This is a genomic window from Streptomyces sp. NPDC046821 (genome assembly GCF_040645335.1).
Lineage (GTDB): Bacteria > Actinomycetota > Actinomycetes > Streptomycetales > Streptomycetaceae > Streptomyces.
This window is the reverse complement of sequence record NZ_JBEYYB010000018.1, coordinates 56,555-111,536: the sequence shown is the minus strand read 5'-3', so window position 1 is coordinate 111,536 and position 54,982 is coordinate 56,555. Positions and strand designations below refer to the sequence as shown.

The following is a 54,982-nucleotide window of genomic DNA, read 5'->3' as shown; positions in this document are numbered from 1 at the left end:
GATGGAGCCCTCGGGGACCTCCTGTGTCTGTTCGACGAAGATGGCGCCCTTCCGCTCCAGGGTCTGTACGACGTACTTGTTGTGCACGATCTCGTGGCGGACGTAGATCGGGGCACCGTACTGCTCGAGCGCCTTCTCGACGGCGATCACGGCACGGTCCACACCGGCGCAGTAGCCCCGGGGGGCGGCGAGCAGGACACGGCGGGAGCCAGTCGAAGCAGTCATGCCCCCCATCGTAAGGCCGCGCCAACAGGTGAAAGATCCGCCACTTGTGGACACTGAAGACCCGTGTGCGACAAACGGAGGTTCGATGGCCGCTCACCCCGCCCCGCCCGCCGAGGAACAGGGAGACGGCCTGCGGCGCAGCCTCGGCTTCCGCGACCTCGTCGTCTACGGGCTTCTGTTCATCGCCCCCATGGCGCCGGTCGGCGTCTTCGGCACCCTCGACGCCAAATCGCACGGCGCGGTCGCGCTCGTCTACGTCATCGCCACGATCGCGATGGCCTTCACCGCGTTCAGCTACGCCCAGATGGTGCGGGTCGCCCCGAAGGCGGGCTCGGTCTTCACGTACGCGCGCGTGGCGCTCGGTGAGGGGCCGGGGTTCATCGCCGGGTGGATGGCGATGCTCGACTACGTCCTGATCCCGGCGGTCGCCTATCTCTTCTCCGGCATCGCCATGAACGCCCTGGTCCCGTCCGTGTCCCGCTGGGTGTGGACGGCCCTCGCCGTCGTCCTCACCACCTTCCTGAACCTGTGGGGCGTACGGGCGGCGGCACGCGTCGGCTTCGCCGTGCTGGCGATGGAGATCGTGGTGCTGCTCGTGTTCATCGGCTCCGCGATCGTCGTGATCGTGCGGGACGGGACGGAGCGCGGGTGGCTGTCGCCGCTGACCGGGGACGGTTCGCGGGGCGCGTTCGAGCTGTCGGCGGTCGTCGGCGCGGTGTCCGTGGCGGTGCTGTCGTATCTGGGCTTCGACGCGATCGTGTCGTTCGCGGAGGAGGTCACGGGCGGGTCCGAGAAGGTGGCGAAGGCGGTGCTGTTCTGTCTGGCGCTCGCGGGTGTGCTGTTCATCGCGCAGACGTATCTCGTGGCGCTCATCGAGCCGGTGTCGTCGGCGCAGCTCGCGGCGGAGCCGGTCAAGCAGGGGTCCGCGTTCTACGACGCGATCGACGTGTCGGTCGGCGGGTGGCTGCACGATCTGGTGGCGGTCAGCAAGGCGATCGGCGCGGCGTTCGCGGCGCTGGCCGGGCAGGCGGCGGCCGGGCGGCTGATTTTCGCGATGGCGCGCGAGCGGCGGCTGCCGAAGGCACTGGCGCGGACGGACTCCGGTGTTCCGCGGGTCGCGCTGCTGTCCGCGGCGGTGATCACGCTGGTCGCGGCGGTCTGGGCGGCCCGCCGCGACAACGGCCTCGACCAGCTGGTCTCGGTCGTCGACATCGGCGCTCTCACGGCGTTCGTGCTGCTGCACGCGAGCGTGGTGGGCTGGTTCGTGGTGCGGCGCGGCTCGGGCACGTTCAGCTGGTGGCGCCATCTGCTCATTCCGGTCCTGGGCGCGGCGATCACGGTCGCGGTGATCGTGGAGGCCTCGGGCACGGCCCAGGTGGTCGGCGCGATCTGGCTGGCGGTGGGGCTGGCTGTGCTGGTGGGGCAGCGGGGGCGGGTGGTGGGCGGGGGTACGTAGGCCTTCGCACTCCGGGCACGTACGGCTCTACTCGGGCGCGTGAACTGGAGAGGGGGCGGGCTCGGCTCGGGTGCATGGGCGGGCCGACCGGCGCTGTCGGTGCCGGCGGCTACGCTCACCGGCATGGCTGTGAATACGTCCGCGGACGCCCCGCTGCCCGTCGGGGAGGTGTCGCGGCTCATCGGGCGGTGGATCGACCGGCTCGGTTCCGTGTGGGTCGAGGGGCAGATCACCCAGCTGTCCCGGCGGCCCGGCGCCGGCGTCGTGTTCCTGACGCTGCGCGACCCGTCGCACGACATCTCGGTCGGCGTCACCTGCTTCCGGCAGGTGTTCGACACGGTGGCCGACGTGGTGCACGAGGGCTCGCGCGTCGTCGTCCAGGCGAAGCCGGAGTGGTACGCGCCGCGTGGCCAGCTGTCGCTGCGGGCGTCCGAGATCAAGCCGGTGGGCGTGGGTGAACTGCTCGCCAGGCTGGAGCAGTTGAAGAAGTCGCTGGCAGGCGAGGGGCTTTTCGCGCCGGAGCGCAAGAAGGCGCTGCCGTTCCTGCCGCAGCTCATCGGGCTCGTGTGCGGGCGCGCGTCGGCCGCCGAGCGGGACGTGCTGGAGAACGCGCGGCACCGGTGGCCCGCCGTCCGCTTCGAGGTGCGGAACGTACCGGTGCAGGGCGTGCACGCCGTCCCGCAGGTCGTGCAGGCGGTCAAGGAGCTGGACTCGCTGGACGACGTCGACGTGATCATCGTGGCGCGCGGCGGCGGCAGCGTCGAGGACCTGCTGCCGTTCTCCGACGAGCAGCTGGTCCGGGCCGTCTCCGCCTGCCGGACGCCGGTCGTCTCGGCGATCGGCCACGAGCCGGACAATCCACTGCTCGACTACGTCGCCGACCTGCGCGCCTCCACACCGACCGACGCGGCGAAGAAGGTCGTGCCGGATGTCGGCGAGGAGTACGAGCGGGTGCGGTGGCTGCGGGACCGGGCGCGGCGCACCGTCGAGGCGTTCGTGGACCGCGAGGAGCGCGGGCTCCGGGGCGCTCTGGCGCGGCCCGTCATGGAGGACCCGCACCGCATGATCGAGGTCCGCGAGGAGCAGGTGACGGCACTGGCCGACCGGGGCCGCCGCACGCTCGGCCACCTCCTCGACCGCGCCGAGTCGGAGCTGTCGCACACCCACGCGCGCGTGGTCGCCCTCTCCCCCGCCGCGACCCTGAAGCGGGGATACGCGGTGCTGCAGAAGGCCGACGGCGACGTCGTGCGCGCCGCGGACGAGGTCACCCCGGACGAGACACTGCGGGCCCGCGTCGCCGAGGGCGAATTCACCGTACGGGTCGAGAACGTACGAGCGGCAGAGGACGTACGGGCCGAGGACGTACGGACTGAGGGCGCGCAGATCGAGGGCGCGCAGATCGAGAACGACGTACGCGTAGAGAACGGAAAGCAGGAGAGCGCATGAGCACGAAGACCGACGAGGCCGGGCTCGGTTACGAGCAGGCGCGGGACGAGCTGATCGAGGTCGTCCGGCGCCTCGAAGCGGGCGGCACGTCGCTTGAGGAGTCGCTCGCGCTCTGGGAGCGGGGCGAGGAACTGGCCAAGGTGTGCCGGCGCTGGCTGGACGGGGCGCGGGCGCGCCTGGACGCGGCGCTCTCTGAGGACGAGGCCGAGGGCGGCGAGGACGACTCCGCAGGTCAGACCACGGAATGAGGTGCCCGGCCACCCGCGGCGCGGCGGTGTGAACGAGGCCACAACCAGATTGGTTGAAAGTTGAACCTCACCGCCGTACTGTTGTGTGCATCGGGTGATTCGGACCGGGAAACACCGGAACGGACCGGGTCACCACAGCCACCCCTCGTCGCACCAGAAGGTTGATCATGTCTCTCGTTCTTGACGCTGCCGCCCAGGACCTGCTCTTCCGCGAGGCCCGCACCGCGAACACCTTCACCGACGAGCCGGTGACCGACGAGCAGGTCCAGGCGATCTACGACCTCGTCAAGTACGGCCCGACCGCCTTCAACCAGTCCCCGCTGCGCATCACGCTGGTCCGCTCCGCCGAGGCCCGCGAGCGCCTCGTGAGCCACATGGCCGAGGGCAACCAGCCGAAGACCGCCGCCGCCCCGCTGGTCGCGATCCTCTCCGCGGACAACGAGTTCCACGAGGAGCTGCCCCAGCTCTTCCCGCACTTCCCGGCCGCCAAGGACGCGTTCTTCTCCGAGCGCCCCGTCCGTGAGGGCTCCGCGACGCTGAACGCCGCGCTGCAGGCCGCGTACTTCATCATCGGTGTCCGCGCCGCCGGCCTGTCCGCCGGCCCGATGACCGGTCTCGACTTCGCCGCCGTCCAGAAGGAGTTCCTGGACGACGACCACACCCCGCTGATGGTCATCAACATCGGCAAGCCGGGCGAGGACGCCTGGTTCCCGCGCTCCCCGCGCCTGGAGCTCGACCAGGTCATCACCACGGTCTGAGCCACCCAGCACTGAAAAGGCCCCCGGCAGCAGCCGGGGGCCTTTCATGTTCCAACGCTCACGCGATGCGCGGCGCCCGCGCTACTTCGTGCGCAGCGCCTCCGCCATCTTCGTCAGCTGCGCGAACGACGCCGTGCCGGTCACCACGGTGGTCGACTTGTCGCCCTTGAGCACGAGGGCCTTGTAGCCGTAGTCGCCGCCCTTGTACTGACGCCACGTCTCGCCGCCGATGCTCTGGGTCGCGCTCGTCTCGGTGGCGCCCTGGCTGGCCTTGTCGATGAAGAGCACGGGCTTCTCGGTCGACTGCTCGACGCCCACGTACTGGCCCTCGGGGTCGTGGAAGCCGAGGTGCCACGCGTCCGAGTTCGAGGCGTCGAACCGCACCGACGTCGGCTTCCAGGACTTCGCGAGCCCTTCGGGCGCCGCCACGGGGTACGCGGCCGCGCGCCGCGCCGTCAGCAGCTCCACGCGGTAGTCCACTCGCTTCACCGGCGGTTCGCCGGAATCGTCATGCGGGACGAACACGTAGATGGCCCCCGCCGCGAGCACACATGCGCCCATCGAGAGGACCAGACTGCCCACGGTCTTCTTGCCTTTGGTACCTGCCACGCCCCCATCGTCGCAGGTACGCAAGCGATCACCGCACGAGGGCCTGCCGCCGCCGGGCGTTCGGGAATTTGACAGACGTGCCCGAGGGGCCCGGTCTGCTCATACGTGGGGCCGTCTGCTCATTTTGTCTGCCTAACGATAGAGTCTTGGCCATCACCCTCATCCGGCCGTCGTCGTATCAGAAAGGTGCGTCTCGATGACCGAGCATCATCAGCTGCCGTCCGAACTCGAAGTCCCCGCGGAGGCCCCCGACCGCAATCTGGCCCTGGAACTCGTCCGGGTCACCGAGGCCGCGGCCATGGCCGCCGGCCGCTGGGTCGGCCGCGGCGACAAGAACGGTGCGGACGGCGCAGCCGTGCGCGCCATGCGGACCCTCGTCTCCACCGTCTCGATGAACGGCGTCGTCGTCATCGGTGAAGGTGAGAAGGACGAAGCTCCGATGCTCTTCAACGGAGAGCGCGTCGGCGACGGGACGGGCGCCGAGGTCGACATCGCCGTCGACCCGATCGACGGCACCACGCTCTGCGCCAAGGGAATGCCGAACGCGATCGCGGTGCTGGCCGCCGCCGACCGCGGCACCATGTTCGACCCGTCCGCCGTGTTCTACATGGACAAGCTGGTCGCGGGCCCCGAGGCCGCCGACTACGTGGACATCAACGCCCCGGTCGCGGTGAACATCCGCCGTATCGCCAAGGCCAAGCGCTCCGCGCCCGAGGACGTCACGGTCGTCATCCTGGACCGTCCGCGTCACGCGGGTCTCATCAAGGAGGTCCGCGAGGCCGGCGCCCGCATCAAGCTGATCTCCGACGGCGACGTCGCGGGCTCCGTGCTCGCCGTGCGCGAGGACAGCGGCATCGACCTGCTCCTGGGCATCGGCGGCACCCCCGAGGGCATCATCTCGGCGTGCGCCATCAAGTGCCTGGGCGGTGTCATCCAGGGCAAGCTGTGGCCCAAGGACGACGCGGAGCGCCAGAAGGCGATCGACGCGGGCCATGACCTGGACCGCGTCCTGTCGACGAACGACCTGGTCTCCGGCGAGAACGTGTTCTTCGTCGCGACCGGCATCACGGACGGCGAGCTGCTGCGCGGCGTGCGCTACGGCGCCGAGAGCGCGACCACGTCGTCCCTGGTGATGCGCTCCAAGTCGGGCACGATCCGCCAGATCGACTCGCGCCACCGCCTGGCGAAGCTGCGCGCGTACAGCGCGATCGACTTCGACCGCGCGAAGTAGGCCTGCGGGCATACGCAATACGTGAACGGGGCGCCCCTTGTGCGGAGGGGCGCCCCGTTCGCGTACTCACGTGGGGGCCGCGGCTAGCCTGCCGCGCGGATCTGGTCGACGGAGTTCGCCGCCTGCCGCAGCTCGACCTCGCGGCGGCGCCGGCGGGTGAGGACGACGCGGCGCTCGGCGGCGGTGAGGCCGCCCCACACGCCGTAGGGCTCGGGCTGCAGGAGCGCGTGCTCCCGGCACTCGACCATCACGGGACATCTGGCGCAGACGCGCTTGGCGGCCTCTTCGCGTGAGAGGCGGGCCGCGGTCGGCTCCTTGGAGGGGGCGAAGAAAAGGCCGGCTTCGTCGCGCCTGCACACGGCCTCCGTGTGCCACGGGTCGTCCTGATCCCTCTCTCGCACTGGTGGCTGCCGCTGCGCGGGTACGACGGCGACCTGCAGGGACTGATGCGGAGGGTGCGGCACGGCTACTCCTGACGACGACTTCGCGAGCGAGCGACGATGCAGCAACCTCTACCCGCTGTGTGCGCGCCTATGCACTGAGTTCCGAACGACGGGCCTCCCCCGGCCCGCGCCCCGCCCCGCCGCCGCGCGTCAGCCGTCGAGGTGTTTGCGCATCCGGTCGTGCAGATCCCGCAGCCGCTTGCCCTTCTTGGGCTTCGCGTCGATGTTGCCGAGCACCGAGATGCCGTCGACGTAGACCACCGGCGCGTTCGGGTCGTCCGCGTCGAGGGTGTCGACCTCGAAGTTGCCGAGGACGGCGCCGCCACCGCCGCGCAGCGAGATGTTCTCCGGGACGCGGATCTCGACGCTGCCGAACACGGAGACCGCGCGGATGACGACCTGCTGGTACTCGAAGACCGCCTCGCTGAGGTCGATCTCGATGTTCCCGAAGACGGCGTACGCGTGGGTCCTGCGGCCGACGCGCCAGCGGCCCTTGCGGGCGGCGGCGCTGAGGACGGCGACCACGTTCTCGTCGGCGACGGGCGGGATCGCGCCCGACGTGGGCCGGTTCGGCGCCGGCGTGGGGGCCTGGGCCGGGCGTGGCCGGTGGGCCCCGGGCAGGTCCCTGACCAGCGGCTCCAGCTCGGCCTGGGTCTTGGCGCGGTACACCCCGTCGACGCGCTCGGCGTGCTCGTCGGCGGTGAGCCGGCCCTCGGCGAGGGCCTCGCGCAGGATGTCCGCGACCCGGTCCCGGTCGGCGTCGGAGGCGCGCAGGTCGGCGTGTGGTGCGGGCTGCTCGGAGCGCTTCTCAAGGTCCACCCGGCCAGCGTACCCAAACGCGATAGATCGCGACCAGAGCCCGGACACGCGCGCCCCGAACCCCGTAGAACTCGAACTGAGCCTTACCTCACAGGACCGCCCGCTCCGTCAGGTTCTACGCTGGTTGGCGCTGCCAATGGATGCCAGCTGCTGTCGTCAAGTGAGGAATGGGCGAGATGCCTGAGTTCGCGTACACCGATCTGCTCCCCCAGGGCGAGGACACCACGCCGTACCGGCTGGTGACCTCGGAGGGTGTCTCGACCGTCGAGGGGCCGGACGGCCGTACGTTCCTGAAGGTCGAGCCGGAGGCGCTGAGCAAGCTCGCCGAGGAGGCCATCCACGACATCCAGCACTACCTGCGCCCGGCCCACCTCGCGCAGCTGCGCCGCATCATCGACGACCCGGAGGCGAGCTCGAACGACAAGTTCGTCGCGCTCGACCTGCTGAAGAACGCGAACATCGCGGCCGCCGGCGTGCTCCCCATGTGCCAGGACACCGGCACCGCGATCGTCATGGGCAAGCGCGGCCAGAACGTGCTCACCGAGGGCCAGGACGAGAAGGCGCTCTCCAAGGGCATCTACGACGCCTACAAGAACCTGAACCTGCGCTACTCGCAGATGGCCCCGCTGAACATGTGGGACGAGAAGAACACCGGCTCGAACCTGCCGGCCCAGATCGAGCTGTACGCGACCGACGGCGGCGCCTACAAGTTCCTGATCATGGCCAAGGGCGGCGGCTCGGCCAACAAGTCCTTCCTCTACCAGGAGACGAAGGCGGTCCTCAACGAGGGCTCGATGATGAAGTTCCTGGAGGAGAAGATCCGTTCGCTCGGTACGGCCGCCTGCCCGCCGTACCACCTGGCGATCGTCGTCGGCGGCACGTCCGCCGAGTACGCCCTGAAGACCGCCAAGTACGCCTCCGCGCACTACCTGGACGAGATCCCGTCCGAGGGCTCGGAGCTGGGCCACGGCTTCCGGGACAAGGAGCTGGAGGAGAAGGTCTTCGAGCTGACGCAGAAGATCGGCATCGGCGCGCAGTTCGGCGGCAAGTACTTCTGCCACGACGTGCGCGTGGTGCGCCTGCCGCGGCACGGCGCGTCCTGCCCGGTCGCCATCGCCGTGTCCTGCTCGGCCGACCGCCAGGCCGTCGCCAAGATCACCGCCGAGGGCGTCTTCCTGGAGCAGCTGGAGACGGACCCGGCACGCTTCCTGCCGGAGACCACGGACGAGCACCTCGACGAGGCCTCCGACGTGGTGAAGATCGACCTGAACCAGCCGATGGACGCGATCCGCGCCGAGCTGACCAAGTACCCGGTGAAGACCCGTCTGTCGCTGAGCGGTTCGCTGGTCGTGGCCCGCGACATCGCGCACGCCAAGATCAAGGCGCGGCTCGACGCGGGCGAGGAGATGCCGCAGTACCTGAAGGACCACCCGGTCTACTACGCCGGTCCGGCGAAGACCCCCGAGGGTTACGCGTCCGGTTCCTTCGGCCCGACGACGGCCGGCCGGATGGACTCCTACGTGGAGCAGTTCCAGGCGGCGGGCGGCTCGATGGTGATGCTCGCCAAGGGCAACCGCTCGCAGCAGGTCACCGACGCGTGCGGCACGCACGGCGGCTTCTACCTCGGCTCCATCGGCGGCCCGGCCGCCCGCCTCGCCCAGGACTGCATCAAGAAGATCGAGGTCCTGGACAACGAGGAGGACGGCATGGAGGCCGTCTGGAAGATCGAGGTCGAGGACTTCCCGGCGTTCATCGTCGTGGACGACAAGGGCAACGACTTCTTCAAGGACCCGGCCCCGGAGCCGACGTTCACCCACATCCCGGTGCGCGGCCCCGGCCTGTAAGGCGAAACCGAAGGGCCCCGGTCACCTCGTGGTGACCGGGGCCTTTCGTCATGCGGTGGAGCCGAGCGTCACGCGAAATTCTGGTTGGGCGAGCCGTCGCACTTCTGGAGACGGATCTGCGACTTCGCGGTGGCCTGGGTCAGGCACATGGTCGTGGCCGCCGCGGGGCGCAGGGTGGCGCCCGTACGGACGAACTTCTGGTGCTGGCCGCCGTGGCAGTTCCAGATGATCATGCCCGCGCCCGGCTGGTAGGTGTCGTCGCCCGTGTCCAGGCAGCGGTCCTGGGTCAGGCCGGTGATGATCGTCTGGCGGGTCGAGTCGTACCACCAGTTCTGGTTACGGGTGCCCGCGCAGTCCCAGCCGAGGACACGGGTGCCGTTGGAGCTGACCGAACTGTCGACGTCCATGCAGTTGCCGGTGGCGCTGTTCTTCAGCGGCTTGTAGACGTCGTCCCAGGCGAACGGGAACAGGGTCGGCGTGCCGGCCGAGTTGACGTCCGCGCAACTGGCTTCCTTCAGGCCCGAGTTGTAGAGCTGGGTCAGGCAGGAGGCGAAGGCCAGGTGGCCGCGGGCGTTCGGGTGGAAGGACTGGCGCAGCGAGTTCGCGTCCGGTGTACCCGGCTTGGAGGTGTCGATGTACGCGCCGCGGGCCCAGGTGTCCTCCATGCAGACCTCGTGGCCCTGGAAGAGCCGCGAGTTGTCGAGGTACGTGGCACCCGTGTCCTGGGCTATCTTGCGCATACCCCGCTCGAAGGCCGGGACGGCGACGTTACGACCCCACTTGGTGTCGGAGTCGTAGCCGAGGCCGCCGCAGGTCAGCTTGCCGGGGAAGCTGGGGTTGTCGTAGAAGTCCGGGCCGATCGGGCTCGGGTAGCCCATCACGACCAGCTTGTAGTCGCCGTTGGCGTAACCGGCGTCGGTCATCACGGTGCGCAGGTCGCGCACGGTCTGCTCGATCTTGGGGACGAGGCCGTCGACGCGGGCCTGCCAGCCGGGGTTGTACTTCGGCTCACAGGCGCCCTGCGACAGCAGGTAGCGCTCGACGCAGTCGGTCATGACCGGGCCGAACTGCAGGTCGTCGTTGGCGCCGGCGACCAGGAGCACCATCTTGATCTTCGTGTTGCGCGCCTTGACGGCGAGGTTGTCGCTCTGCACCAGCTCGTCGGCGTACTGCTTGGCGCCGCCGATCTTGATGTTGCCGCTGTAGGCACCGGAGCAGGCGACGTTGTAGGTCACGTCGGCCGGGATGGTCGTCTTGTGGATGGCGGAGTCGGACGAGCGGTGACACCAGTTGTCAGGGCCGTTGGTGGGGGACTCGTAGGTGCCGATGCCCTCGCCGGAGATCTCGCTGTCGCCGAGCGAGATGAGCGAGGTCTTGCGGTCCGCGAGGGGCCGCTCGGCCGGGCTGCCGTAGAGCTTGGTGGCCTCGGCCGCGCGGACCTTCTCCAGCTCGGGTGAGAGCGGTGTGGCGGCCGTGGCCGCGGTGGGTGCCGCGGTCGCGGCGGGGACGGTGAAGCCGACGAGAGCCGCGGCCGTCGCCGCGACAACGGCGACGGCGCATCTGATGCTTGGTCTGGTGCGGTGCACGACGTACATGACGCCTCCCCGGTCTAAGTGTTACCCGAGGTATTTACTGGCGGGTAAGTGACTTGGGAATAGCTGGAACAAGACAAGTGCTCAGGTTTTACGGAGGTGGCACGATGACGAGGGTGACAAACGACGACAACAGCGGCGTTAGCTACCGGATCGAGCACGACTCCATGGGAGAGGTGCGGGTCCCCGCGGACGCCAAATGGCGGGCACAGACCCAGCGCGCCGTGGAGAACTTCCCCGTCTCGGGCCAGCGCCTGGAGCGCGCCCACATCGAGGCTCTCGCCCGCATCAAGGCGGCCGCGGCCCATGTGAACGCCCGCCTCGGGGTCATCGACGGGGACATCGCCCAGGCCATCGCCGAGGCGGCCGGCGAGGTCGCCGAGGGACGCTGGGACGACCAGTTCCCCGTCGACGTCTTCCAGACCGGCTCCGGCACGTCCTCCAACATGAACACCAACGAGGTCCTCGCGACGCTCGCGTCCGAGCGCCTGGGCCGTGACGTCCACCCGAACGACCACGTCAACGCGTCCCAGTCCTCGAACGACGTCTTCCCCTCGTCGATCCACATCGCCGCCGTCTCCGCCGTCACCCATGACCTGATCCCGGCGCTGCGCCGTCTGCACAGCGCTCTGGAGCGCAAGTCGGAGGAGTTCGCCGACGTCGTGAAGTCGGGCCGTACGCACCTGATGGACGCGACGCCCGTGACGCTCGGCCAGGAGTTCGGCGGCTACGCGGCGCAGGTCGCGTACGGCATCGAGCGGCTCAGGGCCGCGCTGCCGCGCCTGGCCGAACTGCCGCTCGGCGGAACGGCGGTGGGCACCGGGATCAACACGCCGCCCGGATTCTCGGCCGCCGTCATCGCGGAGGTGGGGCGCACGACGGGCCTGCCGCTGACGGAGGCGCGCAACCACTTCGAGGCGCAGGGCGCGCGGGACGCAGTGGTGGAGACGAGCGGTCAGCTGCGGACCATCGCGGTCGGCCTGACGAAGATCGCCAACGATCTGCGCTGGATGGCGTCCGGGCCGCGCACCGGTCTGGCCGAGATCAGCCTGCCGGACCTCCAGCCGGGCTCGTCGATCATGCCGGGCAAGGTGAATCCGGTCATCCCGGAGGCGGTCCTGATGGTCGCCGCCCAGGTCACCGGGAACGACACGACGGTCGCCGTCGCGGGCGCGGCGGGGAACTTCGAGCTGAACGTCATGCTGCCGGTGATCGCCAAGAACGTCCTGGAGTCGATCAGGCTCCTCGCCAACGTGTCCCGGCTGCTCGCCGACCGCACAGTGGACGGCATCACCGCCGACCGCGAACGGGCCCGCGAGTACGCCGAGTCGTCGCCCTCCGTGGTCACCCCGCTGAACAAGTACATCGGCTACGAGGAGGCCGCGAAGGTCGCCAAGAAGGCACTGGCCGAACGCCGGACCATCCGTCAGGTCGTCCTGGACGGCGGCTATGTGGAACGCGGCGACCTCACGGTCGAGCAGCTCGACGAGGCGCTCGACGTGCTGCGGATGACGCGTCCGTGAAGCGGCAACGATGAGTGACGCATTCGTGACGCGCGCCGCAGCGTCACGTGCGTATGGCACCTAATATCTGCGCATGACGGACCGGACGAGCATTCTGGCGGGTGGGACCGACGGTGGCGGCGGGCGGTGGGCGCCGGGCAGCCGGATTCTGTGGCGCTACCGGACGAACGGCGGGGACGGCTTCCACATCTGCCGTCCCGTCACGGTGGTCGAGGACAGCGCCGAACTGCTGGCCGTATGGCTGGCGCCGGGCACCGAATGTGTGAGACCTGTGCTCGCCGACGGCACACCGGTGCACCGCGAGCCGCTGGCGACCCGCTACACGAAGCCCCGCACCGTGCAGCGCGACCGCTGGTTCGGTACCGGCGTCCTGAAACTGGCCCGCCCCGGCGAACCCTGGTCGGTGTGGCTGTTCTGGGATCAGGGCTGGCGGTTCAGAAACTGGTACGTGAATCTGGAGCAGCCCCAGGTGCGGTGGGCCGGCGGCGTGGACTCCGAGGACCACTATCTGGACCTTTCCGTGTACCCGGACCGGTCCTGGCGCTGGCACGACGAGGACGAGTTCGCGCAGGCCCAGGCCGCGGGCCTGATGAGCAGGGAACAGGCGGAGGGGGTGCGCGGGGCAGGGCGGGCGGCCGTCGAGGTGATCGAGAAGTGGGGGCACCCGTTCCCCGACGGCTGGCAGGACTGGCGCCCCGATCCGGCGTGGCCGATTCCCGCCCTTCCGGGTGACTGGGACCGTACGCCCGCGCATGTGACGTGGTGAGACCCTTGATGCGCCCCCGTGGTTCAAACGTAGGATCGTCCTCCGCAAGTGCACACACCGCACAACTCTTCGCGCTTGCTGCAGGTCTGACACGATGTCAACGAGGCCATCGAGGGGCGGCGGGACCGTGAGTCACGGCAGCGAGGAGCACGACACGTACGCGTCGTACGGGGGCGGCCGCGTGTTCCCGGCGCCCGACCGTACGGGGCAGGCCGAGGCGTTCGACGCGATCGGCTCCCGGTACGACGAGGCATTCCCGCACAAGGAAGGCCAGTTGGCCGCGGTGGACGCGCTGCTCGCGGGCCTCGCGCCCGGCTCCCGGGTGCTTGAGGTGGGCTGCGGCACGGGCGTCCCGACCAGCCGCCAACTGGTCGACGCGGGGCACTCCGTGGTCGGCGTGGACCTGTCGGCGGGCATGGTCGAGCTGGCCCGCAAGAACGTCCCCGAGGCCGAGTTCCACCAGGCCGACCTCGCGTCCCTGCGACCCCAAGTCGGCGGAAACCCCGGCGAATTGGGCGAGTTCGACGCCATCACCTGTTTCTTCACGCTGCTCATGCTGCCGCGCGACGAGATCCCCCGGGCGCTGCGTCTGCTGCGCTCGATGCTGAGACCCGGCGGGCAGCTCGCCCTGTCGATGGTCGAGGCCGACGTCGACGACGCCGAGATCCCGTTCCTCGGACAGACCATCCGGGTATCGGGACTCCTGCGGGACGAGTTGCGCCAGGTCGTACGCGACGCCGGACTGGAGATCACCGGCGAGCAGACCTACGCGTACGCTCCGGCCAGCACCGAAGTACCCCCCGAACAACAGCTGTTCTTCAACTGCCGGCGCGCCGGGAAGTGAAGCGGCACGCCTCACGGCGACGCGCAGCCCAGGACGGACGGATTCAGAACGCGTGACGGAGCACCCCACCTCCCACGAGGGCCGCCGGCCGGCCGCTCGCCCCACCGCCCCGACGGACCCCCGCGGGGCCCTGAGGCGCGCCTCGGGCACGTTCCCCACCCAGGGACGTCCCGGTGCCGCGCCCACGTCCGCGTCCGCCGACGACGCCGGCACCGCCGCCCAGCCCGCCCCCGGGCACGGCGGCGCCGAGCACCTGCCCGCCCCCGCCCATCCTCCGGAACCTCCGCGCCACGGGGGCGGTGCGGCCGAGCACGCCCTGTCGGACGCCGGGCCGGACGACCCGCACCGGCCGAGGCCCGTGCCCGACCGGCGCAGCGGCCAGCCGCGCCCGCCGGGGACGCCGGTCCCGATGCGGCGCGACGGCGACCGGCTGCGCTTCGTGGGCGCCGCGACCCGGCGGATCGCCCGGGGCATCGACCTCGACGAGATCGTCATGGGCCTGTGCCGCGCCTCCGTGCCCACGTTCTCCGACGTGATCCTGGTGTATCTGCGGGACCCGCTGCCGGTCGGCGACGAGCGGCCCACCGGGCCCGTCGTGCTGCGCCTGCGCCGGACGGACCGGCTCCGCCTCATCGAGGAGGGCGCCGAGGACCCGGACAGCGACGGCGGCGGGCTGCTGACCCTGACGGCCGCCGGCGGCGCCCAGGGCGATCCGGTCACGGCCGAGCTGTGCGAGGTGCGGAACGGCGGCGCGCTGGCCGAGGTCCTGAGGGGCGTACGGCCGGTGTTCGCTGACTCGCCGGTGGCGCTCGCCGCGCTGCCCGAGCTGCTGGGCGACGACCCGGACCTCTCGCTGCCCACCGGGCAGCGGGCGATCCTGGCGCCGCTGCGCGGGCGCCGTCGCGTGATCGGCGCGGCCGTGTTCCTGCGCCGCCCCGAGCGCCCCGCGTTCGAGCCGGACGACCTCCTGGTCGCGGGCCAGCTCGCCACGCACAGTGCCCTCGGCATCGACAAGGCCGTCCTGTACGGCCGCGAGGCCTACATCGCCGACGAGCTCCAGCGCACGATGCTGCCCGAGACGCTGCCGCGGCCCACGGGCGTGCGGCTCGCGTCCCGCTATCTCCCGGCGGCGGAGACGGCTCGGGTCGGCGGCGACTGGTACGACGCGATCCCGCTGCCCGGCAGCCGCGTCGCCCTCGTCGTCGGCGACGTCATGGGCCACTCCATGACCTCCGCCGCGATCATGGGCCAGCTGCGCACGACCGCGCAGACGCTCGCCGGGCTCGACCTGCCGCCGCAGGAGGTCCTGCACCACCTCGACGAACAGGCCCAGCGCCTCGGCAGCGACCGCATGGCGACGTGCATGTACGCCGTCTACGACCCGGTCTCGCACCGGATCACCATCGCCAACGCCGGCCATCCCCCGCCCGTCCTGCTGCACCTGGGCGGCCGGGCCGAGGTGCTCCGGGTCCCGCCGGGCGCGCCGATCGGGGTCGGCGGCGTCGACTTCGAGGCCGTCGAGCTGGACGCCCCGGCGGGCGCGACCCTGCTGCTCTACACGGACGGTCTGGTCGAGTCGCGCCTGCGGGACGTGTGGACCGGCATAGAACAGCTGCGGGAGCGGCTCGCCGCGACGGCCCAGCTGACCGGCCCGGACCACCCGCCGCCCCTCGAGGCCCTGTGCGACGAGGTGCTCGACATGCTCGGCCCGGGTGACCGGGACGACGACATCGCGCTGCTCGCCGCCCGCTTCGACGGGATCGCGCCGAGCGACGTCGCGTACTGGCTCCTGGACCCCGAGGACTCGGCGCCGGGCCGGGCCAGGCGGCTCGCGCGCAGCGCGCTCGCCCGGTGGGGCCTGGAGGAGGAGCTGTCCGACTCGGTCGAGCTGCTGGTCAGCGAGGTCGTGACGAACGCCGTGCGGTACGCGTCCCGGCCGGTCACGCTGCGCCTGCTGCGTACGGACGTGCTGCGCTGCGAGGTCGGCGACGACGTGCCGCAACTGCCCCGGCTGCGGCAGGCCCGCGCCACCGACGAGGGCGGGCGCGGCCTGTACCTGGTGAACAGGCTGGCCCGGCGCTGGGGCGCGACCCGGCTGAGCACGGGCAAGGTGGTGTGGTTCGAGCTGCCGCACTCGAACTGAGCGACGCCTGACGTGAGTTGCGCCAGGCCATGCGGGAGGGCCCGGAACCATACGGTTCCGGGCCCTCCCGTCGTTCACTGATGTGAGTTACCGATGCGAGCTACTGATGCGAGTTGCCCTGGCCCGGCTGCTTGCTGGCCGTGCCACCCGGGCCCTGCGGGAACCCGAACGTCGGCGTGGCCGGGTCCGTCGGGGGCGTGACGCCGCCCGAGGGGGTGTCGGTCGGCGGAGTCGACGGCGGGGTCGACTCCGGCGCGCTCGGCGACGTCGGCGGGGTGGACTGCGGCGTGCTCGGCGGCTGGGTCGACGGGGTGTCCTGCGGGGTGCTCGGCGTGTCCTGCGGGGTCGACGGCGTCTCGACCGCCGCGCCCGTGTCCGCTTGGAGGTCGAACTGGCTCGGCGCCCCCATCGCGTCGAAGGTGTACGCCGCCCAGATCTCGGCCGGGAAGCCACCGCCGTTGACACGGCCGCCGCCTCCGGCACCGCTGAGGGTGACGTGCGTACCGGTCGCGACCGGCTTGCCCGCGGCGTCCTTGGCGCCCTGCGCCGCCTCGCCGAACAGGCCGACGGAGGTGACCAGGTTCGGCGTGTAGCCCGTGAACCAGGCCGACTTGTCCTCGTCGGACGTACCGGTCTTGCCGGCGACGGCCTGCGCGGAGTTGCGCACCGCGAAGCCCGTGCCGTCGTCGACCACGCCGGTGAGCACCGAGGTGACCGAGTCGGCGGCGCCGCGGCTGATGACCTGCGAGCCGATCGGGTCGGGCATCTGGACCGTGGCGTCCTTGTGCTCGGCCGACTTGAGGATCTGCGGGGTGACCTTCTTGCCGTGGTTGTCGAGGGTCGCGTAGACGCCCGCCATCTCCATCGGGCTGGCGCCCATGGAGCCGAGGGTCTGCGCGGGCACGGCCGGCTGGTTCTTGACGTCCATGCCGAGCTCGCCGGCCGTCTTCATGACCTGGTCCATCCCGACGTCGACGCCCATCTGCGCGAAGACGGAGTTGATGGACTTGTTCATGGCCTTCTGGACGGTGGACGGTCCGTAGTTCACGTCGTCCTCGTTCGGCGGGGCGAAGCCGACCTTGGAGCCGTGGTCCATGACGGGGCGCTTGCTCGTGCCGTCGTAGACGGTGTCGGCGTTGATCGGCCGGCCGTTCTGCGTCTGCGCCTGGTTCTCCAGGGCCGAGGCGAGGATGATCGGCTTGAACGTGGAGGCGGGCTGGTAGTCGCTGCGCGTCGCGTTGTTGAAGTAGTGCTGGGTGACTCCCTCGCCGCCGTACATCGCCACGATCCCGCCGGTCTTGGGGTCGACGGACACGGCGCCCGCCTGCACGTTGGCGTCGTCCTTGCGGGCCTTGGGGTCCAGCTTGTTCGTCAGCCTGGCCGTGACGGCCTTCTCCAGCTGGCGCTGCTTGCTCTTGTCGATGTTGAGCGTCATGGTCCAGCCGCCGTCGTGGACCATGGTCTCGGCGTCCTTCTGCGACGAGCCCTGGGCGACGAGCTGCTTCTCCAGGGAGGCGTCGGCCGCCCTCACGAGATAGCCGGTCTGGCCCTGGAGTCCGCGGTCGGCCTTCGGCTTGTGCGGCACGGGGAAGGTGAGGCCGTCGCGCTTGCTCTTGTCGAGCCAGTGCTTGCCGACCATGTTGTTCAGGACGTAGTTCCAGCGCTCCTTCACCAGCTTCTTGCCGGTGTCCGAGGCGACGGCCCAGTCGTACTGGCTGGGGGCCTGGAGCAGCGCGGCGAGGTACGCGCCCTGCTGCACGTTCAGCTTGCCGGCGTCGATGCCGTAGTAGGCCTGGGCTGCGGCCTGGATGCCCCAGGCGCCGCGGCCGTAGTAGCTGGTGTTGATGTAGCCCGCGAGTATGTCGTCCTTGGACTTCTGGCGGTCCACCTTGAGCGAGATGACGATTTCCTTCAGCTTGCGGCTGATGGTCTGGTCCTGGCTCAGGTAGTAGTTCTTCACGTACTGCTGCGTGATGGTCGAGCCGCCCTGCGTGCCCTTGCCGGAGAGGGTGTTGAGCACGCCTCGGGCGGTGCCCTTGAGGTCGATGCCCTTGTCCTCGTAGAACGTCTTGTTCTCGGCGGCGACGAACGTGTGCTGCACGTCCTTCGGGATCTCGGCGAGGTCGACGATCTCGCGGTTGACCTGGCCGGTACGGGCCATGACCGAGCCGTCGCTGTACTTGTAGACGTTGCTCTGCAGCTTGGCGGCGGCGTTCCCCTGGGGGACGTCGATCACCAGGTACAGCACGACGAACGCGCCCATGCCGAGCAGGCACAGGCCGAACAGCGTGCCGACGATCTTCTTCCAGGTGAAGAGGCGGCGTATGCCCGTCCGCCGGGTGGACGAGCCCCCGCGCGCCGCACCGCGCGCGCCGCCGCGCTGCTGTGCTCGTCTCGCTTCCGCTCGGCCCATGGCTTCGGTCTCTCCGCTTCTCGTGGCTGACATCCGTGCCGGCATCCGTGCCGGCGTCAGTGCTGACATCGGTGCTGAATCAGCTCATGAAGCTAACACCGCACCTAAGGGCACAAGAATGCCGATCCGGACATTTCAGGACGTGACAATCAGCACCTATCCCATGTGATCCGACGATTAAGGGGGGCGAATGGTTGCCTGATTCCCGATCGTGTGAACCGGATCGCACCGGACGATACGGGTTCGCGCGCCCTACGATGATGACCTCGGCACCAGTCACGGGAGGCGCGAGATGCCCACGGCACCCGTCGAGCACACCCGCCCCGAGCCCCGGCCGACCCCTCGCCCGCTGACGTTGCTGGATCAGGCCGACAAGCTCACGGAGCAGCTGCCTGGCTATCGGGTGGAGATCCTCAGCGGCGTGCTCACCGTGACCCCACCCCCTGACCTCGCCCACGCGAGGGCGCTGTCCCGCCTCAGGCGCCCGTTCGTCGCGGCCGGACTGGACGGCGGCGAGACCGAGGTCCTGGAAGGCGTCGGCCTGTGGCTGCCGGACGGTCCCGAGGACTTCGCCGTACCGGACCTCTGCGTGATCGACGCGGACGCGGAAGATCATCTGGTCGACCACAACTGCTACGACCCGGTGTCCTTCCGCCTGGTCCTGGAGGTCACCTCGGGCAACTACCGCAACGACCTGCAGACCAAGGTCGTCGCGTACGGCAACGCGAAGGTGCCGGTCTACGTGATCGTCGACCGCAAGCACAGCCGCCTGCACGTCCTGACCGAGCCGATCGAGAACGGCTACGGCAGCCACCGCCTCCACGCTCCCGGCCGGCAGGTCACGCTGCCGGACTCCCTGGGCGCCGAGGTGACCCTCGACGTGACAGAGGTCCTCTCAGCAGCCACCGCGGTCACACCCCAGCACTGATCCCCGAGCTCGCCTGGACGCTGCTCCAGCACCGACAGGCGGCCGCCGCGGTCGGCATGGTCGAGGACGCGCTCGCCCGGATCACGGAGACGGCGCGCGCTCGCGGAGGCGGGCCGCCTCCCCGGCTCGGCAGGTCCGCTGCCGCGGCGGGGACGGCCCCCGAAGGGCGAGGCGGAGCCGGGGGCTTGACGCGGTAGCGCCTGAGTAACGGGCGCTTCCAGCACGGGAGTTGATACCCAAGCGCCACAGCGAGCCGCACCAACAGTGCAGCCCCCCCGAAGGGCAGCCGCAAGCTCCTCGTACGCCTGATCCAGGCGGAGCCGGAGGCCTGGCGCGGGCGCTCAGGCAAGGGGCGGCCCTAAGTACCCTAAGTAACAGGCGCCGAAGGACCCCGCGTCACAACACCCGCACCGGCAGCGTATGCACCGCCTCCCGCAGGGCCGCCGCCAGTTCCTCGTACTCCGCCCCGCGCGCCGCGCCCGTGCGCATGGCCAGGGCGATGCGGCGGGTCGGGGCCGGGTCTTCGAAGAAGCCCGTGAGCAGTTGGCTGCTGCGGCTCGTCTCCACGGCCAGGGCCGTGCGGGGCAGGAGGGTCACGCCCAGGCCGCCCGCGACCAGTTGGACCAGTGTGGACAGGCCGGCGGCCGTCGTGGTCACCGGGGCGTCCGCGCGGCCCGCCTCGCGGCAGATGTCCAGCGCCTGGTCCCGCAGGCAGTGCCCCTCGTCCAGCAGCAGGAGCCGCAGCTCGCGCAGCGCCTCGCGCGGGATGCCCTCGCGACCCCCGAGCCCGTGGTCGAGCGGCGTGACGAGCACGAAGTCCTCGTCGAACAGGGGCAGTTCGGTGACACCGGGCACGCCCAGCGGCACGGCGAGCAGGAGCAGATCGAGGCGTCCCGCCGCCAGCCCTTCGAGCAGCGATGATGTCTGCTCCTCGTGGACCTGGAGGTCCAGGTCCGGGTACTTCTCCTGGACCAGGCGCAGCACGGTCGGAAGCAAGTACGGCGCCACCGTCGGGATGACGCCGAGCCGGAGCGCTCCCGTGAACGGCGCCCGTACCGCCTCCGCCTCCTCAAGCAGCGCACCCACCTCGTCGAGCACAGCCTTGGCCCGCACGGCGAGCCGTTCGCCGGCCGGAGAGAGCAGCACCTTGCGCGTCGTGCGCTCCAGGAGGGTCACCCCGAGCACCTCCTCCAGGGCGGACACCGCCCCGGACAGCGCGGGCTGGCTCATACCGATGGCCGCGGCCGCGTCCCGGAAGTGCAGATGTTCGGCGACGGCCGCGAACGCCCGCAACTGGGCGAGGCTCGGCTGCCGCCGCTTACCGCTGACCACACTCACTCCTTCACGCACGACTCACGACTCGTACTACTCAGGGCTACTGATAGCCGACTCCGATCAACGTAACCGAGTCTAGCTATTTCCATAATCAATGCACCCTGTGCCAACATCGGGATCAGTCCAACCCCCTGTGGAAGGCCCCCAAAAGGGGCCTTTCTCATTGCTTCTAGGAGTAGTGCGTGCTCACCGTCGGTGACAAGTTCCCCCAGTTCGACCTGACTGCCTGTGTCTCCCTGGAGAAGGGCAAGGAGTTCGAGCAGATCAACCACAAGACCTACGAGGGCAAGTGGAAGATCGTCTTCGCGTGGCCCAAGGACTTCACCTTCGTGTGCCCGACCGAGATCGCCGCGTTCGGCAAGCTGAACGACGAGTTCGCCGACCGTGACGCCCAGATCCTCGGCTTCTCCGGCGACTCCGAGTTCGTGCACCACGCCTGGCGCAAGGACCACCCGGACCTGACCGACCTGCCCTTCCCGATGCTCGCCGACTCGAAGCACGAGCTCATGCGCGACCTCGGCATCGAGGGCGAGGACGGCTTCGCGCAGCGCGCCGTCTTCATCGTCGACCAGAACAACGAGATCCAGTTCACGATGGTGACCGCCGGTTCCGTGGGCCGTAACCCCAAGGAGGTCCTCCGGGTCCTCGACGCCCTGCAGACCGACGAGCTCTGCCCGTGCAACTGGACCAAGGGCGAGAACACCCTGGACCCGGTCGCGCTTCTGTCGGGCGAGTGATCTGACATGGCTCTCGACGAACTGAAGTCCGCCGTTCCGGACTACGCCAAGGACCTCCGTCTGAACCTGGGCTCGGTCATCGGCAACTCCGACCTGCCCCAGCAGCAGCTGTGGGGCACGGTGCTCGCCTGCGCGATCGCGTCCCGCTCCCCGCGCGTCCTGCGCGAGCTGGAGCCGGAGGCGAAGGCGAACCTGTCGCCGGAGGCGTACACCGCCGCGAAGTCGGCTGCCGCCGTCATGGCGATGAACAACGTCTTCTACCGCACGCGCCACCTGCTCTCCGACCCGGAGTACGGGACGCTGCGCGCCGGCCTGCGGATGAACGTCATCGGCAACCCGGGCGTCGAGAAGGTCGACTTCGAGCTGTGGTCGCTCGCGGTTTCCGCGATCAACGGCTGCGGGCAGTGCCTCGACTCGCACGAGCAGGTGCTGCGCAAGGCCGGGGTGGACCGGGAGACGATCCAGGAGGCCTTCAAGATCGCCGCGGTGCTTCAGGCCGTCGGCGTGACGCTGGACTCGGAAGCGGTGCTCTCCGAGTAGAGCGGGTCATGAGTGGGCCCCGTCTGGCTGTGTGCCGGGCGGGGCTTTCTCTTTCCCCCACCCCGCCCCTTCCCGAAAGTCCTGGGGCTCCGCCCCAGACCCCGCTCCTCAAACGCCGGAGAGGCTGATGTTCCGGCGCAGCCAAGCACATCCAGCCCGTCCGGCGTTTGAGGACAATCGGGAAGGGGCGGGTTTGGGGAAAGAAGAGCCCCTACACATCCCCCGGCGGAGCCGCCCCCACCGCCGTAGCCCCATGCGGCGGAGCCGTCCGCCGCACCGGCTCATGTGAGTAAGACCGCAGATAACCCACGACCGTGTTCAGCACAGCGACCAGCGGTACCGCCACCACGGCCCCGCCGATCCCGGCGACCATCCCACCGGCCGCCACGGACAGCACCACCGCCAGCGGATGCACCCGCACGGCCCGCCCCAGAATGAACGGCTGCAGAATGTGGCCCTCGATCTGCTGCACGGCGAGCACCACCGCCAACGTCATCACCGCCGTGAACGGCCCCTGCGTCACGAGCGCCACCACCACGGCCAGCGCGCCCGAGATGACCGCACCCACGAGCGGGATGAACGCGAACAGGAAGATGAAGACGGCGAGCGGCACCGCCATGGGGACGCCCAGGAAGTAGATGCCGAGCCCGATGAAGATCGCGTCGATCAGGGCGACGATGACGGTCCCCCGCACATACGCGGTGAGCGTCCGCCACGCACGCGGCCCCGCGCCCGCGATCCCGGGACGGGCCTGCGCCGGCACGAGCTTGAGCGTCCACTCCCAGATGCGCCGCCCGTCGTAGAGCAGGAACAGCGTCGAGAACATCGTGAGCAGGATGCCGGTGAGCGCCTCGACGATGACGGTGACGCCTTCGAGCCCGGCGGACGTGATCTGGTCGGTGTTGGCGCCGACGGCATCGCGCAGGCTCTTGGCGATGTCGTTGATCTGGCTCTCGGTCACGTGGAACGGACTGTTGAGCAGCCAGCGGCGCAGCTCGTCGATGCCGTCCTGGATCTGGCTGGAGAGGTTGTCGATGTTCTCCTGGACCTGCCAGACCACGAACCAGCCGACGAGCCCCATGATGACGAAGCCGAGGATCGCGGTGAGCGCGGTCGCGAGGCCGCGCGGCACCCCGTGCTTACGGAGGCGGGCCACGGTGGGCTGGAGGATCGCGGTGATGAGCATCGCGGCGACGAAGGCGAACACCACGAGCTGTACGGCGCCGATGACCTTCATCAGGACCCAGACGGTGCCCGCGAGGACGAGGAGGCGCCAGCCGGCCTCGGCCGCGACCCTCATCCCCCACGGCACGGCGGCGACGGGGTCGGGCCGCGCCGCTATCGCGGGGGCGTAGGCGGGCGGCGCGGGTACGTGCTCGGCGCCCCCGTCCTCGGGCCGCGCGGCGGGCACTTGGGGCTCTTCGGGCACCGGGGGCGACTCGGGCACGGCGTACGCCGCAGCGTGGACCGGAATGGCCGCCGGGGCGGCCGCCGGGACGGCCGCCGGCACGAAGTCGTCGCCGTGGTGGCCGTCGAGCTCGGCCTGCGCGCGGCGTTCCTCCAACCGCTCGCCCATCCGGCTGAGGCTGCTGCCGATGCGGTCGAGCCAATCCGGCACTCGCGACATGATCCGTCCTTTTCCCCCGTGTGCGCTCCGGCCGACTCCCCGGGAGTCGTCGGCTAAGACCGTACATGCCCGAAGCCCCTCACCGTAGGACGGCGAGGGGCTCCGAAGGGTTCACGGGCTGACGGGCCGACGGCCCGTCATGCGCGCGGCAGCGGTACTAGTACCACTGGTTGGCCTGCCAGAAGGACCAGGCCTCGCACGGGCTGCCGTAACGGCTGTCCATGTAGTTGAGGCCCCACTTGATCTGGGTGGCCGGGTTGGTCTGCCAGTCGGCACCCGCGGAGGAGTACTTCGAGGCGGGCAGCGCCTGGAACAGGCCGTAGGCACCGGAGGAGGCGTTGGTCGCCTGGTAGTTCCAGCTGGACTCGTGGTTCACGATGTTGCTGAAGCACTGGAACTGCCCGGCGGGCACCATCTGACGCGCCATCGCCTGTATCTGCGACACCGAGTAGGAAGCCTGCGCGGCGAAGCTGGAGGCGTCACGGGTGGCGGAGCGGCTGGCGGCGGCCTTCTTGGCCTCCGCGCGCGCCTTCGCCTCGTCCTCGGCCTTCTTCTTGGCGTCAGCGGCGGCCTGCTGCTTGGCGACGGCGTCCTCGGCAGCCTGCTTACGGGCTGCTTCCTCCGCCGACTTCTGGGCAGCGTTGTCCGCGGCGATGGCCTGCGTCTCGGCCTGCTGCGTCAACGTGGCGGTCTGGACCTGGGCCTGCTGACCCGCGGGTATGTCGGCGAGGAGGGTCGCGTCGCTCGCCGTGGCCTCTGCCTCATGGTTCGAGGGCTGAGCGGTGCTGCCCGAGGCAACACCCACGACGGCGCCGACAGTGGTGACCGCGGTGGCCGAAGCCACTGCGAATCCCCGGACCGAAATCCGGCTCACACGGTTTCCTTCCAGCATCGCCCGCTGTAGGTGACCCTCGCGGACGCAATCTTGCCCCTGGCGCTGGCCTCCCAACTGCGGGGTCACGGGAGACACGGGCCCGGTGGGCAACTCCCGCTACGGGAGAGCCGCGTGGTGCTCGGGCGGCATACGACGGCCTCTGTGAAGTTCTGAATGCCTTGATGCTCATACCGCTGGGGGTACACAAGTGTCGTATGCGGGGCCTGACAGGACTGAGACTCTGCCGGACACGGTTGCCTCAAGGCAATTCTCATCGAAGTGGGAAAGCTCACACCTCGTTTGTCCCTGGCGTTTCGCGGAAAAAAGCTCGCGGCATGACGCCGCCCGGCTAAGCTCCTGCGCTTCGCCGGGCGGCGCCAACTACCGCGTAACCCCCACAAGATGGGGCGTTCCGCTCACTTCTCTCAGAGGTGTCCGTCCTCCAGCATCTCCGTGACCAGGGCCGCGATCTGCGAACGCTCCGATCGGGTGAGGGTGACGTGCGCGAACAGCGGATGCCCCTTCAGCTTCTCTACGACGGCGACGACTCCGTCGTACCGGCCGACCCGGAGGTTGTCCCGCTGCGCGACGTCGTGGGTGAGAACCACCCGTGAATTCGCCCCGATCCGCGACAGAACGGTCAGCAGGACGTTCCGTTCGAGGGATTGGGCCTCGTCCACGATCACGAAGGCGTCGTGCAGGGAGCGGCCGCGGATGTGTGTCAGCGGCAGGACCTCCAACATGCCGCGCGCCGTGACCTCCTCGATGACCTCCTTGCCGGCGACGGATCCGAGGGTGTCGAACACGGCCTGCGCCCACGGGCCCATCTTCTCGGCCTCGGTGCCGGGCAGATAGCCGAGTTCCTGGCCGCCCACCGCGTACAGCGGACGGAACACCATGACCTTCTGGTGCTGGCGCCGCTCCAGCACCGCTTCGAGTCCCGCGCACAGCGCGAGCGCCGACTTTCCGGTGCCGGCCCGGCCGCCCATCGACAGGATCCCGATGTCCGGGTCGAGGAGCAGGTCGAGCGCGATGCGCTGTTCGGCGCTGCGGCCCTTGATGCCGAACGCCTCACGGTCGCCGCGCACCAGACGGACGTTGCCCTCGGCCGTGATCCTGCCGAGCGCCTTGCCGCGTTCGGACTGGATGGTGAGGCCGGTGTGGACGGGCAGCTCCGCCGCCTCCGGTACGTACAGGCTCTCCTGTTCGAAGAGGAGGTCCACCTGCTCACCGGAGAGCCGCAGTTCGGACATTCCGGTCCAGCCGGAGTCCGTGATGGCGAGCTCCGCGCGGTACTCCTCGGCGAGCAGGCCCACCGATGACGCCTTGATGCGCAGCGGCAGGTCCTTGGAGACGACGGTGACGTCGTACCCCTCGGCCTGGAGGTTGCGGGCGACGGCGAGGATGCGGGAGTCGTTGTCCCCCAGGCGGTAGCCCGCCGGGAGCACCCCCGGATCCGAGTGGTTGAGCTCGACTCTCAGGGTGCCGCCCAGGTCGCCGATGGGGATCGGGGCGTCCAGGCGTCCGTTCCTGACCCGGAAGTCGTCGAGCAGACGCAGGGCCTGCCGGGCGAAGTAGCCGAGTTCCGGATGGTGTCGCTTGGCCTCCAGTTCCGTGACCACGACGACCGGCAGCACCACTTCGTGCTCGTCGAACCTGGTCAGGGCGTTCGGGTCGGCCAGCAGGACGCTGGTGTCGAGAACATAAGTGCGCCGGTCGGGCTGGCGCTTGTTGCTGGTCACCACGGAAGGACGTACCCCCTCGGATGAGGTCGGGGAGCGACAGAGGGTCCTGGACCGGGCGGGGCGGGTCGTAACCGCCGATCGACGGCCCCGAATGCTCGGGCCGCAGACCGGCCCCCAGCCTGGCCAACGGAGTGCGAACTCCCCGTGTGGTCGTCCTGGCGCAAAGGGCCTCCCGGGCGGACAGCCCCGTGCCGTCCGCTGAGACTCGACGTCCGTGAGTCGGACATCGACCTGGAAGGCTTATTCCCTCGAACACACGCGGCCATGCCATGACAGGCGGCGGCACCTGCGTGAACTCCTGGTGACGTATGTCTCCCGGGTCGCTTCGCGACGCTCCCGGATCAGCCGCCGTAACGCCGGTGGCGGGCCGCGTAGTCGCGCAGGGCGCGCAGGAAGTCGACCTTGCGGAACGCGGGCCAGAAGACTTCGCAGAAGTAGTACTCGGAGTGGGCCGACTGCCAGAGCATGAAGCCGGACAGGCGCTGCTCGCCGCTCGTGCGGATGACGAGGTCGGGGTCGGGCTGGCCGCTGGTGTAGAGGTGCTTGGAGATCTGGTCGATGTCGACGCTGTCGGCGATCTCCTCGAGCTTCGTGCCCTTCTCCGCGTGGTCGAGGAGCAGCGAGCGCACGGCGTCGGCGATCTCCTGGCGGCCGCCGTAGCCGACCGCGACGTTGACCAGTATTCCCTTGTTCCCGTGGGTGGCCTGCTCGGCCTCCTTGAGGACGGTCTGCGTGCGGGCCGGCAGGAGGTCGAGGGTGCCGACGTGGTGGACGCGCCAGCGGCCGTCGACGGCGAGGCTGCGGACGGTCTCCTCGATGATGCCGAGGAGCGGACGCATCTCCTCCTCGGGACGGTTGAAGTTGTCCGTGGACAGCATCCAGAGCGTGACGACCTCGACGTCCGTCTCGGCACACCAGCCGAGGAACTCCTCGATCTTGTACGCGCCCGCCTGGTGGCCCTCCGCGGCCGTGCCTCCGGAGGCCTTCGCCCAGCGCCTGTTCCCGTCGAGGATGACGCCGATGTGCTTGGGCACCTGGTCGTGGTCGAGACGGCCTTCCACCCGGCGTGCGTAAAGTCCGTACACCAGGTCGCGCAGGTTCACTGTCTTTCAGCCCCTCCGTGCAGACGGCAGTCCCCTAGGCCGAAAGCCTACCGCTGCGGGCGCCCGCGCCTGCCTTGGGGGCCGGGGGCCTGACGTAGTTTCGTACCCATGAACGACACCTCTCCGTACCGCGCCGCCCCGGACCGCTACGACTCGATGGAGTACCGGCGCACCGGTCGCAGCGGTCTCAAACTGCCCGCGATCTCGCTCGGCCTGTGGCACAACTTCGGTGACGACCGGTCGCTCACCTCGCAGCGGGAGATCCTCCGTCGCGCCTTCGACCTGGGTGTCACCCACTTCGACCTGGCGAACAACTACGGGCCGCCGCCCGGCTCCGCCGAGCTGAACTTCGGCAAGATCTTCGCCCAGGACTTCGCCCGGTACCGGGACGAGCTGATCGTCTCGACCAAGGCGGGCTACCTCATGCACCCCGGCCCGTACGGCGAATGGGGCAGCCGCAAGTACCTGATGTCGTCGCTCGACGCGTCCCTGAAGCGGATGGGCCTCGACTACGTCGACATCTTCTACTCGCACCGCTTCGACCCGCACACCCCGCTGGAGGAGACGATGGGCGCGCTCGCGTCCGCCGTTCAGCAGGGCAAGGCGCTGTACGTGGGCGTGTCCTCCTACAACAGCGAGCAGACCGCCGAGGCCGCCCGTCTGCTCAAGGAGATGGGTGTCCCGGCGCTCATCCACCAGCCCTCTTACTCGATGATCAACCGCTGGACGGAGGACGACGGGCTGCTGGACACGCTGGAGACGGCGGGTATGGGCTGTATCTCGTTCGTGCCGCTCGCTCAGGGTCTGCTGACGGACAAGTACCTCAAGGGCATTCCCGAGGGTTCGCGTGCGACGCAGGGCAAGTCCCTCGACCCGCGCCTCGCCGGTGACGCCGAGGTGGTGCGCCGCCTGAACGGCCTGAACGACATCGCGCAGCGCCGCGGCCAGTCCCTCGCACAGCTCGCACTCAATTGGGTGCTGCGGGACGAGCGGATGACGTCGGCCCTCATCGGCGCGTCCAGCGTGCGCCAGCTGGACGCGAACGTGGCGGCCCTCGCGAGCCCGAAGCTGTCCGCCGAGGAGCTGGCGGAGATCGACTCGTTCGCGGTGTCGACGCCGGGGACGAACATCTGGGCGGGGCGGAGCTGACGTCTCGCTCCGCTGAGTTTTGTTCCGCTTGGTAGCCCGCACTCCTGGTGTTACGCGCCGGGGGTGCGGGGCCTGCGGAACCATGCGCCGGCACTCGACTGGGACAGCAGGACGACCATGACGACGGCTCCGGTCAGGGCGATCAGCCCGCCGATGTTGCCGCGCAGGGTCGCGCTCAGGCCGAGCGGGATCTGCACGCTCGCGATGACGAGGGACGTGACCCGCAGGCCCCGGCCCGCCTTCCCGTAGAAGCAGGCGAGGACCAGCAGGACTACGCCGAAGATGTTCCCGCCGAACGCGGCGCCCGCGCCGCGCGCTCCCTCCGTCACGCCGACCGCGACGGACACGAGCAGGGCGAGCCCGACCGTGAGGTGAGTGGTGGTCCGGGCGGCCCGGACCGAGCGCGGCATGACCGGCGGCAGCGTGCGCGAAGGACAAGGGCCGTGCTGCGCCGGGGAGTTGGGGGCGGAGGGGCCCGGGATGCACATGCCGGGGACTCTAGTGGGGGCGCCCGGGACCGGGGCCGTACGCGCGCGGCGCGGGCGGGGACAAAAAAAACGGGCCGGTCCGTGGGGGGGGAGACGGACCGGCCCGAGGGGGGGTTTCCACCATAACCCTTCGTGAGGGATGTTGGGTGCATCGGCGTGCCACAACTACTCTCCGAAGTCACCCGGCGACGGCTGGAGGGAGGTTTCCGGCCGTTCCACACCGGGATTCGCAACGGTTTTCCCGGCTTTCGGCCCTGGACCCCGGGGTCCCCCTGACGGAGTAGTCGTGCGACGAACGCCGCCTTGACGCCGGGGCGGCCGGAAGGTTGGCTGCGGCATCATGGCGAGCTTCACCGTGGCGGGACACGAGGCCCAACTCCCGCTGGAGATCGCGGAGTCGGGGCCGGCGCGGCGGCGCGGGCTGCTCGGCCGCGACGGGATCGACGGCGCGCTGCTGCTGACGGCCTCGTCGAGCGTGCACACCGTGGGGATGCGCTTCGCGATCGATGTGGCCTATTTGGACCGGCGGGGGAAAGTGCTCGCGGTGCGGACGATGCGGCCGGGCCGCATCGGACTCCCCCGACTGCGCGCCCGCAGCGTCCTGGAAGCGGAGGCGGGGGCGATGGCCCGCTGGGGTGTACGGCGGGGTGTGCGGGTGACGATTCTGGGACGCGCGACGGGGGCCGGCGGGTAGCTCGCCCCGCGAGGGGGGGTGGTGAGTAGCTCGGTCCGCGAAGACGCCCGGCGAGTGGCTCGGTCCGCCAAGAGAGGGAAGGCACGCGGCACCGCGCAGCCCCCTCCACTGCACGGTACCGCCGCGCAGCTTTGCTCACGCGAATTGCCTTGGTCTGAACCTAAGGCACGGTGGTGGGTGGATCGGTCGCCGATCGATAACGATGCGGATTCGGTTCGCTCCGGGGTCACTCCGGGTTCGCTCCGGGGTAATACGCGGTGCTTTACGAGTGTGGGGAGCCGGCGCCGGCGGGCGGGCGCCCCGCTACGGCGTTCCCGGCTTGCGGGCCTCGATCAGGTGGCGGGTGCTGTGTGCCATGAACGGCCCCTCGTCCGCGATCCGTCGGTGCAGCTCACGCAGGCGCGGCCGGTACTCCTCGACGGTGAAGCCGGGCACCATCCAGACGACCTTGCGCAGGAAGTGGACGACGGCCCCGATGTCGTAGAACTCGATCCGCAGGCGCTCCGCGCGCAGGTCGACGATCTCCAGGCCTGCCGCCTCGGCCTCCGCGCGCTCGCTCCGCGGGTCGCGCGCCCGCCTGCCCTCCTCGGGCTGCGGGCCGAGGAAGTACTCGACGACCTCGAAGACGCTGCTCGGGCCCACGTGCTGGGCGAAGTACGTGCCGCCGGGCGTCAGCACCCGGGCGATCTCGGCGAACGGGGCCTTCACCGGATGCCGGCTGGTCACCAGGTCGAACGTGCCGTCCGCGAACGGCAGCGGGGCGTCCTCCGGCGAGGCGACGACCACGACGCCGCGCGGGGCGAGGAGGGCGGAGGCCTTGGCGACGTTGGGCGGCCAGCCCTCGGTGGCCGCGATCAGCGGGGGCAGCTCCGGGGCGGAGGCGAGGACCTCGCCACCGCCGGTCTGGAGGTCGAGCCCGGCGGACGCCCGCCCCATGCGCTCCCCCAGAGCACGCGCGTACCCCCACGAGGGCCGCTCCTCGGTGGCGCGGCCCTCGAACCACGAGAAGTCCCAGCCGTCGACGGGGGCGGCGGCCGCCTCGGCGACGAGCTCGTCGAAGGGGCGGCCGGCGTGGGTCGGGGGTACGGACGAGGGGCTGGTGGGGGGTGTGGTCATGGCGTCATGGTGGCAGCGGCGGCAGGGCCGCGGCATGTGCTTTTACGGGCGCCGCGCGGTCGCCGTCGTATCCGTGGCCGCGGTCGCCGGTCTCCGGCTGTGGCCCTCCCTCTCGGCGCGCGGGGGCCGTCCACGTACCCTTGGCGAATCCGCTCCGGGCACCGCTGCCCGACACAGGTAACGGCATCGACCGTCCCGCGCCGAAATGCGAGCTCATGACCGATCGTTCTTTCCGTTCTGTTCGTGCTGCCCGTTCAGCGATAGCGGCCTGGCTCACGCGCCTCTACTTCGCCCGGCTCCGGAAGAAGGGCGGACTCGACCTGTCCGTCCTCTCGAAGCTGCCCGACGCCGCGCTCCTGCCGCTGCGCCGCGAGGGCCTCGACCCGGTGGCCGAGATCGGTGAACTCCGGGACCGCGAACCGGTCAGCAGGCTGCCCATCCCCGGCATGACGGTCTGGCTGGTCACCGGCTACGAGGAGGCGAAGGCCGTACTCGGCCACGGGTCCGCCTTCAGCAACGACTTCCGGAACCTGGTCGGCAACACCGGTGTCACCGACGACCAGAACCCGGGCGGCCTCGGCTTCACCGACCCGCCGGACCACACCCGGCTGCGGAAGATGCTGACGCCCGAGTTCACGATGCGGCGGCTCAGCCGGCTCACGCCCCGCATCCACGCGATCGTCGAGGAGCGGCTCGCCGACCTCGCGAAGGCCGCGGACGCCGACGGCACGGTCGACCTCGTCGAGCACTTCGCGATGCCCGTGCCGGCGCTGGTGATCTGCGAGCTGCTCGGTGTCCCGTACGAGGACCGGGAGGACTTCCAGCAGTTCTCCGTGGCGCGTTTCGACGTGTTCGGCGGGGCGGGTGCGTCCTTCAGCGCGGTCTCGCAGTCGCTCGACTATCTGCGCGGGATCGTCGCCGAGCAGCGGCGCAACCCCGGTGACGGTCTCCTCGGGATGCTGGTCCGCGAGTACGGCGACTCGGTCACCGACGAGGAGCTGACGGGTCTCGCGGACGGTGTCCTCACGGGTGGCCTGGAGACGACGGCGAGCATGTTGGCGCTCGGCACGCTGATCCTGCTCCAGAACCGCGAGCACTTCGAGGCGCTGCGGGACGCGGAGGACCCGGACGCGGTCGCCGCGCCCTTCGTGGACGAGCTGCTGCGTCACCTCACCGTCGTCCAGACCGCGTTCCCGCGCTTCGCGCGCGAGGAGGTCGAGATAGGCGGGGTCAAGATATCCGGCGGGGACATCGTCCTCGTCTCCCTCAGTGCCGCCGACCGCGACGGGTGCCTCGGCGACGACATGGACCGCTTCGACCCGTCCCGCCGCACCTCCGGCTCCCACCTCGCCTTCGGGTACGGCATCCACCGCTGCATCGGCGCGGAGCTGGGCAAGATGGAACTGCGGGCGGCCTTCCCCCAACTCGTCCGCCGTTTCCCTGAGTTGAAGCTCGCGGCGGACCCGCAGGACCTGACGTTCCGCAAGCTGTCGATCGTTTATGGCGTGGACTCGCTGCCGGTGTACGTGGATTGAGTAACCGCGGGCCCTTCGGGGAAAACTCAGGCTCTCCATGATTGAGCACGTCGATCGAGACGCCTGAGAGTGTGGTGGTTGGCCGTGAGTGAGGGCGGGACGCCTCCGTCACCGAACACGCCGAACACACCGGACACCGGACCCCCCTCGCCCTCTCCCCCTGCCCCTGCCTCTGCCTGGCGGCGGCTTCGGGCCTGGGTCGGCGCGCACGGGTCGGGGTCGCTGATCGGCGGGGTGGTCGTGGCCGTCGTAGGCGCGATCACGACGGTCGTCCTCACGGCGCTGCTCGACGGCGACGGCAGCGGTCCCGGACGACGTGCCTCGCCGTCCAACGCGCCCGGGGCGTCCTCCCCCGCCGTCCAGGCCGAGAGCACGGCGGCGTGTTCCGGCCGTACCTGCGTGGGCCTCGACCCCAAGATCACCCACTGCGACGTCGGCGCGGAGACCTTGCAGGACGAGTCCCGGAGCACGATGGTCGTGGAGATCCGGTACAGCGCGCGGTGCGACGCCGTGTGGGGCAAGCTGACGGGGGCGGCGCCGGGCGACACGGTGACGATCAGTACGACGCCGACGCGCCGTCAGTCCGCGTCGGTCATCGAGGGGAAGACCAAGTACACGCCGATGCTCGCCGTGGAGGAGGACTTCAGCGCTCAGGCGACGGCGGTGTCGTTGAAGGGCAGCCCGGAGCGGAAGATTCCGAAGGGGTACGAGTTGCGCGTGGGCGCGAGCGGGACGGACCTTCCGACTCCGTCCCCCTGAACTCACCTACTGTGCTTCACCGTTGTCCGGTGGCGCCCCTCGGGAACGACACCTCGACCCGGCGGTTCTTCCTGCGGCCCTCTTCGCTGGTGTTGTCGGCGATGGGGTAGTCCTCGCTGTAGCCGCGTACGGCGAAGGTGACGTTCTGGTCCTGCGAGCCGAGCGCCGCGGCGAGCTGCTCGTGCACGGCTTCCGCGCGCTTCTTGGAGAGCGTGAGCCCGTGGGCGTACGTGCCGAGGTTGTCGGTGAAGCCGAAGACGCGGACGTCGGAGGCGTTCTGGGTCTTGATCTCGTCGGCGATGGCCTGGATGCGGGACTTGGCGCCCGGGTTGAGTTTGGCGCTGTCCTTGGGGAACAAGACTTCCGCCTGGAGCGCGAACTTCACGTCCTGGTTGGTGTCTTCGCGCCGTTCGTCGCCGGACAGGTCCTCGACGACGGACTTGATGTCCAGCACCTTGGCGGGCGCGAGCGTGGCGCCGTCGGCGAGCTTGAGCCCGGGACTGTTGGCGTCGACTTCGGGGAGCGGGGAGGTGGTGGTGCTGCCGGGCGGGGCGCCGGTGGGGTTGGGGTCGTCGGCTTGGGCGGGGGTGGTGAGGGTGAGGGTGAGGAGGGCGGCGGTGGTGGCCGTGACGAGCGCGCGGCTGAGTGGCATGGCTACTCGCCCTCTGTGATGTCTACGGCGGCCGGGGGCATGTCGCCGACCTGGAAGTCGACGTTGGTCGTGCCTTCGGGGGGTGACGGGAACTGCGCATACCACTCGACGGACTGGCCCGCTTTCACGCCGCCGCCTTCGAACTTCGTGCAGAGGCAACGTCCTTGGGTGTCACGCAGAATCAGGTACTTCTTCTTCCCTGTCTTGTCCACGACGGAGGCGCCGGCCATGGACGCTCCGTTGAAGCTCACCTCGCGTTCGTCTCCGCGCCAGCCGGTCGCGGTCCAGAACTCGCCACCGCCGTTGGTCACCTTGCCGGAGAGAGTGAGGAAGCCGCCTTGATCACGCTTCGCCGAGTCGACCGTGAGCGTGATGTCCTTGTTCTTCACTTCGGCCAGCGCCTGGCTCGTGGGCTGGGAAGAGGACGGCTGGTCCCCCGCGTTCTGCCCGGTCGTCTGCTTCGGTGAGGCCGAGGACTTCGGATCGGCCTTGACGTCATCGCCGCCGCAGCCGGCCAACGTGAGTACAAGTCCGGTCGTCATCGCCAGCGCGGCCAAAACAGTGCGTTGCCGAGTCTTCATCGAAACGTGTTCCTTCACTAGTCAGTCGGCCAGATGAACGGAGAACAGGGTCGACGCATCGGGAAGATCACCCAGCTCGAAGTGGCCGGGGTCGAAGTTGAAGGAATCGCCGCCATCGCACTCGAACTCCACCGCTTTTTTCGGATCCGAGGAACTGGCGACGTCACAGCGCGGCTCAATCACGGCTGTCGCCTTCGCCTTCGCGTAATCGGACTCGGTGCCGGGGATGATCGAATCGCCGACTGGATGTAGGGACTCCACTTCCACCCGGTATCCCGGATAGCCATTGACCTCGGCGGACTGGAACGCCGTCACCCGGGCGTCATTTTCCGCAGCAAGGGCATCCGCCGCGCTCTTCGCACCGCCCCCGTTCGCCTGCTGCCCTGCGAGCCAGTCGGGCCAAGCGTCTCCGTGGCCGATGGCCTGTCCCAGACCGTCGGCGAGGTCACTCCTGGCGTCCTGAGCCGCCGCCAGAGCAGCGGCGTCGGCAGCCGACTGGGCACCGTTACGCGCCGACGCCGCCTGAGCGAACGCGAAGAACGCGAACGCGACAAAAAGCAGAATTCCGGTGAGCCAGATGTAGATGGGCAGGGTCTGCCCAGAGTCATCGCGAAGCCGAACGAACCTCAGCCGCCTGTCACCTTGGTGACCGCGTTCCGGATCGCATTGGAGATCAGACCGTCCAGACCGATCTGATCGATCAACGTAAAAATCCCCGCGATCAGAATCATCAGCCCCGCATACTCCACGAATCCCGCGCCGGAATCGCGGTCCTTTCCGCGGATACGGTCCCCTACCGTCACCGACCACTTCACCCACACCCCGAGCACGCGTTCCTTCAGCACGGTTTCCCCTTTGCTCCCGCACGACCTCACCGCCCCGAACACTCCGGGCACCATACGCAACGTACGTGAAATGCAACCCTCTGTACCGCGTTTCGCACACTAACGATCCGAGCTTGACCACTTAACGCCCCAGGATCGAGCCGAAGTTGGACCCGGAGCCCAGGAACATGCCCGTCGCGATGAGGATCATCGTCGCCGGGAGCATGAAGACGAGGGTGACCATGGTCGCCTTGGGAATCGTCTTCGCCGCGCGGCGCCGCGAGTTCTGGGCGTCCGTGCGGCGCATGTCCGTCGCGATCTGGATGAGCGTGTCCGCGATGGGCGCGCCCAGCTCCTCGCCCTGCTGGAGCGCCGAGACGAACTGGGCGACCTGCTCGGACGCGTTGCGCCGGCGCAGTTCGTCGAAGGCCTGGCGGCGGCTCACGCCCATGTCCATCTGGCGGAGCGTGATGCGGAGTTCGTCGGCCCACGGCCCCTCGTACTTCTCGGCCACCCGGTCGAGCGCCTGGCGGAAGCCGAGGCCCGCCGAGACGACGACCGCGAGTACGTCGAGGAAGTCGGGCAGCGTCCGGTCGATGACCTCTTTGCGCTCGCGCGTCGCCTGCCAGATCAGCACGTCCGCCGCGAGCACACCGAACGCGAACGTGAGCGCGGCGAACAGGAGCCGCCCGCTGTTGAGGAAGACCAGGCCGAGGACGACGCCGAAGATCCCGTAGACCGCGCGGCGCGCCGCGTAACGGTCGATGGTGAGGCCGCCGGGGTTGCCCGCCATGTCGATCCTGCGCCGCTTGCGGTCGACGCGGCGCGGCCCCATGGCCCGTAGAACCAGCGGGGCCAACCGCATACCGAGGCGGTCGACCGCCGACCCCGTGGCGGACACGCGCGTCGCGCCGACTTCGAGGGCGAGGGCCAGGTCGCCGGGGAGTCTGGCCTCGGCGCGGTACATGCGGACGCCGAGGAAGATCCCGAGGACGGCGAGACCCATGACGCCGGCGAGCAGAATTGCGATCAGCCCCGTACCCGGCCCGGCGCTCGGCCCCATACCCGTGACCACCTCAGACCTCGATCTTCCCGAGCCGGCGGATCACGAAGAAGCCGACTCCGTACAGGGCGAGCGAGAGCAGGATCAGGGCCTGGCCGACCGGGGAGCCGGTCACGCGGGCGAGGGCGCCCTCGTTCGACGAGTTGATGAGGAGGAGGGAGCCGAGGCCGAGGAGCGGCACGGTGAACGCCGTCGCGTTGACCTCGGAGAGCATCGTGCGGATCTCGCGCCGGGTCTCCTTGCGGTCCTCCAGGGTCTGCGTGAGGTTCCGCAGGGACGACACGACGGAGCCGCCCGCCTTGTTGGCGAGGACGAGGGTGGTGACGAGGACGACGAGTTCGCGGGACGGAAGGCGTTCGGCCAGCTCACCGAGGGTGTCGTCGACGGAACGGCCGAGGGCGAGCTGGTCGGCGACCATGGACAGCTCCTCGCCGGCGGGCGCCTCCAGCTCCTCCGCCGCCATCGCGAGTGACGTACGAAGCGCGAGACCGGCAGCCGTCGCGTTCGCCAACAGCCGTGCCACGTCCGGGAGTTGGTTGATGAACGCCTCTATGCGCTTCTGCCGCTGCCAGTTCAGGAAGATCACCGCGCTCCATACGCCGACCAGCCCGGCGATCGGCCCGAAGAACGGGGCGAGCGCGGCGGACGCGATCAGCCACAGGGCGACGACCAGGGCGAGTACGTAGGTGAAGAACTCCCCGGCGGTCACGTCGAGCCCGGTCGCGGACAGGCGCAGGTGGATGGCGCGGCCGAGCCGGGTGCGGCGCAGCCTGCGGTCGACGCCGGCGAAGCGTCGTACGCGGACCGCCTCGCCGTCGTACGGGCCCGCGCCCGAGCGGCCGTCGAGCCGGTCGACGAGGGCCTGGCGCTGGGCACGGCCGGACGCGTACGCGTGGACGCCTCCGACGGCGAGTGCGCAGGTCAGGAGGGTTGCGCTGAGGGCGATGAGGGCGGGGTCGCTCATGTGCCGCCGCCCCTGGAAGCACTCCTGGGGGTCATCCGATGGCCTCCCTCGTGTTGCGTCCGTCGATGACGTCGACCACGCCGAACGCGGGCGGGATCGGCTCGTTCGCCACGTACAGGCGCTCGGCCACGCGCCTCGGCAGCGGCAGATGCTCGAACATCCCGCTGACGCGCCCGTCGTGGCCCAGCGGGTGCGGCACGAAACGGGAGACAGTCGAGATCCGGAACTGCTCGCGCCCGTGCGAGACGAGCAGGGCGATCTCGGTGACCTTGCGCGAGCCGTCCGCGTGCCGGGTGAGCTGGACGAGGACGTCGACCGCCGAGTTGATCTGGTCCTTGAGCGCCTCGAACGGGATCTGCACCTCGGACATGGACCCGAGCGTCTGGAGGCGCATGAGGGCGTCCTCGGCGGCGTTCGCGTGGACGGTGGCGAGCGAGCCGTCGTGGCCGGTCGACATCGCCTGGAGCATGTCGAGGGTCTCGCCGCCGCGGACCTCTCCGACGATGATGCGGTCGGGACGCATACGGAGGGAGTTGCGGACGAGGTCGCGGATGGTGACCTGGCCCTTGCCCTCGACGTTCGGCGGCCGCGATTCGAGGCGGATGACGTGGTCCTGCTGGAGCTGGAGCTCGGCCGAGTCCTCGATGGTGATGATGCGCTCGTGGGGCGGGATCAGGCCGGACAGCGCGTTGAGCAGCGTCGTCTTCCCGGAACCCGTACCGCCGCTCACGATCACGTTGAACCGGGCGCGCACGAACGCGGAGAGCAGCATCAGCATCTGCTCGTCGAGCGAGCCGAGTCCGATCAGCTCGGGGAGCGTGTAGGCGCGGGGGAAGCGGCGGATGGTGAGCGTGGCGCCGGTGAGGGACAGCGGCGGGATGATCACGTTGACGCGCTCGCCGGTGGGCAGGCGGGCGTCGACCATCGGGTTCGACTCGTCGACGCGCCGGTTCACCGTGGAGACGATGCGCTCGATGGTCTGCATCAGCTGTTCCTGCGAGGCGAAGCGGAGCGGGAGCTGTTCGACGCGGCCGGCGCGCTCCACGAAGATCGCGTCGGGGCCGTTGACCATGATCTCGGTGATGGACGCGTCCGCGAGGAGGGGTTCGAGCACGCCGAGGCCGAGCGCCTCGTCGACGACGCGGCGGACGAGCTGGGAGCGTTCGGCGGAGGAAAGAACGGGGCCTTCGCGGCTGATGATGTGGCCGAGGACGCGTTCGAGCCGCACGCGCCGGTCGGCCGCGGCGAGCGACGACATCTCGGCGAGGTCGATCTCCTCCAGGAGCTTGGCGCGGTAGACGGCGACGAGGCCGTCGTCGCGCGCGGGGCCGGGCTCCTCGCGGACCGTCACCCGTGATCGCAGGCTCATCGCTCCGCTCAACTCCCTTCCTGTGTACGGTCGTTCGGCATCGTGGCGCTCCGTCGCACGTCCCAGCGGGCGTCGAGGAACGGGACGAGTACGGGGACGTGGACGGTGACGGTGGCTGTGGTCGTACGGCCCCCGCCCCCGCCGGGGTCGACGTCCGCGTCGAGCCAGGCGCTCATCGCGGCCCGCCCGGCGCCCGCGCCGTCGCCGCCCAGGGACTGCACGCGGGCGGCGGCCCTGGCCCCGGAACCGGCCTGGTTGGCGGAGTACCCGACGAGGCCGAGCTGGATCGCGGCCATGCCGATGAGGAGGAGGAAGGGGAGGAAGCCGGCGAATTCGAGCATGGAGACGCCGCGGTCGTCGTGGCGGAGGCGAGGCCGTGTCCACGGGTGGGCGGGGGTACGAACCCGGGGCGCCGCACCCCGGACGCCCCTCACGGCGCACCCCCCAGCTCGTCCTCCCGCGCCGCCCCCGCCTCGCCCGTGACCGTCCAGCCCGCGTCGACGCCGGGGAAGAACACAGGGACGTCGACCCGCACCGTCGCCTTCATCACCGATCCCTCCGGTGCGCAGGTGATCGCGGCGCCCTGCCACGCGCCGGGCAGGTTCTTCTCGCCGGCGGACTGGCACGCGCCCGCCGTGTCGCCGAGCCCGGCGGCCGCGGAGGCCGACGCCCTGGCCGCCTCGTCCGCCGCGTTCCCGGCCAGCGAGTACGTGTACCCGTACAGGACGCACTGCCACAGCAGGCCCATGACGACGAGCAGCAACGGGAACATGGCGGCGAATTCGAGGGTGACGGCGCCCCGGTCACCGCCCCGACGACGCGCGCGGCGACCCGACTCCCGTACCTCGGTCGCCTCTGCGAGGCCCAGCTCTCCGGCGAGCCCCCACAGGGCCTGTTTCACCGACGACCGGCTGTCGAGGTCCTGCATACGGCCCGCGTCGACGGCGGCCTGGAGTTCCTTGTACCCGGCGGGCACGGTCGCGCGGGCGACCCTCGTGCCGGTGACGCGCTCCACCAGGGACGCGCTGATCTCGGAGCCGCGTGTGGAACGGTTGATGACGGCGACGGTCTCCTCCGCCTTGCGGATCTGGAGGCGGTCCCACATACGGATCATGCGCTTCGCGGCGCGTACGGCGACGACGTCCGGGGTGACCAGGAGGACGGCCTGGTCGGCGAGTTCGACGGCGGCCGCGTTGGCGGAGCCCATCTGCGTACCGCAGTCGACGACCACGAGGTCGTAGCGGCTGCGCAGGGCCTGGACTACCTGGCGGGCTACGCGGTCGGTGACCTCTTCGCCGCGTTCGCCGTCGGACGGCGCGAGGAGCAGGGAGAGGCCGGTCTCGTGGGTGAAGACGGCGTCCTGGAGGACGCGCGGGGTGATGTCGCGGATGGTGGCGAGGTCGGCGACGGAGCGGCGGAACTGGACGTCGAGGTACGAGGCGACGTCGCCGGACTGGAGGTCCAGGTCGAGGAGCGCGACGGAGCGGCCGGACGCCTGGGCGGCGAGGGCGAGTTGGACGGCGGTGACGGTGGTCCCCACGCCGCCCTTGGCGCCGCTGACGGTGAGGACGGTGCCGCCGGACGAACCGGCGGCGAGCGCGAGTTCGCCGCCGCTGCCGAGGTGCCGGCGCATCCCGCCGGCCCAGTAGGCGGCGGCCTGGACGCGCTCGGCCAGCGCGTCGTACCCGAGAGGGAAGCCGACGATGCCGCGGGCGCCCGAGTCCATGGCGGCGGTGAGCAGGGCGGGGCTGGTGTCGGCGGTGGCGAGGACGACGCCGACGGCCGGGAAGCGGAGGACGAGGTCCCGGATGAGGTCGAGGGCGGGCACGGGCCCGATCCGCTCGTGGACGAGGACGACCTCGGGCAGTTCGTCGAGCGACTCGGCGGCGAGCCGGGCGAGGGTGTCGAGGAGGGCGGTGGAGTCGGCGACGGGCGGCGCGGGCTCGGCGTCGGGCAGCTGCCCGAGCAGCGTGACCAGGGACCGGGCGGCGTCCAGGTCACCGACCGCCGGGAGAATACGGATGCTCATACGGCGCCCTCGCCTCCTCTCTCTTCTCGCTTCACTACTGAACTGGCCTTACGTTCCGGGATGTTCGCGCTCTATTTGTCCTCGTCGAGGGTGTACGAGCGGTCGCCGGGCGGGACGGTGGCGTCGCTGCCCGGCGCGACGAGCGCGAGCCGGACATGGGTCGCGAACGACTCGGCGTACGCGACGCGCTGGGCGTCACCGGGGGTGAGGGCGAACGTGATGGGTACGGCCTCGCCCTGCCGGCGCCGGCCGTTGTCGCCGCCCTGCTCGTCGATGGGGGTCAGCTTGCCGACGTCCATGACCTCGGCGTTCTGCACGATGACCTTGGACTGGTCCTTGGACTTGTCGTTCGGGGCCTTGAAGGTGGCGTAGATGTTGACCTTCGACCCGGGCGTGATCTTGCCGGCCACCCCGGTCTCGGCGTCGATCATGATGGCGATCTCCTGCTGCTCGCCCTGGAGCTGGGGCCGGGCGACGATCATGTCGGTCTGGAGCAGGGACCCCTTCTTCAGCGTCGTGACGGCGATCTTGCCGCGTATCTGGCTGAGGCTGGTCACGGCGGTCTTCGACAGCCACCGCTCGGGCATGTCGACTTTCTCGAACCGGTCGGCGGTCAGCTCCTTGTACGGCGCGACATCGCTCTTCAGCCGGTACGCGGCGACTTCCGGGCCCACCTTCGAGTTCACGTCGCGGATCACCGAGAGCACTCCGACGAAGGCGCCGACCGCGCACAGGGCCGAGATGATCAGCAGGATGACGCCACGACGCTGACGTGAGTTCATGGACCGGGCTACCTCGTGGGGATCTGGGGACCGGGGGGTCAGGGGCGGGCGGCGGGGGGCAGGGCGGCGCGCGCGGGGGCGGTGGCGGGGGTCAGGCCACTCACTGACGCGGGTCCGGTGGCGGGGGCGAGGCCGCTCGCCGGCGCGGGGCCGAGGGCGCGGCTCGTTAACGGCGCGTCGTCCTGGGCGGCGATGGCGGCGGTGGGTGGCTCGCCGAGCGGCGCGCCGCAGAACCCGCAGCGGTCACCGATGAGTTCGAGCCCGCACCAGTGGCACATCTCGCGCCGGACGGACGAGACGAGCTGGTACAGCACGGAGATATCGGGGATGGCGGCCACGAACTCGGCGAGCTTGCCCGGGTTGCCGGGGTTTCTGGCGTCTCCCGGGGTGCCGGGCTTCCCCGTCGCCCACCAGCGGGCGGACTCGGCGGGCAGCCGGGTCTCGACGGCGCCCTGCACCTGCCAGGCGGGGGCGAGGGTGCCGGTGATCCAGTCGGTGGGCTGCTGCCCGGCCGCGTAGAACATCCGCGTACCGAAGGCGGGCCCGGCGAGCACGGAGGGTTCAGGGCCGGTGAGCCTTACGAGTTCGGGCTGCGGGGTGGCGAGTACGGCGAACTGGGCGCCCGGCATCCATGATTTCGCGTGCGCCTTGAGGCTGACGGGTACGCGGTCGAGCCGGGCGACGGAGCCGAGGACGGCGCCGGCGTAGATGTAGTGGGCGAGGAGCCGCGCGGCGGAGGCGAGCACGCCGGGGCTGAAGTCGCACATGGTCAACTGGCGGAGCTGGAGCGCGAGGACGGCCAGTCCGAGCGGCGGCAGCTCGGGCCGCAGGATCGCGATCCGGTCACTTTCGAGCACGGAACGCACGGCGTGCAGCCGGTGAACGACCGGATCCGGCACGGATTCAGGACAGAGGACGATCACATAGCCGTGATGCTCGATCAGGGTGTGCATCTCGACGATCGCCCGGTCGAGGGAGTACGGCTCGCCCTTCGGGTCCTGCCCGGCCATCGCGGACTGGAGCACGGCGGCGGACGGCGTATGCCGGTCGTAGGCGGTCAGGACCAGGTCGGGGCTGGTCACGGCTATCGCGGTAGGCACGCTCGAACACCCCCCGGTCTCTCGGCTCTCCTGCTTCTGCACCATATCCGCGCACCGCCCGCTCAACACCCAACTTCCTGGTGTTCACGGGGAGGTGGACGGACGCCTGGCGAGAACCAGTGCCCCAGCGCTCCGGTCCGTACGCCCGAACTTGCGCAATGCCTTGACATCGGCATTGGTCTGGACCAGCTTGTACCACCGACAACTGCCCCACCCCCCACATCTGAACCGGAGGCAGAAGCGCATGGAAAGCACGACAGGCAAACGGACTGGCAAACGGACCGGTAAACGCCCCTTCCTCGCGGCAGCGCTCACCACCCTCGCCCTGGCCCTCACCGGAATCGGCACCGCCACCGCGGGCCCCGCACAACCCGCCGACGCGGCCACCGCTCCCCCGGCCCACGCCGTCACCGGCTACTGGCAGAACTTCGACAACGGCGCGAAGGTCCAGAAGCTCAGTGACGTACCGGCCGAATACGACATCATCGCGGTGGCGTTCGCCGACGCGACGACGATGCCGGGCGCGGTCGACTTCACGCTCGACTCGGCGGGCCTGGGCGGCTATACGGAGGCCGCGTTCAAGGCGGACATCAAGGCGAAGCAGGCGGCCGGAAAGTCGGTCGTCATCTCAATAGGCGGCCAGAACGGAACGGTCTCCGTCAACGACGCGACCTCCGCGACGAATTTCGCGAACTCGGTCTACGCACTCACCCAGGAATACGGCTTCGACGGAGTCGACATAGACCTGGAGAACGGCCTGAATTCGACGTACATGTCCCAGGCACTCAAATCCCTGGCGGGGAAGGTGGGTCCGGGCTTCGTCCTGACGATGGCGCCGCAGACGATCGACATGCAGTCGACGTCGAACGAGTACTTCAAGACGGCACTCGCCGTGAAGGACATCCTCACGGTGGTCAACACGCAGTTCTACAACAGCGGTTCGATGCTCGGCTGCGACGGCAAGGTGTACGCCCAGGGCACGGTCGACTTCCTGACCGCGCTGGCCTGCGTCCAGTTGGAGGGCGGCCTCGCCCCGTCCCAGGTGGCCCTCGGAGTCCCCGCCTCCACAAGCGCGGCGGGCAGCGGCTACGTGTCCCCGTCAGTGGTCAACGCGGCGCTCGACTGCCTGACGAAGGGCACGAACTGCGGCACGTTCAAGCCCCCGAGGACGTACCCGTCGCTGCGGGGCGCGATGACGTGGTCGACGAACTGGGACGCGACGTCGGGCAACGCGTGGTCGACGACGGTGGCCACACACGTACACGCCTTGTAGCCCCCGTAGTCCCTGTGGGGCTGCCCCCCTGACCGCAGCGCCGCCGCTCCCCCGGCGGCGCTGCTGTGCCTGAGGGGGTGTCCGGCACAATCCAGCCACCGCTGTCGCTGGTGACAACGGAACCACCGTCTTCAACCTGTGGCCACCTCATTGAATCCGGACCGGCCTCAGCACCGTCATCCCATCCTCCAGCCCGACCTGCATCGCGAAATCGAACCGGTCCACCTCCAGGCACAGCTCCACATCGGCGGGGTGAGCGCCGAGGCGCCGCCCGTCGCGGAGGTCGTCCGCGGCCAGGGAGGTGCGGGCGCGGTGCAGGTAGGGGCCGGGGTCGGGACGATCTCCTGCCAGGAGCCGGTCCAGGTACTCGGCGCAGGCCAGGTCCTCGGCAGCACGGCCGTCCTCGCCGGTGGCCACGAACGTCACCGAGTCGGCACCGGCATCCGCCAACACCTCGGCCGTCGCACCGGCCACGACGAAACTGGCACACAACGCCAATTTCGCCTCGCCAACGGCAAGGGCCCCAACCGTTCCGGCGGTGGTCTTCTGAATGACGGTACGACCGCCCAGGTCGGCCTCCCGAATCAGCGCGGGAGAGTTGACCAGGTCGAACCCACCGACCAACGCCCCGTCCTTGAGCGCAAGCCACCCCGGGTGACGAGCCTTGATGGCCAGCGCCTCGTCCACGTCCCGCGCGAGCACGATCTTGCCGACCCCGCGATGAAAGGCCCACGCGGCGGTGGTGAACGCCCGCATCACATCAATCACCACGGCCACCTGCTCGGTACCGTCCACCTCGGGTATTCCTACGACTCGCGACTCCATGCGGGGATGCTGGCAGCCCAATGAAGCGACTCACAACGCAATTTGACGACCTCCTGGCAAATCGGGATCTACTGAGAACTCCTCACCGGCACGCCTATGGCGTGTACGGGAGCGCCAACGGGCCGGACACCACGCGCCTGCAAAGACGAACCGGGAGTGCGATCAACCGCATAGATCGACTTGCGAGCCTTGGCTCACTCTTCCTTGAAGGATCTGGAACTGCTGGGCGATCAAGTCGCCGGGGCGCCACCGTTCGACTTGAAGAGCTCTGAATAGCCGTGCCCACTGCCACCCCCACTCCCTCGGGAAGAAGATGACCTACTTCGCCGACCTCAGCTCTTACAGCTACCTCGAAGTAAACGAGGCAATGCTCAACGTCGGCTGGCTCGATCGGGAGCATGAGTACACGACGGGGCCGGCTCCTGCCGGACTCGTCGACGCCCTCGCCGACCTGGCGACAGGTGCGGTGAGCGTCTGCCGGGGCACGCATTTCTGTAATCTGTGCCCCGATTTTCAAACCGCCAGAGAGAACACGTCACGCGGTGAGACCTTCATCGGCAGCGGAGAGGTGCGGGTCACCAGCGCACGAGGGACCATCTATACCTCTCCCGCCATGATTGTCCACTACGTAGAGACTCACGGTTATCTCCCGCCGGAGGAGTACTGCGAGGCAGTTCTCGCTCAGCTGGCAGGGGAATGAGGCACCGCGTAGTTAACCTTCTGCCACTCCCCTCACGCTGCCTCAGGTGCGCGTGATCGTCACCGTCACATGCACCCCCGGTGCCGCCGCCACCCCTGCCCGACCCCCGCTGTGGGGGTGCAGCTCGGCCTCTCTTTGGACAGTGATGTTCCAGGCGTCCGAGGGGAGGGAGAGGTCCGTCGTGCGAGGGCCCCGGCGTCTCGCAGTCCGGCAGGATCCAGCCACGGGTGCGCGCAGGGGAATCCCGTCCTGGCACGCCGCCCAGATGTTCCTGCCTGGCCGACCCGGGGCAATCAGGCCATCTCGGTACCGCCGCTTCATTCCCGCGTTGCATTCGGCAACATTCGAATGTGATGATGCCCCGCATGGCTGACAACGGGGGCGGCACAGCAGCCGGGGGCATACCGAGATCGCGACTTCTGGATTACGCGGATGCGATCACACCAGCACCAGCACCACACGCTGTGCCCCAGACGCATGACACACATGTCTCGCACGATTCTTCCGCACAGCTCAGGCATGAATTCCACTTGCTGGTAGGCGAATTCAGGCGCACTGCCGTTCTTCTGCCGCTGAGCGACGACGGTCTCCCCCTCACTGCGAACTTTGACACTCGGCCGCGTCACGCTCCGCCAGAAGACCCGCCTGTCCCGCAAGCCGGACACATGGCGGTACAAGTGGGACGCGGAAGACCGCCTCACGTCGGCCATCACCTCCGACGGCACGCGCTGGCGCTACACGTACGACCCGTTGGGCCGCCGCACGTCCGAGTGCCGCCTGGCGCCGGACGGCGAGACAGTCGTGGAACAGGTGACGTTCACCTAGGGCGGCACGACCCTGTGCGAACAGACAACGACATCCCCGGAGTTGCCGAACCCCGTCACACTCACATGGGACCACCAGGGCCTACGCCCCATAGCCCAAACCGAACGCATCGGCGTGACCTCAGACGCCCCACATTCGGAATTCGACTCCCGCTTCTTCGCCATCATCACCGACCTGGTCGGCACCCCGAGCGAACTCGTCGACGAACGGGGCGAGATCGCATGGCACACGCGGAGCACGCTATAACGCTCCGGCCTGATCCAACGCGGCCAACGGTGGCAATTTGTACCATCGCAACGTGCACAACCCGAACAGTCAGCACTACAACCCAGATGCAGCAGATTCCACCCACATTCCATGGCGCATCCCTTTCAAGCTTCCGTACTAGCACAGAGCTGGTGACCACACTTGAATTCCGTATCCCTTCTGGAGCTCTTCCGTCAAATCATGCACATTGATTCCAGCTCACGTGAACATGGCGCCGACCAGGTCACCGACTGGATCAATTCATACACTCCCGCCGAAGCCACCGCTCTCGCGACCGTGCTCGCAATGAGCGCTGCCCGCGAGAAGGACCTCGCCGCTTTGGAATCCCAGCTCCATGCAATTCTAGAACTCACGTCGACCGGCTACGTACAGCGTGACCACATTCTGCATTTGCGCGAGATCGACCCCACAGAACTCACGACCGAGCTTAAGGGGTATCTCGTGGATCTGTTTGACTCCCCACCGTCATGATGCCATGTGTGCAGGAATTCACTCGCGACCAAGAGATCGAACTGGTTTCAGGTCCGAGATTCACAGATCTCCCCGTTGAACGTGTCTGCCCCGCATGCAGGGCGAAATCTCTCCGCGTGTACATCTATCGATTCACCACGGGCGAGCGGTCGTCTCGCATTACATATGCATGGTGCGCTTCATGCCGGAGGTTCAAGGGCTGGACTGGGCCAGATAATGACGGACTAGTTTTTAGCGACCCCCTGGAGGGCCTTTCACCGGAGGGGAGGCGTGACCTTCAGTCCGACTTCCCCTCCTTTCTGCGCCGCCTCGACGAACTCTGGGAATCCGGAGATCTGCCACAGCGGTTCAGCCGCTGACGCCGCCTCCCATCACGAAAGAAGTACGCATGACCACCCCCCACCAGCCGCCCCCGCCCGGATTCGGTGCGCCTCAGCCTCAGTACGGGGCTCCGCACGCGCCCGGCTACCCGCAGTACGGAGGGCAGTGGCCGGCCCACGGGGTGCCGCCGCAAGGGCCGTACGGTCCGCCTCCCATGGGCGGTTGGGGGACGCCGCCCTCGCCGAAGAAGAGCGGTGGCGCAGGGAAGACGCTTGCGATTGTTGCCGGGTGCATCGTCGGGGCCGTTGTCCTGGTCGGCGGTATCCGGGGCATGCAGCAACGCGGTGGCTCGGCGCCCGACGTGTCCGCGCAGCAGTATCGGCTCACCCTCCCCGAGACCGTCGACGGCGGCTCGTTCCGGCTTGGGCAGGACGCCAGTGACCGGTTCGACAATTCGGCGCTGGGCTCCGACTTGTACGCTCGATCCCTGCGGACCAAGGCTGGGTCGTACGACGCCAAGTCCGGCTCGGGGCGGCTCATTTACACCGGTACGTATTCGGACCGCCAGAACCCCTTCTACCCCAAGATGGGTCTGCTTGACGGTATGGAGAAGGCCGAATCCACGACTGTCGCCGTCCCCCGGCGCGACATGGCCGAGCAGAGCTCCGACGGTGACCAGATGGCCTGCGAGGTGCTGACCAAGGCCGAGGGGGGCCAGGAGCTGACCATGGCCGTCTGCTCCTGGGCCGACCACTACACACAGGGAGCGGTCATCGACAACAGCCCGGACAGCTGGACCGTCGCCCCCGACAAGTACGACCTCGACGCCCTCGCCAAGCGCACCGCCCGCATCCGCGACGAGGTCCGCGTACCGGTGACCGGCTGACGCCCGCGCAACTCGGCGACTGGCAGATTTGGGTCAGGTGCCGGGGCTTCCATGCCTGGTCGCCCGACTCTGCGGTGCCCGAATCTGCCAATTTCCACGGTCAGTTCAGTTCGAACCACACCACCTTGCTGTCCGCCATCGAGTAGCGGCCCCACGTTGTCGCCATCGCCTCGACCAGGAACAGGCCCCGGCCGAACGGCTCGTCCATCGTGCAGGGCAGAGGGTCCGGGAGTTCAGGGTGATTGTCCATCACTCCTACCCGGATAACTCCCCCACGCGTGCGGAGCCTTACGGCCACCGGGCCTTCCGAGTGCTGCACCGCGTTCGCGACGAGTTCCGACGTCAGCAGTTCCGCCGTGTCCGCTGTCTCGGGCGCGCACGCGTAGTTCAGGAGTGCGGTACGGACCGTGTGGCGGGCGATGCGTGGGGCCCGAGGGTCGTTCGTCAGGTGAAGGTGGCACTCCCAGGAAGCGGGAGGGGCCGGGGGCGTTGGGGGCATGGGGTTCGGTTCTCCTCTGCCGTGGTGGGGGTGGCGCGGCGCGTCGGTGGCTCGTCTCCCTGGCGCGGGGCCGCCCCTCCCAGGGAGGAAGGTTGCGGGCAGGCTCGCGCGATGCACTGCCAACTGCCGTAAGTAGTCTGTGCGTTACCAAACGTAGAGCATGTGGGGGCTAATTAGCCCCCTCCCTGTGAAACTTGCACCCATCCGTGGCTCGGCCGCACAGGTGCGCGGCAGACTGCTCGCGTAGACCCGCGAAAGGATGGGCATGGCAGCGAGGACATCCCCCACAGAGCGCCAGAAGCGCCTGGGAGCCGAGGTGCGGCGGATGCGCACGGCAGCGGATGTGTCCGCCGAGTACGCCGCCCGCCTGCTGGGCGTCGACCGCGCGAAGATCTCCAACATCGAGTCCGGGATCCGAGCCATCAGCGCCGAGCGCCTGCGCACCCTCGCCTGCAACTGCGACTGCCGTGACGAGAAGTACGTCGAGGCCCTGGTGGAGATGGCCAGGCCGGGCCAACGAGGGTGGTGGGAGCGTTACCGCGGCTCACTTCCACCAGGTCTGCTGGACATCGCCGAGTTGGAGGCACACTCCGTACGCATGCGTGCGGCCTATTCCATGCACATCCCCGGCCTGCTCCAGACCTCCGACCACGCACTTGCCATCTTCCGTGTCGTGATCCCACAACTGCCGCAGCACGAGGTCGCCTTGCGGCTGGCCCACCGCGTGGAGCGGCAGCGGGTACTGGAAGGAGACGCACCGACACCGTTCACCGCGATCGTTCACGAGGCGGCGCTGCGCATGCAGTTCGGCGGCCGTGAGATCGCCAGGGCGCAGTTGGACCACCTCGTGAAACAGACCGAGCATGACAACGTCACGGTCAGGGTGATTCCGTTCGAGGCAGGTGCCTTCCCCGGTGCCGGGCAGACCGTCCTCTACGCGGAGGGACCTGTTCCCCAACTCGACACGGTGCAGGTGGACACCACGCACGGCCCGGACTTCCTGCATGCGGAAGGCCAGTTGGCGAAGTACCGCGCCCACCTGGACTGGATGGAGAACATCGCCCTGGCGCCGGACACCTCGCGCGACTTCATCCGCGACATCGCAGCCGACCTCTGAGGAGACTTACCATGAGCGACATCACCTGGGAAGACGCGTTCTGCGGCGAGGGAAATTCCTGCTTCCGCCTAGGCACCGACCCCCAAGGCAACGCCTACATCAGCGTCGCCGGCGCCGAGGAAACGTATCTCACGGACAGTCGCGACGCCCTCCGCGCCCTCATCCTCGACATCAAGGCCGGCAAGGCCGATCACCTGCTCTAGCCGGTGCCGAGCAGTTCGGGGGCGTCAGCGGCGGCGTGGCCGTCACCGTCACGCGCGCCCCCCGGGGTCGCCGTCACCCATGCTCGTCCCGGACCGGCCTCAGCACCGCCATCCCTTCCTCCAGCCCGACCTGCATCGCGAAGTCGAAGCGGTCCACCTCCAGACACAGCTCCACATCGGCGGGGTGAGCGCCGAGGCGCCGCCCGTCGCGGAGGTCGTCCGCGGCCAGGGATGTGCGGGCGCGGTGCAGGTAGGGGCCGGGGTCGGGACGATCTCCTGCCAGGAGCCGGTCCAGGTACTCGGCGCCGGCCAGGTCCTCGGCGGCGCGACCGCCTTCGCCCCGGCCACGACAAAACTGGCGCAGAGCGCCACCTTCGCCTCGACAACGGCAAGGGCCCCAACCGTTCCGGCGGTGGTCTTCTGAATGACGGTACGACCGCCCAGGTCGGCCTCCCGAATCAGCGCGGGAGAGTTGACCAGGTCGAACCCACTGACCAACGCCCCGTCCTTGAGCGCAAGCCACCCCGGGTGACGAGCCTTGATGGCCAGCGCCTCGTCCACGTCCCGCGCGAGCACGATCTTGTCGGCTCCCCGATGAAAGGCCCACGCGGCGGTGGTGAACGCCCGCATCACATCGATCACCACGGCTACCTGCTCGGCACCGTCCACCTCGGGTATTCCGACGACTCGCGACTCCATGCGGGGATGCTGACAGCCCGGTGAAGCGACTCACAACGCAATTTGACGATGTTCCGGCGAGATGGCCTAGTGGGGCGTGTAGCGGGGTTCTGATCAGTTGAACTCGGCCGCGTGGTCGATGGCCCACTGCGCAAATGTGCCGGCTGTTCGGCCGATGAGGCGTTCGACGTGATCGGTGATGCGGTTCGACTCCGGTCGCCGCACCGAGGCAGCGATCAACGCTTCCACCAGCGGTTCGGGACGGCCGTCCGCAAGCATTCGGGATCGCGCGAGGTCAACGGCGAGCGGCTCGAAGCGCAGACTGCGCCGGAGGGCAGCACCGAGGTGAGCGACCTGCGCGGCGCGACTCAGGACCTCGGGTCCCATCAACTCATGGATTTCGTCGGTCAGTTGATCGGTCTGGGCGAGCAATACGGCTATCGCAGCATCTGCGACATCGCGCTCGTCGACGACGGCTGTACGCGCCATGTCCGGGCCTGAGACCACGTCGCCCGACCTCAACTGTTGTGCCCACCCACGGGCGTTGGAGGCCAGAGTGTCGCTTCGGAGCACTACTGGGCGCAGCCCTGCATCGCGGAGCAGCACTTCCATGTCCGCGTGAACCTGAATGATGGGATCGGTTTGGCGAACGGCGTCGTCGTCTATCGCGGTCGTGGACAGGTAGACGACACGGGGTGCTGCTGCGGCGAGTTCCGCGATCAGGTCGTGGGCGGGGGCCGAATCGAGCAGTGGCCAGATGAGAAAGACCGTATCGATGCCGACAAGCGCCTCACGGACGAGAATGGGATCTGTGAGGTCACCGACGACCGACTCGGCTCCGAGGCGCGGGCCTGTCTGATGACGCACAAGGCTTCGCACGTGCGCGCCGCGCACTCGGAGACGGTTGACGACCTCACGGCCGAGGTTGCCGGCAGCGCCGGTGACCAGGATCGATGAATGGTGATCAGGCATGATCGAGACGCTAGGGGTTCAGGTCGACACGAAGGCAAGGCACGTGTGCTGAGGACGATCGGAGAAGCAGCCGCAGAACTCGGCGTCGAAGCCCACGTGCTGCGGCACTGGGAGGACGTCGGAGCACTCACGGTGAGTCGCGACGGCAACGGCTACCGCAATTACGACGACAACGCCCTGGAGCAGGCACGCACCGTCCTCAAACTGCGGCGAGTCGGGCTCTCGCTCCCGGAGGTCACCGCCGCCATGGCACCGACCAAGTCGGCGGCACAGGCGGTTGTGCGGGCGAAGATCGCGGCACTAGAAGCTGAAGTCACCCATAGACAGCAGGCCATCACCTTCCTGCAGCACACCGTTGAATGCCGGCATCGATACCTCGACGACTGCCCGGACTGCACAACGTTCGTCCGCGAATCCTGATCCTCCCCGCCTTCTTTCGCCGCCTAGATGAACTGTGGGAATCGGGGGATCTGCCACAGCGGTTCACCCGTCGACGCCCCTGAGGAGAGGACGCCGTGGTCCTTGACAGCTCCAGACAGCCGCCGCGCCTCAGTGCGTTGCAGTCCGGCATCAAGATCGCACGGAGACTTCGGTGCGCGCTCTCGTACGCGTTCATCGATTCCCTCACTCCGGTGGACGAAGCGCTGGACTGCCGCTCCCGTCACGCTGCCTCAGCGGCGCGTGATCGTCACCGTCACGTGTGCCCCCGGTGCCGCCGTCACCCATGCCCGTCCCCCGGCGTGGCGGTGCAGCTTGGCCTTGCCTTCGACGGTGATGTTCCAGGCGTCGGAGGGCAGGGAGAGGTCCGTCGTGCGGGGGCCTCGGCGCGTCGGGGAGTCGTAGGTCAGGCGGTAGGTGCCGGTCGCGGCGTCGTACGTCGAGGAGCGCACCGTTCCCGCCACCGCTTCCGCGTACGGTTCTGCCGTTTGTTCCTTGTTCTGGCGGAAGGCGCCCGTCTTGTCGACCGCGCAGTAGCCGCCGCCGTAGCACCACACGTAGCCCGCCCAGCCGGAGGTGTAACGGCCCAGGGAGGCCATCGCGTCCTGGTAGAAACGGGCCATGTTCGGCAGGGAGTTGTTGAGCGGGCCCCATTCGCCGACGACCACGGGGACCTTGTACTCCTTGGGGTACTGGGTGACCGCCTGCTCGTACGTATCGACCCAGCCCTGCGACGGGTCGTAGTCCGCGCCCGCCTCCATCGCCGTGTTGTAGAAGTGCGGCGCGTACACCACCTTCTTGTCGTTCACCCGGCCGAGGCCCGTCGGTACGCCCTCGCCGACGATCGGCGTCGGTTCGATGAAGACCCAGCCGTTCCGGTCCTCCGTACGGATCGCGTCCGCCACGCGGTTGTACATCGGCGTCAGCTGGTCGTGTTCGATGCGGCGGGCGCCCGTCGCCAGGTCCTCGTCCGGACGCAGCTCGCCCATCGGCTCGTTGATCACGTCGTAACCGAGCACCGCCGGGTGGTGGCCGAAGCGGTCGGCGACCACTTTCCACATGCGGGCCTGCGCGCGTTGCAGGTCCTCGTCCTCGTAGAGGTGGGTGAAGGCGCGCTGCACGGCCGGTTCGAAGTACTCCGAGAACCAGTCGTCGGGGTGCCGCTGGAAGGGCAGCCCGTCCGTGCGCGTGGCCCATTCCGGGATGCCGCGATGCCCGAACGCCGGGCCGAAGACGTCCTGGTGGGCGTCGAGGAGGACCTTCACGTCGTAACGGTGGGCCCAGTCCAGTACGCGCCCGATCTTCTTGAGGTACGCCTGGCTGTAGTGGCCGCGCGTCGGCTCCAGGTCGTCCCAGAAGATCAGCAGGCGCGCGAAGTCGAACCCCTTGGCCCGCATGTCGCGGAACGTCTGCTCGGTGATCGCGGACAGGGCGGCGTCACCCCGGTGTTCCTTGTCCTCTACGTTCCAGCCGCGCAGCGTGAGCGTGCGGCCGTGCTCGTCGGTGAGGGCGGGGGCAACCGGGGCGGGCGGCGTACTCACGGTGTCGGCACTGGCGGCAGAGACCGGGAGCAGCGCGGCCGCCAGAGCGGCCACCAGGGTCACACGCAGCAAGTCGGGCTCCAGGGGTCACAGTTGGCGTGAGACGGCGACGACCTGGCGTGGCAGGGTCGTCGCCGCCTCCACGGAGACGTGTGCTCGCTTTCTACCGGTCGGTAGGTAACTTGGGAATCCCCTGGGCAGCGTGACTTCGAGTTCCCCGCGTCTTCCCCGCGTCAGACCGCCGGCAAGGCGTACACGTGCTTCGCGTGCATCGCCGCGAGGCGCTTGCCCGTGCCGGCCAGGTACCACTGCTGGTTGGCGCCGGACTTGTCGTTGTACGTCCAGCGCAGCTTGCCCGTGGCCGCGTCGAAGGCGTGGACGCCGCCCTTGTCGTCGAGCTGGGTCGCCCCGTACAGGGTGTTGCCGACCTTCGTGAACTGCCAGGCGGAGGCGGCCTTTTCGAGCAGGTCCTTGTTGTGCCAGACCGTCTTGCCGGTCTCCGGGGTCACCGCCCACATGCCGTGCAGCTGGTCGGACACGTACAGGACGCCGTCGAGGACCTGGGGACCGTTGAAGCTCGTGAAGTCACCCGTGTCGAGGGTCCAGCGCTCGGCGCCGTCGGCCAGGGCGAGCGCGCGCAGTTTGCGGCTGTCGGCCACGATCACCAGGCCCTTGTACACCGCGAACTGGTCGAAGTTGGCGTTCTTGATCTTCTTCGTCCACACCTGGTGGCCCGTCGCGGTGTCGCGGACAGTGACGTTCTTGCGGTAGTCCGTGTAGAGGAGGCGGTCCCCGGCCACCTGGGCGGTGATGCCGGTTTCTTCGGTGCCGGCGTCGCGCTGTTCCTGCCAGACGACCTTGCCGGAGGTGGTGTCGATGGCCGCGACCACGTTGTTCGGGGTCGTGAAGTCCTTCTCGAGGATGCCGGCGAAGACGTAGAGGTGCCGGTCGTCGGCCGCGATCGGGCGCGGCTGCGAGAACTTCTTGCCGAGTCTGCTGCGCCAGGTCTCCTTGCCGGTGGCCGGGTCGAGGCCGACCACGTCACCGTCGTACTCGGCGCTCGCGAGGTACAGCGTCCCGCCGCCGAGGATGAGCTGCGCGCCGGGGGTCGTGACGCCCTTGCGGGACCATTTCTCCTTGCCGGTGACGAGGTCGCGGGCCACGAGCGGGTCGCCGGCCACGAGGGCGAGGTCGCCGATGACCGCGAGGGAGGCGGTGCCGCCCAGGCCGTCGTTGGCGGCGGCGGCCTCCCACAGCGGCTTCGGGGCCTGGCCGGGGGGCGGGGTCTTGAAGGCGTCGGCGTCGGCGTCGCCGTTGCCCTTGCCGTTGCCGGGGGCTGCCGCGTCCGGCTTGCTCTGATCGCCCTGGTCCTCGGGCGAGCAGCCCCACGCCCCCGCGCCCAGCAGCGCCAGGCTCAGTCCCGTACCGGCCAGCCGCAGCGCGCGCCTCCGTGAGACCGCCCCCGTGTCACGAACGCCCATGTCGTCCGCCCCCATTTCGTTCTTGCGGAAGATCCGCGGAAGTTCCGTCGCCTCCGCGGGCGTCGTGAACGCGGTCACGATAGCCGTGGCTTTTCGCCAGGCCAGGGGCCGGTACGGGACCGCGACAGGGC

The 54,982-nt window shown here is 69.4% G+C and carries 54 protein-coding genes and 3 pseudogenes (1 of these 57 only partly in view); 26 read left to right on the top strand and 31 right to left on the bottom strand.

Annotated elements, in window-relative coordinates:
* Positions 1–234: the beginning of a 4-hydroxy-3-methylbut-2-enyl diphosphate reductase gene (locus ABZ893_RS31825; protein ID WP_361410888.1), read on the bottom strand. 795 nt of this gene lie to the left of the window's left edge; 234 of the gene's 1,029 nt are visible here — the first part of the coding sequence; its start codon is at positions 232–234; its stop codon lies beyond the left edge, outside the window.
* 76 nt (positions 235–310) lie between these two features.
* Between ABZ893_RS31825 and ABZ893_RS31820 the strand changes: the two genes are divergently transcribed.
* The 4 genes from ABZ893_RS31820 (at position 311) to ABZ893_RS31805 (ending at position 4,133) form a co-directional block, all read left to right on the top strand.
* On the top strand, positions 311–1,681 hold the full coding sequence (locus ABZ893_RS31820) for an APC family permease (RefSeq protein WP_361410886.1): 1,371 nt from the start codon (positions 311–313) through the stop codon (positions 1,679–1,681).
* Positions 1,682–1,804: 123 nt separating this feature from the next.
* A complete protein-coding gene (gene xseA / locus ABZ893_RS31815; RefSeq protein ID WP_361410883.1) occupies positions 1,805–3,127 on the top strand; it encodes an exodeoxyribonuclease VII large subunit in 1,323 nt (440 codons plus the stop codon).
* Positions 3,124–3,375, top strand: a complete 252-nt coding sequence (locus tag ABZ893_RS31810; protein WP_361410881.1) for an exodeoxyribonuclease VII small subunit — start codon at positions 3,124–3,126, stop codon at positions 3,373–3,375. The genes xseA and ABZ893_RS31810 overlap by 4 nt, the downstream gene beginning before the upstream one ends.
* A gap of 167 nt (positions 3,376–3,542) precedes the next feature.
* Positions 3,543–4,133, top strand: coding sequence for a malonic semialdehyde reductase (locus ABZ893_RS31805; protein ID WP_361410878.1), 591 nt, complete (start codon positions 3,543–3,545; stop codon positions 4,131–4,133).
* An 81-nt stretch (positions 4,134–4,214) separates the two neighbouring features.
* Here ABZ893_RS31805 and ABZ893_RS31800 read toward each other — a convergent pair whose 3' ends face one another.
* The gene (locus ABZ893_RS31800; RefSeq protein ID WP_361410875.1) at positions 4,215–4,742 is read right to left on the bottom strand and encodes a DUF4245 domain-containing protein; all 528 of its coding nucleotides are present in this window, start codon (positions 4,740–4,742) and stop codon (positions 4,215–4,217) included.
* Positions 4,743–4,938: 196 nt separating this feature from the next.
* Between ABZ893_RS31800 and glpX the strand changes: the two genes are divergently transcribed.
* Positions 4,939–5,973 (top strand): class II fructose-bisphosphatase, encoded by a 1,035-nt coding sequence (gene glpX / locus ABZ893_RS31795; protein WP_361410872.1) that lies wholly within the window; start codon positions 4,939–4,941, stop codon positions 5,971–5,973.
* 83 nt (positions 5,974–6,056) lie between these two features.
* Here the strand turns inward: glpX and ABZ893_RS31790 are convergent, their stop codons facing one another.
* Together ABZ893_RS31790 and ABZ893_RS31785 are read right to left on the bottom strand one after the other, a co-directional pair.
* Complete coding sequence (locus ABZ893_RS31790; protein WP_361410916.1) at positions 6,057–6,374, bottom strand: WhiB family transcriptional regulator; 318 nt, start codon at positions 6,372–6,374, stop codon at positions 6,057–6,059.
* A 192-nt stretch (positions 6,375–6,566) separates the two neighbouring features.
* The gene (locus ABZ893_RS31785) at positions 6,567–7,235 is read right to left on the bottom strand and encodes a DUF1707 domain-containing protein (RefSeq protein ID WP_361410869.1); all 669 of its coding nucleotides are present in this window, start codon (positions 7,233–7,235) and stop codon (positions 6,567–6,569) included.
* A gap of 176 nt (positions 7,236–7,411) precedes the next feature.
* Here ABZ893_RS31785 and ABZ893_RS31780 point away from each other — a divergent pair, with 176 nt between their 5' ends.
* A complete protein-coding gene (locus ABZ893_RS31780) occupies positions 7,412–9,079 on the top strand; it encodes a fumarate hydratase (RefSeq protein WP_361410866.1) in 1,668 nt (555 codons plus the stop codon).
* Positions 9,080–9,147: 68 nt separating this feature from the next.
* On the opposite strand, the gene ABZ893_RS31775 is transcribed toward ABZ893_RS31780, so the two are convergent.
* Positions 9,148–10,674 carry a ricin-type beta-trefoil lectin domain protein gene (locus ABZ893_RS31775; RefSeq protein ID WP_361410863.1) on the bottom strand — a complete coding sequence of 509 codons (1,527 nt, stop codon included), beginning with the start codon at positions 10,672–10,674 and terminating at the stop codon, positions 9,148–9,150.
* 104 nt (positions 10,675–10,778) lie between these two features.
* On the opposite strand from ABZ893_RS31775, the gene ABZ893_RS31770 reads away from it, so the two are divergent.
* The 4 genes from ABZ893_RS31770 (at position 10,779) to ABZ893_RS31755 (ending at position 15,947) form a co-directional block, all read left to right on the top strand.
* Positions 10,779–12,194, top strand: coding sequence for a class II fumarate hydratase (locus ABZ893_RS31770; protein ID WP_361410861.1), 1,416 nt, complete (start codon positions 10,779–10,781; stop codon positions 12,192–12,194).
* A 73-nt stretch (positions 12,195–12,267) separates the two neighbouring features.
* Positions 12,268–12,960 carry a DUF402 domain-containing protein gene (locus ABZ893_RS31765; protein WP_361410858.1) on the top strand — a complete coding sequence of 231 codons (693 nt, stop codon included), beginning with the start codon at positions 12,268–12,270 and terminating at the stop codon, positions 12,958–12,960.
* A 181-nt stretch (positions 12,961–13,141) separates the two neighbouring features.
* On the top strand, positions 13,142–13,804 hold the full coding sequence (locus tag ABZ893_RS31760; protein ID WP_361410913.1) for a class I SAM-dependent methyltransferase: 663 nt from the start codon (positions 13,142–13,144) through the stop codon (positions 13,802–13,804).
* Between the two features lie 52 nt (positions 13,805–13,856).
* On the top strand, positions 13,857–15,947 hold the full coding sequence (locus ABZ893_RS31755; RefSeq protein WP_361410855.1) for a SpoIIE family protein phosphatase: 2,091 nt from the start codon (positions 13,857–13,859) through the stop codon (positions 15,945–15,947).
* 100 nt (positions 15,948–16,047) lie between these two features.
* On the opposite strand, the gene ABZ893_RS31750 is transcribed toward ABZ893_RS31755, so the two are convergent.
* Positions 16,048–18,360, bottom strand: coding sequence for a transglycosylase domain-containing protein (locus tag ABZ893_RS31750; protein WP_361410852.1), 2,313 nt, complete (start codon positions 18,358–18,360; stop codon positions 16,048–16,050).
* Between the two features lie 292 nt (positions 18,361–18,652).
* Here ABZ893_RS31750 and ABZ893_RS31745 point away from each other — a divergent pair, with 292 nt between their 5' ends.
* Positions 18,653–19,288: a Uma2 family endonuclease gene (locus ABZ893_RS31745; protein WP_361410849.1), complete on the top strand. Its 636-nt coding sequence runs from the start codon at positions 18,653–18,655 to the stop codon at positions 19,286–19,288.
* A 396-nt stretch (positions 19,289–19,684) separates the two neighbouring features.
* Here ABZ893_RS31745 and ABZ893_RS31740 read toward each other — a convergent pair whose 3' ends face one another.
* Complete coding sequence (locus tag ABZ893_RS31740; RefSeq protein ID WP_361410910.1) at positions 19,685–20,626, bottom strand: LysR substrate-binding domain-containing protein; 942 nt, start codon at positions 20,624–20,626, stop codon at positions 19,685–19,687.
* Positions 20,627–20,805: 179 nt separating this feature from the next.
* Here ABZ893_RS31740 and ABZ893_RS31735 point away from each other — a divergent pair, with 179 nt between their 5' ends.
* Together ABZ893_RS31735 and ABZ893_RS31730 are read left to right on the top strand one after the other, a co-directional pair.
* Positions 20,806–21,360 carry a peroxiredoxin gene (locus ABZ893_RS31735; RefSeq protein WP_127831367.1) on the top strand — a complete coding sequence of 185 codons (555 nt, stop codon included), beginning with the start codon at positions 20,806–20,808 and terminating at the stop codon, positions 21,358–21,360.
* A gap of 6 nt (positions 21,361–21,366) precedes the next feature.
* Positions 21,367–21,900, top strand: coding sequence for an alkyl hydroperoxide reductase (locus ABZ893_RS31730; RefSeq protein WP_361410846.1), 534 nt, complete (start codon positions 21,367–21,369; stop codon positions 21,898–21,900).
* A gap of 211 nt (positions 21,901–22,111) precedes the next feature.
* Here the strand turns inward: ABZ893_RS31730 and ABZ893_RS31725 are convergent, their stop codons facing one another.
* The 4 genes from ABZ893_RS31725 to ABZ893_RS31710 all read right to left on the bottom strand — a co-directional run bounded on the left by ABZ893_RS31725 (position 22,112) and on the right by ABZ893_RS31710 (position 27,249).
* Positions 22,112–23,527, bottom strand: coding sequence for an AI-2E family transporter (locus ABZ893_RS31725; protein ID WP_361410843.1), 1,416 nt, complete (start codon positions 23,525–23,527; stop codon positions 22,112–22,114).
* Between the two features lie 157 nt (positions 23,528–23,684).
* A complete protein-coding gene (locus tag ABZ893_RS31720) occupies positions 23,685–24,419 on the bottom strand; it encodes a lytic transglycosylase domain-containing protein (RefSeq protein ID WP_361410840.1) in 735 nt (244 codons plus the stop codon).
* 407 nt (positions 24,420–24,826) lie between these two features.
* A complete protein-coding gene (locus ABZ893_RS31715) occupies positions 24,827–26,146 on the bottom strand; it encodes a PhoH family protein (RefSeq protein ID WP_361410837.1) in 1,320 nt (439 codons plus the stop codon).
* Positions 26,147–26,487: 341 nt separating this feature from the next.
* On the bottom strand, positions 26,488–27,249 hold the full coding sequence (locus ABZ893_RS31710) for an isoprenyl transferase (RefSeq protein WP_361410834.1): 762 nt from the start codon (positions 27,247–27,249) through the stop codon (positions 26,488–26,490).
* Between the two features lie 108 nt (positions 27,250–27,357).
* Between ABZ893_RS31710 and mgrA the strand changes: the two genes are divergently transcribed.
* On the top strand, positions 27,358–28,398 hold the full coding sequence (gene mgrA, locus ABZ893_RS31705; RefSeq protein WP_361410831.1) for an L-glyceraldehyde 3-phosphate reductase: 1,041 nt from the start codon (positions 27,358–27,360) through the stop codon (positions 28,396–28,398).
* A gap of 50 nt (positions 28,399–28,448) precedes the next feature.
* On the opposite strand, the gene ABZ893_RS31700 is transcribed toward mgrA, so the two are convergent.
* Complete coding sequence (locus ABZ893_RS31700; protein WP_361410828.1) at positions 28,449–28,886, bottom strand: hypothetical protein; 438 nt, start codon at positions 28,884–28,886, stop codon at positions 28,449–28,451.
* 340 nt (positions 28,887–29,226) lie between these two features.
* Between ABZ893_RS31700 and ABZ893_RS31695 the strand changes: the two genes are divergently transcribed.
* Positions 29,227–29,580, top strand: coding sequence for a DUF192 domain-containing protein (locus tag ABZ893_RS31695; RefSeq protein WP_361410825.1), 354 nt, complete (start codon positions 29,227–29,229; stop codon positions 29,578–29,580).
* A 303-nt stretch (positions 29,581–29,883) separates the two neighbouring features.
* On the opposite strand, the gene ABZ893_RS31690 is transcribed toward ABZ893_RS31695, so the two are convergent.
* Complete coding sequence (locus ABZ893_RS31690) at positions 29,884–30,696, bottom strand: class I SAM-dependent methyltransferase (protein WP_361410822.1); 813 nt, start codon at positions 30,694–30,696, stop codon at positions 29,884–29,886.
* 215 nt (positions 30,697–30,911) lie between these two features.
* On the opposite strand from ABZ893_RS31690, the gene ABZ893_RS31685 reads away from it, so the two are divergent.
* Positions 30,912–32,231, top strand: coding sequence for a cytochrome P450 (locus ABZ893_RS31685; RefSeq protein ID WP_361410819.1), 1,320 nt, complete (start codon positions 30,912–30,914; stop codon positions 32,229–32,231).
* A 240-nt stretch (positions 32,232–32,471) separates the two neighbouring features.
* Positions 32,472–32,990 (top strand): DUF2690 domain-containing protein, encoded by a 519-nt coding sequence (locus tag ABZ893_RS31680; RefSeq protein ID WP_361410816.1) that lies wholly within the window; start codon positions 32,472–32,474, stop codon positions 32,988–32,990.
* Positions 32,991–33,006: 16 nt separating this feature from the next.
* Here the strand turns inward: ABZ893_RS31680 and ABZ893_RS31675 are convergent, their stop codons facing one another.
* The 12 genes and pseudogenes from ABZ893_RS31675 to ABZ893_RS31620 form a co-directional block, all read right to left on the bottom strand.
* Positions 33,007–33,642, bottom strand: a complete 636-nt coding sequence (locus ABZ893_RS31675; protein WP_361410813.1) for an OmpA family protein — start codon at positions 33,640–33,642, stop codon at positions 33,007–33,009.
* A gap of 2 nt (positions 33,643–33,644) precedes the next feature.
* Complete coding sequence (locus tag ABZ893_RS31670; RefSeq protein WP_361410811.1) at positions 33,645–34,223, bottom strand: hypothetical protein; 579 nt, start codon at positions 34,221–34,223, stop codon at positions 33,645–33,647.
* 21 nt (positions 34,224–34,244) lie between these two features.
* Entirely contained in the window at positions 34,245–34,538 is a 294-nt protein-coding gene (locus tag ABZ893_RS31665) for a hypothetical protein (protein ID WP_361410919.1), read from the bottom strand.
* 153 nt (positions 34,539–34,691) lie between these two features.
* Positions 34,692–34,814: pseudogene (locus tag ABZ893_RS31660) on the bottom strand (pilus assembly protein TadG-related protein); the annotation flags it as partial.
* Positions 34,815–34,849: 35 nt separating this feature from the next.
* The gene (locus ABZ893_RS31655) at positions 34,850–35,068 is read right to left on the bottom strand and encodes a hypothetical protein (protein ID WP_361410808.1); all 219 of its coding nucleotides are present in this window, start codon (positions 35,066–35,068) and stop codon (positions 34,850–34,852) included.
* A gap of 121 nt (positions 35,069–35,189) precedes the next feature.
* On the bottom strand, positions 35,190–36,110 hold the full coding sequence (locus ABZ893_RS31650) for a DUF5936 domain-containing protein (protein WP_361410805.1): 921 nt from the start codon (positions 36,108–36,110) through the stop codon (positions 35,190–35,192).
* A gap of 13 nt (positions 36,111–36,123) precedes the next feature.
* Positions 36,124–37,074, bottom strand: a complete 951-nt coding sequence (locus ABZ893_RS31645; RefSeq protein WP_361410802.1) for a type II secretion system F family protein — start codon at positions 37,072–37,074, stop codon at positions 36,124–36,126.
* A gap of 31 nt (positions 37,075–37,105) precedes the next feature.
* Complete coding sequence (locus tag ABZ893_RS31640) at positions 37,106–38,443, bottom strand: CpaF family protein (protein ID WP_361410798.1); 1,338 nt, start codon at positions 38,441–38,443, stop codon at positions 37,106–37,108.
* Positions 38,444–38,451: 8 nt separating this feature from the next.
* Positions 38,452–38,784 (bottom strand): TadE/TadG family type IV pilus assembly protein, encoded by a 333-nt coding sequence (locus ABZ893_RS31635; protein WP_361410795.1) that lies wholly within the window; start codon positions 38,782–38,784, stop codon positions 38,452–38,454.
* A gap of 89 nt (positions 38,785–38,873) precedes the next feature.
* Positions 38,874–40,472, bottom strand: coding sequence for an AAA family ATPase (locus ABZ893_RS31630; RefSeq protein WP_361410792.1), 1,599 nt, complete (start codon positions 40,470–40,472; stop codon positions 38,874–38,876).
* A gap of 71 nt (positions 40,473–40,543) precedes the next feature.
* Positions 40,544–41,254 (bottom strand): Flp pilus assembly protein CpaB, encoded by a 711-nt coding sequence (gene cpaB / locus ABZ893_RS31625; RefSeq protein WP_361410789.1) that lies wholly within the window; start codon positions 41,252–41,254, stop codon positions 40,544–40,546.
* 38 nt (positions 41,255–41,292) lie between these two features.
* Complete coding sequence (locus tag ABZ893_RS31620; RefSeq protein WP_361410786.1) at positions 41,293–42,336, bottom strand: hypothetical protein; 1,044 nt, start codon at positions 42,334–42,336, stop codon at positions 41,293–41,295.
* 262 nt (positions 42,337–42,598) lie between these two features.
* Here ABZ893_RS31620 and ABZ893_RS31615 point away from each other — a divergent pair, with 262 nt between their 5' ends.
* Complete coding sequence (locus ABZ893_RS31615) at positions 42,599–43,627, top strand: chitinase (RefSeq protein WP_361410783.1); 1,029 nt, start codon at positions 42,599–42,601, stop codon at positions 43,625–43,627.
* 147 nt (positions 43,628–43,774) lie between these two features.
* Here the strand turns inward: ABZ893_RS31615 and ABZ893_RS31610 are convergent, their stop codons facing one another.
* Positions 43,775–44,452, bottom strand: a complete 678-nt coding sequence (locus tag ABZ893_RS31610; protein WP_361410780.1) for a 2-phosphosulfolactate phosphatase — start codon at positions 44,450–44,452, stop codon at positions 43,775–43,777.
* A gap of 313 nt (positions 44,453–44,765) precedes the next feature.
* Between ABZ893_RS31610 and ABZ893_RS31605 the strand changes: the two genes are divergently transcribed.
* The 5 genes and pseudogenes from ABZ893_RS31605 to ABZ893_RS31585 all read left to right on the top strand — a co-directional run bounded on the left by ABZ893_RS31605 (position 44,766) and on the right by ABZ893_RS31585 (position 47,922).
* Entirely contained in the window at positions 44,766–45,152 is a 387-nt protein-coding gene (locus tag ABZ893_RS31605; RefSeq protein WP_361410777.1) for a hypothetical protein, read from the top strand.
* A gap of 612 nt (positions 45,153–45,764) precedes the next feature.
* Positions 45,765–46,220 (top strand): annotated as a pseudogene (locus ABZ893_RS31600) (hypothetical protein); the annotation flags it as partial.
* 40 nt (positions 46,221–46,260) lie between these two features.
* On the top strand, positions 46,261–46,365 hold the full coding sequence (locus ABZ893_RS31595) for a hypothetical protein (protein ID WP_361410774.1): 105 nt from the start codon (positions 46,261–46,263) through the stop codon (positions 46,363–46,365).
* 59 nt (positions 46,366–46,424) lie between these two features.
* A complete protein-coding gene (locus ABZ893_RS31590) occupies positions 46,425–46,715 on the top strand; it encodes a hypothetical protein (protein ID WP_361410771.1) in 291 nt (96 codons plus the stop codon).
* Between the two features lie 652 nt (positions 46,716–47,367).
* A complete protein-coding gene (locus ABZ893_RS31585) occupies positions 47,368–47,922 on the top strand; it encodes a hypothetical protein (protein ID WP_361410769.1) in 555 nt (184 codons plus the stop codon).
* Between the two features lie 100 nt (positions 47,923–48,022).
* On the opposite strand, the gene ABZ893_RS31580 is transcribed toward ABZ893_RS31585, so the two are convergent.
* Positions 48,023–48,421: an ATP-binding protein gene (locus tag ABZ893_RS31580; RefSeq protein WP_361410766.1), complete on the bottom strand. Its 399-nt coding sequence runs from the start codon at positions 48,419–48,421 to the stop codon at positions 48,023–48,025.
* 265 nt (positions 48,422–48,686) lie between these two features.
* Between ABZ893_RS31580 and ABZ893_RS31575 the strand changes: the two genes are divergently transcribed.
* Positions 48,687–49,538: a helix-turn-helix transcriptional regulator gene (locus ABZ893_RS31575; RefSeq protein WP_361410763.1), complete on the top strand. Its 852-nt coding sequence runs from the start codon at positions 48,687–48,689 to the stop codon at positions 49,536–49,538.
* 11 nt (positions 49,539–49,549) lie between these two features.
* Positions 49,550–49,741: a hypothetical protein gene (locus ABZ893_RS31570; protein ID WP_361410760.1), complete on the top strand. Its 192-nt coding sequence runs from the start codon at positions 49,550–49,552 to the stop codon at positions 49,739–49,741.
* Between the two features lie 73 nt (positions 49,742–49,814).
* Here ABZ893_RS31570 and ABZ893_RS31565 read toward each other — a convergent pair.
* Together ABZ893_RS31565 and ABZ893_RS31560 are read right to left on the bottom strand one after the other, a co-directional pair.
* Positions 49,815–50,440: pseudogene (locus tag ABZ893_RS31565) on the bottom strand (2-phosphosulfolactate phosphatase).
* Positions 50,441–50,533: 93 nt separating this feature from the next.
* Positions 50,534–51,391: an NAD(P)H-binding protein gene (locus ABZ893_RS31560; protein WP_361410758.1), complete on the bottom strand. Its 858-nt coding sequence runs from the start codon at positions 51,389–51,391 to the stop codon at positions 50,534–50,536.
* A gap of 45 nt (positions 51,392–51,436) precedes the next feature.
* Here ABZ893_RS31560 and ABZ893_RS31555 point away from each other — a divergent pair, with 45 nt between their 5' ends.
* A complete protein-coding gene (locus ABZ893_RS31555) occupies positions 51,437–51,811 on the top strand; it encodes a MerR family transcriptional regulator (protein WP_361410755.1) in 375 nt (124 codons plus the stop codon).
* A gap of 251 nt (positions 51,812–52,062) precedes the next feature.
* Here ABZ893_RS31555 and ABZ893_RS31550 read toward each other — a convergent pair whose 3' ends face one another.
* A complete protein-coding gene (locus tag ABZ893_RS31550) occupies positions 52,063–53,439 on the bottom strand; it encodes a cellulase family glycosylhydrolase (protein ID WP_361410907.1) in 1,377 nt (458 codons plus the stop codon).
* Between the two features lie 164 nt (positions 53,440–53,603).
* Positions 53,604–54,929 carry a PQQ-binding-like beta-propeller repeat protein gene (locus tag ABZ893_RS31545; RefSeq protein WP_361410752.1) on the bottom strand — a complete coding sequence of 442 codons (1,326 nt, stop codon included), beginning with the start codon at positions 54,927–54,929 and terminating at the stop codon, positions 53,604–53,606.
* Positions 54,930–54,982: the final 53 nt, after the last annotated feature.

What these genes read in the sequence shown, in the direction of transcription:
- ABZ893_RS31820 (WP_361410886.1), top strand. Translation starts at nt 311, where the DNA reads ATGGCCGCTCACCCCGCCCCGCCCGCCGAGGAACAGGGAGACGGCCTG.
- ABZ893_RS31650 (WP_361410805.1), bottom strand. Translation starts at nt 36,110, where the DNA reads ATGGGGCCGAGCGCCGGGCCGGGTACGGGGCTGATCGCAATTCTGCTC.
- ABZ893_RS31685 (WP_361410819.1), top strand. Translation starts at nt 30,912, where the DNA reads ATGACCGATCGTTCTTTCCGTTCTGTTCGTGCTGCCCGTTCAGCGATA.
- ABZ893_RS31690 (WP_361410822.1), bottom strand. Translation starts at nt 30,696, where the DNA reads ATGACCACACCCCCCACCAGCCCCTCGTCCGTACCCCCGACCCACGCC.
- ABZ893_RS31675 (WP_361410813.1), bottom strand. Translation starts at nt 33,642, where the DNA reads ATGCCACTCAGCCGCGCGCTCGTCACGGCCACCACCGCCGCCCTCCTC.
- ABZ893_RS31695 (WP_361410825.1), top strand. Translation starts at nt 29,227, where the DNA reads ATGGCGAGCTTCACCGTGGCGGGACACGAGGCCCAACTCCCGCTGGAG.
- ABZ893_RS31580 (WP_361410766.1), bottom strand. Translation starts at nt 48,421, where the DNA reads ATGCCCCCAACGCCCCCGGCCCCTCCCGCTTCCTGGGAGTGCCACCTT.
- ABZ893_RS31610 (WP_361410780.1), bottom strand. Translation starts at nt 44,452, where the DNA reads ATGGAGTCGCGAGTCGTAGGAATACCCGAGGTGGACGGTACCGAGCAG.
- ABZ893_RS31630 (WP_361410792.1), bottom strand. Translation starts at nt 40,472, where the DNA reads ATGAGCATCCGTATTCTCCCGGCGGTCGGTGACCTGGACGCCGCCCGG.
- ABZ893_RS31775 (WP_361410863.1), bottom strand. Translation starts at nt 10,674, where the DNA reads ATGTACGTCGTGCACCGCACCAGACCAAGCATCAGATGCGCCGTCGCC.
- ABZ893_RS31635 (WP_361410795.1), bottom strand. Translation starts at nt 38,784, where the DNA reads ATGCTCGAATTCGCCGGCTTCCTCCCCTTCCTCCTCCTCATCGGCATG.
- ABZ893_RS31725 (WP_361410843.1), bottom strand. Translation starts at nt 23,527, where the DNA reads ATGTCGCGAGTGCCGGATTGGCTCGACCGCATCGGCAGCAGCCTCAGC.
- ABZ893_RS31615 (WP_361410783.1), top strand. Translation starts at nt 42,599, where the DNA reads ATGGAAAGCACGACAGGCAAACGGACTGGCAAACGGACCGGTAAACGC.
- glpX (WP_361410872.1), top strand. Translation starts at nt 4,939, where the DNA reads ATGACCGAGCATCATCAGCTGCCGTCCGAACTCGAAGTCCCCGCGGAG.
- ABZ893_RS31730 (WP_361410846.1), top strand. Translation starts at nt 21,367, where the DNA reads ATGGCTCTCGACGAACTGAAGTCCGCCGTTCCGGACTACGCCAAGGAC.
- ABZ893_RS31805 (WP_361410878.1), top strand. Translation starts at nt 3,543, where the DNA reads ATGTCTCTCGTTCTTGACGCTGCCGCCCAGGACCTGCTCTTCCGCGAG.
- ABZ893_RS31645 (WP_361410802.1), bottom strand. Translation starts at nt 37,074, where the DNA reads ATGAGCGACCCCGCCCTCATCGCCCTCAGCGCAACCCTCCTGACCTGC.
- ABZ893_RS31560 (WP_361410758.1), bottom strand. Translation starts at nt 51,391, where the DNA reads ATGCCTGATCACCATTCATCGATCCTGGTCACCGGCGCTGCCGGCAAC.
- ABZ893_RS31745 (WP_361410849.1), top strand. Translation starts at nt 18,653, where the DNA reads ATGCCCACGGCACCCGTCGAGCACACCCGCCCCGAGCCCCGGCCGACC.
- ABZ893_RS31670 (WP_361410811.1), bottom strand. Translation starts at nt 34,223, where the DNA reads ATGAAGACTCGGCAACGCACTGTTTTGGCCGCGCTGGCGATGACGACC.
- ABZ893_RS31585 (WP_361410769.1), top strand. Translation starts at nt 47,368, where the DNA reads ATGCAGCAACGCGGTGGCTCGGCGCCCGACGTGTCCGCGCAGCAGTAT.
- ABZ893_RS31575 (WP_361410763.1), top strand. Translation starts at nt 48,687, where the DNA reads ATGGCAGCGAGGACATCCCCCACAGAGCGCCAGAAGCGCCTGGGAGCC.
- ABZ893_RS31700 (WP_361410828.1), bottom strand. Translation starts at nt 28,886, where the DNA reads ATGTGCATCCCGGGCCCCTCCGCCCCCAACTCCCCGGCGCAGCACGGC.
- ABZ893_RS31605 (WP_361410777.1), top strand. Translation starts at nt 44,766, where the DNA reads ATGACCTACTTCGCCGACCTCAGCTCTTACAGCTACCTCGAAGTAAAC.
- ABZ893_RS31765 (WP_361410858.1), top strand. Translation starts at nt 12,268, where the DNA reads ATGACGGACCGGACGAGCATTCTGGCGGGTGGGACCGACGGTGGCGGC.
- ABZ893_RS31770 (WP_361410861.1), top strand. Translation starts at nt 10,779, where the DNA reads ATGACGAGGGTGACAAACGACGACAACAGCGGCGTTAGCTACCGGATC.
- ABZ893_RS31590 (WP_361410771.1), top strand. Translation starts at nt 46,425, where the DNA reads ATGCACATTGATTCCAGCTCACGTGAACATGGCGCCGACCAGGTCACC.
- ABZ893_RS31720 (WP_361410840.1), bottom strand. Translation starts at nt 24,419, where the DNA reads ATGCTGGAAGGAAACCGTGTGAGCCGGATTTCGGTCCGGGGATTCGCA.
- ABZ893_RS31570 (WP_361410760.1), top strand. Translation starts at nt 49,550, where the DNA reads ATGAGCGACATCACCTGGGAAGACGCGTTCTGCGGCGAGGGAAATTCC.
- ABZ893_RS31640 (WP_361410798.1), bottom strand. Translation starts at nt 38,443, where the DNA reads ATGAGCCTGCGATCACGGGTGACGGTCCGCGAGGAGCCCGGCCCCGCG.
- ABZ893_RS31780 (WP_361410866.1), top strand. Translation starts at nt 7,412, where the DNA reads ATGCCTGAGTTCGCGTACACCGATCTGCTCCCCCAGGGCGAGGACACC.
- xseA (WP_361410883.1), top strand. Translation starts at nt 1,805, where the DNA reads ATGGCTGTGAATACGTCCGCGGACGCCCCGCTGCCCGTCGGGGAGGTG.
- ABZ893_RS31750 (WP_361410852.1), bottom strand. Translation starts at nt 18,360, where the DNA reads ATGGGCCGAGCGGAAGCGAGACGAGCACAGCAGCGCGGCGGCGCGCGC.
- cpaB (WP_361410789.1), bottom strand. Translation starts at nt 41,254, where the DNA reads ATGAACTCACGTCAGCGTCGTGGCGTCATCCTGCTGATCATCTCGGCC.
- ABZ893_RS31810 (WP_361410881.1), top strand. Translation starts at nt 3,124, where the DNA reads ATGAGCACGAAGACCGACGAGGCCGGGCTCGGTTACGAGCAGGCGCGG.
- mgrA (WP_361410831.1), top strand. Translation starts at nt 27,358, where the DNA reads ATGAACGACACCTCTCCGTACCGCGCCGCCCCGGACCGCTACGACTCG.